The sequence below is a fragment of the Burkholderia sp. A2 genome (assembly GCF_001729305.1).
Lineage (GTDB): Bacteria > Pseudomonadota > Gammaproteobacteria > Burkholderiales > Burkholderiaceae > Burkholderia > Burkholderia sola.
In genome coordinates, this window is record NZ_LZXX01000106.1 from 56,102 (window position 1) to 112,551 (window position 56,450).

Here is a 56,450-nt window from a genome sequence, read left to right on the forward strand (position 1 = left end):
TGCCGCGCGGTGCGCAGCGACTCGACGAGCGCGGCGATGTCGAGCATCGCCGCGGCGGATTCGGGGGCGGCCGGCGTCATGTGCGCGATGCGGCCGAGCAGTGGCGCGCGGTGCTCGCGCGCGAGCCAGTCGCGAATCGTCGCGACGTTCTCGTCGGCGAATGACATGGCCGGGTCGACGTGGTTCGCGACCCAGCCCGCGAGCGTGAGGCCGCGAGCGACGATTGCATCGGCCGTCAGCAACGCGTGGCTGATGCAGCCGAGCCGTACGCCGACGACGAGCACGACGGGCAGGCCGAGCGCGACCGCGAGATCGGCGGTGTCCTGCGTGTCGTTCAGCGGCACGCGAAAGCCGCCGACGCCTTCGACGACGACGACGTCCGCGCGCGTCAGCGCTTCGCGATGGCACGCGACGATCGTGTCGAGGTCGAGCGTCACGCCTTCGTGCGCGGCGACGATATGCGGCGCGGCAGGCGCCTTCAGCAGGAACGGCGTGCGCAGTTCGGGCGGCAGCACGACGTTCGCGGCCGCGTCGAGCTGGTCCGTGTCCTCGTTGCGCCACACGCCGTCGCGTTCGTACGCGCCGGCCGCGACCGGCTTCAATGCGGCCGCGCGCAGGCCGTGCCGCGCGAAGCCGTGCAGCATCGCGGCCGACACGAAGGTCTTGCCGATTTCGGTGTCGGTGCCGGTGACGAAGACGGACAGCGGGGCGGTGGTCATGCCGCTGCCTCCTCGCTGGCTTCGATCAGCGCGGCTTCGAGCCTTGCCAGATCGTCGAACGAATGCGCGGCCGACAGCGACACGCGCAGCCGCGACGTGCCGGCCGGCACCGTCGGCGGCCGGATCGCCGGCACCCACAGGCCGTGCGCGTCGAGCGCGCGCATCGCCGCGAGCGTCGCGTCGTTGCTGCCGATCACGAGCGGCTGCACGGCCGTGTGCGAATCGACCGGCTGCCAGCGCGTGCTGCGCAGCAGCGCGCGCGTGCGTTCGATCAGCGCGGCGAGGTGCGCGCGGCGCGCGTCGCCTTCGTCGCCCGCGATCACCTTCAGGCTTGCCGATACCGCATGCGCGACGGCCGGCGGCGCGGCCGTCGTGAAGATGTAGCTGCGCGCGCGCTGGATCAGCCATTCGATCACGGTCTCATGCGCGATCACGAATGCGCCCGCGACGCCCGCCGCCTTGCCGAGCGTGCCGACGTACACGAGATTCGGCGAACGCAGCGCGGCGGCGGCAAGCGCGCCGCGACCCTGCGGGCCGAGCACGCCGAAGCCGTGTGCATCGTCGACGACGAGCCACGCGCCGTGGCGTTCGGCCAGCGCGACGAGCTCGGCGAGCGGCGCGATATCGCCGTCCATGCTGAACACGGTGTCGCTGACGATCAGCTTCGTTTGCGCATCCGATGCGTCGAGCAGCGCGGCGAGCGCGGCCATGTCCGCATGCGGATAGACCTGCACGTTCGCACGCGACAGCCGCATGCCGTCGATCAGCGACGCGTGGTTCAGTGCGTCGGAGAAGATCGTCGCGCCCTTGCCGGCGAGCGCCGTCATCGCCGCGAGGTTCGCCATGTAGCCGGTGCTGAAGTACAGCGCGCGCGGCGCGTCGGAGAAGCCGCCCGCGAAGCCCGCGAGTTCGTCTTCCAGTTTGGCGTGCGCGCGCGAATGGCCGCCGAGCAGGTGCGAGCCGCCGCTGCCGGAGCCGTAGCGCTGCGCGCCTTCGGCGAACGCGGCGACGAGCGCCGGATGCGCGGCGAGGCCGAGGTAGTCGTTGCTCGCGAAGCCGACGATCTCGCGGCCGTTCACGGTCATGCGCGCGTCGCACGCGGTGTCGGCGATGCGTCGCACGCGGCGCAGCCCTTGCGCGTCGAGGTCGGCGAGGCCGCGTTGCAGGGTGTCGAGCAGGCTCATCGGCCGAGGTCCTCCAGCGTCGCGTCGAGCGTGTCGCGCGTGCGCTGCGCGAGCCATGCGATGTCGTCGTCGCTCATCACGTACGGCGGCATCAGGTACACGGTCGTGCCGATCGGGCGCAGCAGCAGTTCGCGCGCCAGCGCGTGTTCGAAGAAACGCCGCGAGAAGCCGCGCGCCGCATCGCCGTCGAGCGCGACGTCGAACGCGAACAGCGTGCCGCGCTCGCGCGGGTGGCGCACCTGCGGATGCGCGTCGAGCGGCGCGAGCGCCGCGCGCAGCGTCGCCGATTTACGGGCGTTGCTCGCGAGCACGTCGTCGCGCGCGAACAGGTCGAGCGTCGCGACTGCCGCGCGGCACGCGAGCGGGTTGCCCGTGTATGAGTGCGAATGCAGGAAGCCGCGCGTCGTGTCGTCGTCGTAGAACGCCGCGAACACGTCGTCACGCGTGAGCACCAGCGACAGCGGCAGGTAGCCGCCGCTGATGCCTTTCGACAGGCACATGAAGTCGGGCCAGACGCCGGCCTGCTCGCACGCGAAGAAGGTGCCGGTGCGGCCGCAGCCGACCGCGATCTCGTCGGCGATCAGGTGCACGCCGAATTCGTCGCACAGTGCGCGCAGCCCGCGCACGTACGACGGATCGTGCATCGCCATGCCGGCCGCGCACTGCACGAGTGGCTCGACGATCAGCGCGGCGATCCGGTCGCCGCGCTCGACGAACAGGCGCCGCACGTCCGCGAGCGCGCGGCCAGCGACGTCGGCGGCCGTCTCGCCCGGCAGCGCGCCGCGCGCATCGGGCGACGCGACCACGTGCGCGTGGCGGATCAGCGGGTCGTACGCATCCTTGAACAGCGCGACGTCGGTCACGCCGAGCGCGCCGATCGTCTCGCCGTGATAGCTGTTCGCGACGCAGACGAATTCCTGCTTGTTCGGGCGGCCGCGGTTGCGCCACGCGTGGAAGCTCATCTTCAGCGCGATCTCGACGGCCGACGCGCCGTCCGACGCGAAGAACGCATGGCCGAGCGTGCGCGCGGTGAGCGCATGCAACCGTTCGGCGAGCTCGATCGCCGGTTCGTGCGTGCAGCCGGCGAGCATCGCGTGCTCGAGCGTGTCGAGCTGGTCCTTCAGCGCCGCGTTGATGTCCGGGTTCGCATGGCCGAACAGGTTCACCCACCACGAGCTGATCGCGTCGAAATAGCGGCGGCCGTCGCGGTCGTACAGCCACACGCCCGCGCCGCGCGCGACGGGGACGAGCGGCAGGCGCTCGTGGTGCTTCATCTGGGTGCAGGGGTGCCAGACCGCGCGCAGGCTGCGCGCGACCCAGTCGTCGGTGGCTGGCGTACTCAAGGCGACTCCGGGGGTAAAACGACCGCGCGGCATCGACGGGATGCCGCGCGGCGCAATACGAAACGCGCAGAGATTAGCGTGTTCCGCCGGACGTTGCACTAGCGGTTACAAACGCCGCACAGCCTTGCTGGGCGGGAGTTCGGCGCAGTTCGGGGGTGCTCGGAACGGAACGCGGCGGATCAGGCGAAATGCGCGCAGATGACGACGTTCGAGTGACACCCCCCGACAGAAAAAAATCGCGGGGCGGGGGCGATGCAGCGACGAAATATGGGGAACGATGAGGGTGCGGTATTTGCGGCGACGAGGGGCGATCTTGCTTCGTGCATCGTCGGATCGACAGGGGGCGGAAGGCCCGGATGGTTGGACGAGATCTGGCGCGAATTCAAGTCGATTGCTCGTCAAAACGAGCATTACGCGGCGTGTGCCCGATTGGACGAGCAGCCGGGGCGTGCCGCGGCGACCTTGAAGCGACGGCGCGCGAAGGAGAGGCAGGAGGAACGACGACCGCGTCAGCGCGAAGCCAGTGCGCGCGTATCGGTATCGTGGGCGTGATCGTCGCCGCTGTCGGCCGTCTGTGTCGTGTTGGCGTTCCACACGACGCGGTCGTTGACCGCATACAGCCGGCACGCGCCGGCGCCTTGCTTCGCGCAGTTGTCGAGCGCGAGCGCCATCGGGTCGTCGCCGCCTTCGGCCCACGACCATGCGCCTTCCGACGACACCGCGAACGCGCGGCTCGGATGCTGGTTCAGGAAGCGGCGATAGCCTTCGCGGCCCGCTTCGTCCACGTACGGCACCGCGTTGACCGCATCGATCGATGCGTAGCCGGTGGCCTTCGGCTCGTGCGGGTCGGCGACCGCATAGCGCACCGCGGTCGGCAGGTTCAGTTCGGCGAGGAAGGCGTGCACGGCCGGCCACCATACGGGCACGCCGTCGCGATCGACGATCAGCCGGTGCGCATCGTCCTTGTAGCGGCCGAAATCGATGAAGCGGGCCTGCGTGCCGTGCGACACGTACGCATCGTGCATCTGCGCGACGAGCGCGGGCGTCCACACCGAATCGTTGTCGCCGTACAGCCACAGCGACCGCACGGCCGTATGCGCGCCGTAGTGGTCGAACGCGTCGACGAGGTTGCGCTGCCAGCCGTCGCAGAGGTCCTGGCGCAGCCCGCCGGAGAAATTGATGATGCCGCGCACGCCCGCCGCGGCTTCGGTGCCGTACGCGACCGACGCGAGGCCGCCGTGCGACGTGCCGGCGACGACGATGCGCGACGCATCGACGTACGGCTGGCGCGACATGTAGCGCACCGTCGCATCGACGTCGGCGGCCTGCGCGAGGCCGTTCTTGCCGACGTTGCAGCCTTCCTGCTGGTACGTGCCGCCCGAACCGGCGAAGCCCTGGCGATTCGGGGCGATCACCGCATAGCCGCGGCGCACGAATTCGCGCGCGAACGCGAGCGGCCGGCTGCGCGGCTGCAGATGGAGATCGCCGGTATTTTTGCCGTGGTTGAAGACGACGAGCGGGAACGGGCCGGGCCCGTTCGGCTTGAACAGCGTCGCCTCGAGCGTGATGGCGCCCGAAGCGTCGGCCGGAATGCGGAGGATCTGCTCGTTGAGATCGGCGGCGACCTGCGGCAGGTTCGAGTCGGCGTAGTCGAAATGCTCGGCGTGGGCGAGCGACCCGCTGGCGCCCGCACCCGTACTGGCGCTCGGCAGCGTACCGGCCTGAGCGGCCGACAGCGCACAGGCCGCCATCCATCCCACCAATACCTTGCTGAACGCCATCCGTAAGCCCTGCCATGCAACATGACCAATTCGAGCCCATCGTAGCCCGACAAAATCAGGTTGTGCAATGCGGGAATTACCCGGCGTCTGACATGGCAACTATTTGTCAGCGTTCACTTACTTCGCCGTCGACATAGCGCCAGAATCCCTGCTCGTCGCGCTCGAAACGGCTCGTCTCGTGCAGCCGGTAAGCGCGTCCGCCGACCTTGTAGCGCGCCACGAATTCGACCTCCGCGTGCCGGTCGTCGAGCGGTACGTGGCGTTTGACCGCGAGGCCGAGCCAGCGCGGCGCGTCCGGCGCTGCCGGGTCGGCCTCGAGATCGGGCGGGCAGGTGCGCGCGGCCCACGTCGCGCGCAGGTAATCGGTCGCGCCGAGCACGTACGCGCTGTACCGCGAGCGCATCAATTCGAGTGCGGTCGGGGCGGCTTGCCCGCCGTCGATGAAGCGGCCGCAGCAGGCCGCGTAGCGCGGCGCCGGCGCGTTGCCGGCGGGTGCGGGGGAGGCGCCGCCGCACGGGCACGCGTCAGGTCGGTTCAAAATCATGCGAAATGCGAATTAACAACGTCCGGTTACCGGCGCCGCTCACCAGCTGAGCTCGATGCCGTCGTACTGGAAGAACCGGCCGTTCGCCTGGGATACGTCCGAAGCGGATTCGGCGATCACGCGACGCATGCCGGTCACGCTCGTTTCCGGATCGATCGCGGCCTGCGCGCCGCCCATGTCGGTGCGCACCCAGCCGGGGTGCAGCGAAATGCACGCGGCATGACGCGTCTGCAGCGACGCGATGCGCAGCGCGTCGTTCAGCGCGGCCTTGCTCGCGCGGTACAGCCAGCCGGTCGTGCCGGTCGCCTCGGCGATGCTGCCCATCCGGCTCGACACGACGGCCAGCACGCCGCGCGCGTCCTCGACGAGCGGCAGCAGGATCGGCAGCAACTGCATCGGCCCGCGCACGTTCGTATGCATCACCGTGTCGAAATCCTCGGCGGTGATCGTCTCGACGCCTTCGGTGCGCGGCCCGTACACGCCCGACACGAGCACGGCCGCATCGAGCCGCTCCCCGTCGAGCTTCCAGCCGAGCGCCGCGATCTGCGCGGGCTGCGCGATATCGAGCGCATGCGGCTGCGCGCCGAGCGCACGCAACGCATCGAGCGACGCCGCGTCGCGCGCGGTGGCGATCACGTTCCAGCCGTCGCGCCGGTATTGCCGGACGAATTCGCGGCCGAGGCCGCGCGATGCGCCGACGATCAATACGGTTTTCATGCCGTCGCTCCTTGGGTTGGCGCCGCCGAGGCAGTGCCGGTGTCAGATCCGTTCGATGCGTGCCGCGCCCGCGTGGCAGCCGCCGTCAGGCGGCTGGCGCGTCACTGCACGTTACTGCGCGTCGTCGCACGGCTTCAGCGTGGCGGCGACCGCCTGCGCGACGTCTTCGAGCTGCGCGGCGTCCGCCGCGACCATGTCGTTGTCGGGCGCGTGCTGGCCGCGTGCGGTCAGCGCCGCCACGCAGCGCCGGTAGGTTGCGTCGAGCGCGTCGAAGTTCGACACGGACATCCCGAGGTTGCGCATCCGGCCGTCGTGCACGCCGTACACGAGCCCGTGCACGGTGAGCGACTGGCCGCGCGCCCACGCGTCGTTGACGATCGTCGTGCGGCACACGTTGACGACCTGTTCGATCGAATTCAGCTCGATCAGGCGGCGATACCGCGCTTCGCCGACCGGCCATTCGTCGAGCAGCGCCGCGTGGCGTTCGCGCACGTCCTGCACGTGATGCAGCCAGTTGTCCGCGAGGCCGACGCGGCGGTTGTGCAGCGCCGCGTTCACGCCCGAGCAGCCGTAGTGGCCGACGACCATGATGTGCTTCACGCGCAGGATGTCGACCGCGAACTGGATCACCGACAGGCAGTTCAGGTCGCTGTGCACGACCACGTTCGCGATGTTGCGATGCACGAACACTTCACCCGGCGGCAGGCCGATGATCTGGTTCGCCGGCACGCGCGAATCGGAGCAGCCGATCCACAGATATTCCGGCGCCTGCTGATCGGCGAGCCGTGCGAAGAAATCGGGATCGTCGGCGAGCTGGCGCTTGACCCAGGCATCGTTGTTGTCGAACAGATGTGAAAGCGGATTGTCTTGGGTAGTCATCGGTGTGGATTCCGTTGGCGGAAATCAAGTCGATATCGTATCGGGTGTTGCCGGCGTCAGGCGGCGCGCTGCGCGTCGCCTGCGTCGTCGTTCCGGCCCGTCGCGTCGAAGCGCGCGGGGTAGCGCACGCTGAAGCGCAGGGCCGTGTCGTACGGATAAAAATCGGGCAATTCGCCCTGCATCAGCTTGTCCTTGCTCGCCTGCCATAGCGCGGGATCGAAAAAGTCCGCGTGATGCTTCATGAAGACGTCGCGCACGCGCGGGTCGCCGAGCAGAAACGGCCCGTAGGTCTCCGGAAAGATGTCGTGCGGGCCGACGGTATACCACGGTTCGCCGGACAGCTCGTCTTCCTCGTTGCGCGGCGCCGGCACGCGCCGCACGTTGCAGTCGGTCAGGTACTCGATCTCGTCGTAGTCGTAGAACACGACGCGGCCGTGGCGCGTGACGCCGAAGTTCTTGTACAGCATGTCGCCGGGGAAGATGTTCGCCTTCATCAGCTCCTTCACCGCGTTGCCGTATTCCTTCACGCCGTGCTCGACGTCCGCGTCGCTGCCGTTCTGCAGATACAGGTTCAGCGGCGTCATCCGGCGCTCGATGTACAGGTGCTTGATCACGAGCTTGTCGTCCTCGTATTCGAGCAGCGACGGCACTTCCTTCTCGAGTTCGCGCACGAGCGCGTGATCGAGCCGCGCGAGCGGCAGCGCGACGCTCGAATACTCGAGCGTGTCGGCCATCCGACCGAGGCGGTCGTGGCGCTTCACGAGCTGGTACTTCTCCATGATCTGCGCGCGCGTCGTTTCCTTCGGCGGCGGGAAGTGATCCTTGATGATCTTGAACACGTACGGGAACGACGGCAGCGTGAACACGAGCATCACGAGGCCCTTGATCCCGGGCGCGATGATGAAGCGGTCGCTCGAATGCGACAGATGGTGCAGCAGGTCGCGGTAGAACAGGTTCTTGCCCTGCTTCTGCAGCCCGACCGACGTGTAGATCTCGGCCTTCGGCTTGCCCGGCATGATCGTGCAGAGAAAATCCACGTACGCGGACGGCACGCCCATGTCGACGAGGAAGTACGAATGCGAGAAGCTGAAGATGATCTGCAGCAGGTCGCGGCGCAGCAGCACGGTGTCGAGCGCGAGCACGCCCGGGCGCACGTGGCGGATCGGCACCGCGAACGGCAGCACGCGATCGGCGTTGATGATGCGGCCGACGATGTACGCGCTCTTGTTGCGGAAGAACAGCGACGACAGCACGTGGATCTGGAAATTCGGCGCTTCGTCGAAGTGGCCGAATTCGTCGTCGATCGCCTGCATCACGCAGCCGATGTCGCGCGAGAGATCCTCGAACGCCGGCTCGAGCTGGAAGTTCGTGACGATGCGCTCGAGCGTGACCGCGAGCCCGTCGGTGCCCGGATAGTACGCGCGGTAGGTCGGCTTCGCGGCCGGCTCGTCGTTCTCCAGGTACTCGGTCGAGATCGCCGGGCGCACGAAGATGAAATCGTTGCTGAAATACGAGCGGTGCAGGATCTTGCAGCACACCGAATTGAAGAAGGTTTCCGCGCACTCGGGCTGGCGGTGCGACGTGAGTAGGCCAATGTAGTGCAGCTTGATCTGCTGCCACACTTCGTCGTCGATGTTCTCCGCGTCGTATTCGTCCTCCAGCACCTCGACGCATTCCTTCACGCGATCGTCGTACGACGTGATCCGCTCGCGCGCGAGCCGCTGCAGCCCGTGCCAGTCGCCGCGCTCGAACAGCGTCTTCGCGTCGACCGCCGCTTCGCGGAAGATCCGGTAATGGCGATCGAAGTATTCGAGCATCGTCTGCGCGACGTCGAAACCGATCTGCGACGACAGCAGTTTGGGGAAGTGATTCATCGCGTGCAGGCTCGTTCAAGGGGCTGTAAGCACTCGCCATTTTAGCGCCCAAGTCGGCGTTTCAAGGACTTTCGCAGTGACGCGCGAGCGGTCGTGAATCGGCGTGTTGTTCGCCGTTGGGCGCCGTTCGGCGCATCTTCGCGTAAAGATACGGGTACGGAACCGATTCTGACACGAACTTTTTTGCGGCGGTCCGGTGCGCGTCGGGCACCTGTTTCGCGCGACGGCGATAGAATCGACGCACGCCCGCCGCGCGCTGCCGCCGGCGCGCATTCGCACCGATAACGACGAGACGCCCCACCGATGAACGCCCTGGAACACCAACTCGACTATCCCTTCGCCGATACGCTGCCCCCCGCGGGCGACACGTTCGAGGTCGCGCCCGGCGTGCGCTGGCTGCGCATGCCGCTGCCGTTCTCGCTCGACCACATCAATCTGTGGCTGCTGCGCGACGAGATCGACGGGCAGGCCGGCTGGACGATCGTCGATTGCGGGATCGCGTCGGACGCGATCCGCACGCACTGGGAGCGGATCTTCGACACGCATCTCGACGGCCTGCCCGTGCTGCGCGTGCTCGTCACGCACTGCCACCCCGATCACTTCGGCCTCGCGAACTGGCTGTGCGAAGGCGGCGACAAGGGCCGCTGGAACGTGCGGCTGTGGATGACGCTCGGCGAATACCTGTTCGGCTGCCTGATGGCGGCCGGCAACGGTTCGAACGCGGGCGGCGCGGCCGCCGCCGAGCACTTCGCGCGCCACGGGCTGACCGATCCGGCCGCGCTCGACAAGCTGCGCAACCGCCGCAGCTATTACTCGGACCTCGTGCCGGCCGTGCCGCCGCGCTACCGGCGCCTGCGCGAAGGCGACGCGGTGACGATCGGCGCGCGCACGTGGCGCGTCGTCACCGGCTTCGGTCATTCGCCTGAACATTGCGCGCTCCACAGCGACGCGGACGGCGTGCTGATTTCCGGCGACATGGTGCTGCCGCGCATCTCGACGAACGTGTCGGTGTTCGATCTCGAGCCGGAAGCGAACCCGCTCGCGCTGTACCTCGAATCGCTCGGCCGCTACGAGACGATGGCGCCCGACACGCTCGTGCTGCCGTCGCACGGCAAGCCGTTCCGCGGCGTGCGCACGCGCATCGCACAGCTGCGCGAACACCACGATGCGCGCCTGGCCGAAGTGCGCGTCGCGTGCGCGCAGCGGCCGATGAGCGCGGCCGACATCGTGCCGATCATGTTCCGCCGCCGCGAGCTCGACATCCACCAGATGACCTTCGCGCTCGGCGAGGCGCTCGCGCACCTGAACCTGCTGTGGCTCGCGGGCGAACTCGTGCGCGAGCAGGGGGACGACGGGGTGCTGCGGTTCCGCATCGCCGGCTGAGCGCGCTTCGTCGTCGTTACGCGACGGGTTCGTAACGCCATCCGTCGCGCTGCCACTGCATCGTGTGCGTCGGTTCGAGCGCCGCGAGAAACGCGGCGTCGTGCGACGCGACCACGATCGCGCCGGGGAAGCCGGCCAGCGCGGCTTCGATCGCGCGCACCGATTCGAGATCGAGGTGATTGGTCGGCTCGTCGAGCAGCAGCAGTTGCGCGGGCGTGCCGCGCCACAGCGCGCAGGCGAGCGCGGCCTTCAGCCGCTCGCCGCCGCTCAGTTGCCGCGCCGGTTGCGTCGCCCGTGTCGCATCGAGTTGTAGCAGCGCGAGACGGCTGCGCAGGTCGCCTTCCGCGAGCGGCGTATCGAGCGCACCCAGTTGCTCGACGACCGAGCGCTCGGGGTCGAGCAGCGCGAGCCGCTGGTCGAGATACGCGGCGCTCACGTGCGTCGTGCAGCTACCTGAACGCGGCGCGAGTTCGCCCGCGAGCATCCGCAGCAACGTCGACTTGCCGCAGCCGTTCGGCCCGGTCAGCGCGATGCGCACGGCGCCGCTCGCCGACCACGTGATCGTGTCGGCGTCGCCCGCGACGCGCCACGGCAATCGAGCGCACTCGAGCGTGAACAGCTGGCGGCGCGCGCTGACTTCCGTGCCCGGCAGCGAGACGAGCACCGGCGCGTCGGCTTCGACGCGCGCGGCCGCTTCCTGCACGCGCGTGTCGAGCGTCGCCTTGAAGTCGCTCTGATGGCGCCGGACCGTTCCCATGATCGCGCGCGCCGCGCCCTTGCGGCTTTGGCGCGCCATCGACGACAGGTTGGCCGTCTTCGCGTCGCGCAGCGATGCGGCCGCGTGGCGCTGGATCGTGTCGTGCTCCTGTTCGAGCCTGCGCCGCACGCGCCCGCGCTCGGTGCGCGCATGATCGAGCGCCGCGTGCGCGGCCTCCTGTTGCGCGTCGCGTTGCGCGCGGTAGAGCGCGTAATTGCCGCCGTACGAGCGCGCGCCGTGCGGCGTCAGCTCGACGATGCGCTGCACGCCGGCGAGCAGCGCACGGTCGTGGCTGACGATGACGACGCCGCCCCGCCAGCCGTCGAGCGCCGCGCGCAGCCAAGCGCGGCCCGGTGCGTCGAGATGGTTGGTCGGTTCGTCGAGCACGAGCAGGCCGGCGCCCGACAGCAGCGCGCCGATCAGCGCGACGCGCGCGAGCTGGCCGCCGCTCAGCGCGTGTGCGGGCGTGTCGGCGCGCACGTCGTGCAGGCCGGCCGCGTCGAGCGCCGCGCGCAGCCGCTCGGCAAGATCCCAGCGATCGCCGATCAGGTCGAAGTCGTGCGGTGTCGCACGGCCGTCCGCGAGACGCGCGAGCGCGCCGAGCGGCGCATCGAGCGCGGCGATCTGCGCGACGGTCGGCGGGGCGGCCGCCGCGTCGGCGCGGTCGTGATCGTGCTGCTGCGCGACGTAGACGACGGGCGCATGCCGCTCGATCGTCCCCGCGCTCGGCGCGCGCCGGCCCGCGATCAGTTGCGCGAGCAGGCTCTTGCCGACGCCGTTGCGACCGACGATGCCGGTCGGCGTGCGGTCGATGGACAGGTCGAGCGAATCGAACAGCGTGACGCCGTCGTCGAAGCGGAAGGAAACGTGATGAAGCGCGACGAGCGCGCCGGTGGGCGTGGCAGCAGCCATAAGCACCTCCAAAAATGCATGAAGACCTTCGCGCGCGGCGTGCGTGGCACGGGCGGCGAAAACATTTCGGGAAGGCTTAGTTGTTCACTTTGGCTGGCGTCCGGTATAAGGAATGAGCGCGCAGTGTAGCAAGCGCGGCGCGCGGGCCGCAAGCGAGCGGCGTGTGCGCCGTCGCTTGCGCGCCACGCACGGTTATTGCACGGCGACCGTCGTGAAGTTCTGCCGTCCGAACGGACTCACGTGATAGCCGCTCACGTTGGTGCGCGTGAGCGCGGCCGCGGTCGGGTAACCGAGCGGGATCCACAGCGCCTCGTCGTGGATGATCTTCTGCGCGCTTTCATAGAGCTTCGCGCGCTTGGCCTGATCGGCGGTCGACTTGCCGTCGGCGATCAGCTTGTCGAGCTGCGCATCGCAGAAGCGTGCGAAGTTGATGCCCGACTTCACTGCGTTGCAGCTGAACAGCGGCGACAGGTAGTTGTCCGGATCGCCATTGTCGCCGGCCCAGCCCATGAACAGCATGTCATGCTGGCCGAGCTTCGCCTGCTTGATCAGCTCGCCCCATTCGATCACCTTCACCTCCGCCTTCACGCCGACCTTCGCGAGATCGGCCTGCAGCAGTTCCGCGCCGACCTTCGGGTTCGGGTTCAGCACGCTGCCGGTCGGGCGCGTCCAGATGGTCGTCGAGAAGCCGTTCGGGAAGCCGGCCTGCGCGAGCAGCTGCTTCGCCTTCGCGGGATCGTACGCATACGGCGCGACGTCCTTCGCGTAGCTCCACGTGTTCGGCGGATACGGGTTGTTCGCGGCCGTCGCGGTGTTGTCGAACACGACCTTCAGGTAGGTCGCGCGGTCGAACGCGAGGTTCAGCGCCTCGCGCACCTTGTCGTTGTCGAGCGGTTTCTTCTGCGTGTTCAGCGCGACGAACGCGGTCATGAACGCGGGCGTCTGCACGACCTTCAGCGCGCTTTCGCCCTTCGCGGCGAGCACGTCCTGAGGCTTCGGCGACAGCGCGATCTGGCATTCGCCGGCCTTCACCTTCTGCAGTCGCACCGACGGGTCGGGCGTGATCGCGTAGATCAGCCGGTCGACCTTCGGTTTCGTGCCCCAGTACGTCGGGTTCGCGTCGTAGCGGATCAGCGCGTCCTTCGTATAGCTCTTCAGCACGAACGGGCCGGTGCCGACCGGCTTCGCGTTCAGGTCGGCCTGCTTGCCGGCCTTCAGCAACTGGTCCGCGTATTCGGCCGAGTAGATCGACGCGAAGCCCATCGTCAGGATCGGCACGAACGTCGCGTTCGGCTCGTTCAGCACGAATTTCACCGTGCTGTCGTCGACCTTCGTGACCGACTTCACGAGCTTCACGAGGCCCATCGATTGCGCGTGCGGGAAGCCGCTCGCGCCGGCCACCTTGTGCCAAGGGTTCGCATCGTCGAGCATCCGCGCGAACGTGAACACGACGTCGTCCGCGTTCAGCGCGCGGCCCGGCTTGAAATAGTCGGTGGTCTGGAACGCGACGTTCGGGCGCAGGTGGAACGTGTACGTGAGGCCGTCGGCGCTCGCGTCCCATTTGTCCGCGAGCGCGGGTACGACTTTCTTCGCGGCTTCGTCGTAGGACACGAGCGTGTTGAAGATCACGTCGGCCGACGCGTTGGTCGTGACGAGCGAGTTGTACTGCACGACGTCGAAGCCGTCCGGGCTCGATTCCGTGCAGACGGTGAGCGGCTTGGCGGCGGCGACGCCGGGGGCGGCAAGGGCGGCGAGGGCCGTGGCCACGGCGGCCGCGGCGAACAGCTTGACGTGCATAGGATCTCCCACGTGGCGTGTGTTTTTCGCTGGATGACGGAGGCAGGCGCGGCCCGGAAGCGTGCAGGGCCGGCGCGGCTGACGAATAGCATACCGTCAAAGCGCGCGGCGCGTGAAAAAAGGCGTCGGAACGCGGCGAATTGACCGAAAAACGGCTGCGTTCGCGACGGAACGGGTGTTGATGCGGCGGAGCGGGTAGGGCGAGCGCGGCGTGGGGGCGACGGGCGGGACGAGTGGCTGCGAATACGCGGCGGAAATGCGCGGCGCGACGCGCGCGACGGAACGGAGTGCGGCAGCGGTGCGCGGTACGGGGTGCGATACGAGGGGAGAGATCCGCGCGGATTCGCGCGGTATCGCGATGCAGGTCAGGCCGCGGCGCGACAGCGATCCGGCGAGACGCGCGCCGGATCCGCGACGCACTCAGTGCGCGCCGGCCTTCGGCTTGCGCGGCGCCTTTTCGAACAGGCGGTCGTACAGCCAGCGCGGCAGCACGTGCAGCACCTTCGCGACGACCCCCATCTGCCATGGAATCACGCGGAACGCGTGCTGCCGGGCGATCGCGCGCGCCGCGCGCGCGGCGAAGCGGTCGGCGTCCATCAGGAACGGCATCTTGTACGGGTTGTGCGCGGTCATCGGCGTGCGAATGTAGCCGGGCGCGATCGTCACGACGCCGACGCCGGCCGGGCGCAGCTCGACGCGCAGCGCTTCCAGATACTTGATCGCGGCCGATTTCGACGCGCTGTACGCGCCGGAGCCGGGCAGCCCGCGCACGCCGGCGACGCTCGCGACGCCGACCAGCGTGCCGTGGCGCACGGCCGTCATCGGGCCGACGAACGGCTCGAACGTCGCGACCATCCCGTAGTAGTTGATGTCCATCACGTCGCGGAACGCGGCGAGGTCGCCCTGGCCCGTGACGGCGCCCTGGCTGATGCCCGCGTTCGCGATCACGACGTCGGGGCAGCCATGCGCGGCGATGAACGACGCGGCGGCCGTCGCGAGCGCGTCGGCGTCGCGCACATCGGCGGAATAGACGGAGATGGACAGCTTCGGGAAACGCCGCGCGAACGCGTCGAGTGCATCGGTGCGCCGCGCGACGAGCGCGAGCGTGGCGCCCTGGCGGGCGTATTCGTCGGCCATCGCGAGGCCGAGGCCGCTCGACGCGCCGGTGATGAAGACCTTCAGCGGAGTAGTCATGCCGGCGCGCGGGCGGGGATCAGAGCTTCTTGTCCTGAACCTGCTTCACGAGGAAGTCGAGCACCTGCGCGGTACCCGGGATGCTGTTCGTGTAAGCCGGACCCGTCTTGTACTTGCCCTGGACGACGACCGTCGGCACGCCGTCGATCGCGTAGTCCTTCAGCAGCTTGGCCGACTGGTTCACCTCGCCCTGCACGCTGAACGAGTTGTACGCGTCCATGAACTTCTTCTTGTCGACGCCTTGCGTGGCCAGGAAGTCGGCCTGCGCCTGCGGCGTCAGCAGATAGTTCTTCTGCTTGTGGATCGCGTTGAAGATCGCCGGCGTGACCTTCTCGGAAATGCCGAGCGCGGACACTGCGTAGAACAGCTTCGAGTGCGGGAGGAAATCGTCACGGAATGCGACCGGCACGCGCTTGAAGTCGATGTTGTTGCCCTGTTTCTTCACCCAGGCCTCGATCGTCGGCTCGAATTCGTAGCAGTGCGGGCAGCCGTACCAGAAGAACTCGATGACCTCGACCTTGCCGGCCGGCGCGGACACCGGCTGCGGCGACTTCATCACCTCGAAATCCTTGCCGGCGGCCGGCGCGGCGGGCGAAGCCTGCGCGAGGCCGGCGGCCAGGCCCAGGGACAGAAGGAGCGTGCTAAGCAGTTTTTTCATGTTGTGAACGTCGAATCAGTTGCTCGGGTTACGGAACGTAACGGGTTCTGCGTGGGCGCGGCCGGTTGGCTTACTGCTTCGTGAAGCGGATCACCGCCGTGTCGACACCTGCATCGGACAGGCGCTGACGGGCCGAGTTCATATCCTCGAACTTCGAGAACGGGCCGACGCGCACGCGGAAGTAGGTCACGCCGCTGACGTCGCGCTTCGACACCTTCGATTCGAAGCCCTGGAAGCCGAGGCGCGCACGCTGCTGTTCGGCATCGCCTTCCGTCTTGTACGCGCCGACCTGCAGGAAGTAGCCGGTGTTCGCGTCGTTCGCGGTCGGCGGCTTCGCCGTTGCTGCCGCGGCGGCCGTGGCCGACGACGTCGGCTTCGGCGTGTTCGCGGCCTGCTGCTGTTGCTGCTGCTTTTGCGCGGCGGCCTGCTGCGCCTGCTTCTGCGCGGCGAAGCGTGCGAGGTCGTCCTCGCTGCCTTGCTGCTGTTGCTGCGCCTGTTGCGTCTTCTTCGGCGGCGGCGTGGTGTCGGCCGGCTTCGGCGCGACGGCGACGCCGTTGCCCGACGACGGATTGTTCGACGCGGCGGTGTTGTTCGAGCCGGTGGCGCCGTTCGTGTTGCCCGACGGCGGCACTTCGACGATCTGCGGCTCGGGCAGCAGGCCGCCCTGGGTCTGGTTCGCGGCCTGGCCGGGCGCGGTGTTGGGCGGCGCGGATTGCGCGGCCTGCGGCACCGGCTGGCCGGGCGTCTTGCCCTGCAGCGCGCGGTTCGGGTCGAACTGCTGCGGCTGGCTCGCGCCGTTGTCTGCCGGTGGCGGCGCGACCTTCGACACGAACGGCGACGGCGAACGCGTGATGTAGAGCGCCACCACCACGGCGATCGCGAGGCCGACGATCAGGCCCAGCACGATTCCAAGAAATGTCCCTCCTGCTTGTTTCGATTGCTTCGAAGTTCGGCGTGGTTGTGCCATTGCTTGAGTCACCTGCAAAAAGAATCGTGAGAGGGCTGCGGCGGGCGTCCGCCGGCGGGCATCCGCCGGCAGGTGCCGCCGCGGCCATTCGCGGCCCGGTCCGGGGCCGCGCTGACATCCTTACATCTTGGCGGGCGCGGATACGCCGAGCACCGCCAGGCCGTTCTCGAGCACCTGCCGCGTCGCGGCGAGCAGCGCGGCGCGCGCATTGCGCGGGGCTTCGTCGTCGACCAGCACGCGCTCCGCATTGTAGAACGAGTGGAATTCGCCAGCGAGATCGCGCAGGTAGAACGCGACCGCGTGCGGCGCCAGCTCGTTCGCCGCGTGCGTGAGCATGTCCGGATACTCGGCGAGCTTCTGCATCAGCGACGCCGCCTGCGCGCTCGTCAGTTGCGACAGGTCGGCGCCCGGCAGTTGCGCGACGTCGACGTTGTAGCGCGACTTCAGTTCGTTGAGCACCGAGCAGATCCGCGCATGCGCGTACTGGACGTAATAGACCGGGTTTTCGTCGTTCTGTTTCAGCGCGAGGTCGATGTCGAACACGAACTCGGTATCGGCCTTGCGCGAGATCAGGAAGAAACGCACCGCGTCGCGGCCGCGCGTGATGGTCGCCTCGTCGATCAGGTCGGGTGCCGCTTCCTGGCCCGCGGCCGCGCCGCCCGACCATTCGATCAGGTCGCGCACCGTCACGTAGCTGCCCGCGCGCTTCGAGATCTTCACTTCCTGGCCGTCGCGCATCACCGTGACCATCTTGTGCAGCACGTAGTCGGGATAGCCCTTCGGGATCCCGATGTGCAGCCCCTGCAGGCCGGCGCGCACGCGCGCGATCGTGCCGTGGTGGTCCGAGCCCTGGATGTTGATCACCTTCGTGAAGCCGCGCTCCCACTTCGTCACGTGGTACGCGACGTCCGGCACGAAGTACGTGTACGTGCCGTCCGACTTGCGCATCACGCGATCCTTGTCGTCGCCTTCGTCGGTCGTGCGCAGCCACAGCGCGCCGTCCTGCTCGTAGGTCATGCCGGCCTTGATCAGCGCGTCGACCGTCTTCTCGACGCGGCCTTCGCTGTACAGCGACGACTCGAGGTAGTACTGGTCGAACTTCACGCCGAACGCCTGCAGGTCCATGTCCTGCTCGCGACGCAGGTACGTGACCGCGAACTTGCGGATCGCGTCGAGATCCTCGACGTCGCCCGCGCCCTTGACCGGCTCGCCGTCCGACGCGGCGACCGTTTCGCCGTTCAGGTAGTCGCGCGCGATGTCGGCGATGTACTCGCCGTTGTACGCGGCTTCCGGCCAGCCCGCGTCGCCCGGCTTCAGCCCGCGGGCGCGCGCCTGCGTCGAGATCGCCAGGTTGCCGATCTGCACGCCCGCGTCGTTGTAGTAGAACTCGCGGTGCACCGCATAGCCCTGGCTCGCGATCACGTTCGCGAGCACGTCGCCGAGCGCGGCCTGGCGGCCGTGGCCGACGTGCAGCGGGCCGGTCGGGTTGGCCGACACGAATTCGAGCAGCACCTGCTTGCCTTTCTCGCGATCCGACGTGCCGAACGCGCGGCCCTGGTCGAACACGGCGGCGATCACCGCCTGTTTCGCGGCGGCCGACAGGCGCAGGTTGATGAAGCCGGGGCCGGCGATCTCGGCGGCTTCGACGAGGCCCTGCGCGGCCGGCTGCGCGGTCAGCGCGGCGACGATCTGCTCGGCCAGCTGGCGCGGGTTCGCGCCGAGCGGCTTCGCGAGCTGCATCGCGACGTTGCATGCGACGTCGCCGTGCGCGGCGACCTTCGGGCGCTCCAGCGTGATGGCGGGGGCGACGAACGCCGCGTCGGCGCCTTTCAGCGCGTGTGCGACCTGCTTGACGCTATCCGCGAGCAGGGCTTCGAGGGTCTGTTTGTGTGCTGGCAGCATGCTGGTAGAAGGCTTCGTTGGTGGCGGCCGGAAATGCCGGGCCGCCGGCGCGCTTTTTAAGCGCGCGTTTCAGGGATCGCAGAATTTTAACAGGTGCTAATATGCCGCTCAGGCGGCCCGCGTCCGCGAGGCCGGACGCCGGTCTGTGGGCGTTCCCCAACCGCGCCGCGCAGGCACAACAAGATGAAAAGGGAATTGTCATGATTACGTTCAAGAGCAAGGCGGCACAGGATCTCGACGTGCTGAAGGATTTCGCCGTGTATGTGCTGGGTCTCGTCGGCAAGCAGCTGGGCGAGCGCGGTGTGATTACGCACGACGAACTGGACCACGCGATCGCCAAGCTGGAAGGCGCGGTCGCGCAGGCGAAGCAGGAGCGCGCCGAGCACGCTGGCCATTTCCACGAGGACGAAGCCGACCACGCGCACCACGAAGTGCCGCCGAGCCTGGCCCAGCGCGTCGCGCCGTTCCTGACGATGCTGCGCGAAGCGAAGGCCGGCCAGGCCGACGTGCACTGGGGCTTCTGAGCTTCCTTGCCTGGCGGATCGAACGGTTCGCCGGACAGCAAAAAGCCCGCGTTCGAGCGGGCTTTTTATTTTGTATGATGAAAGGGCGGCCGGGCCGCCCGTTTGCGTCGATCAGAGCTGCGGCGCGAGCGCGCGGCGCGCGTCGTCGAGCGACAGCGCCATGCGTTGCGCGTAGTCCTCGAGCTGGTCCTGCCCGATTTTGCCGACCGAGAAATAGCGGCTGTCCGGATGCGCGAGGTAGAACCCCGACACGCTCGCGGCCGGCAGCATCGCCAGCGAATCGGTCACGCTCATGCCGATCTCGTCCGCGTGCAGCACGTCGAACATGTCGCGCTTCACGAGGTGGTCGGGGCAGGCCGGGTAGCCGGGCGCCGGGCGGATGCCCGCGTACTTCTCGGCGATCAGCGCGTCGTTGTCGAGCGTCTCGCCGCTCGCATAGCCCCACAGCTCGCGCCGCACGCGCGCGTGCATCGCTTCGGCGAACGCTTCCGCGAAGCGGTCGGCGAGCGCCTTCAGCATGATCGCGCTGTAGTCGTCGTGGTCGGCTTCGAACTGCTTTTCCTTCACGTCGACGCCGAGGCCGGCCGTCACCGCGAACATCCCGATGTAGTCGGCCACGCCCGATTCCTTCGGCGCGATGAAATCGGCCAGCGAACGGTTCGGCCGCATCACGCCGTCGACCACCGGGCGTACGCTCTGCTGGCGCAGGTTGCGCCACGTGAGCAGCACTTCCGAGCGCGACTCGTCGCTGTAGATTTCGATGTCGTCGTCGTTGACCGTGTTGGCCGGCAGCAGCGCGATCACGCCGTTCGCGGTCAGCCAGCGGCCCTGGATCAGCCGCGCGAGCATCGATTTCGCATCGGAGAACACGCGCCGCGCCGATTCGCCGACGATCTCGTCGTTCAGGATCGCCGGGTACGGGCCCGCGAGATCCCAGGTCTGGAAGAACGGGCCCCAGTCGATGTAGTTCGCGAGTTCGTTCAGGTCGTAATTCTTGAACACGCGGCGGCCGATGAACTTCGGCTTCACCGGCTGGTAGCCGGCCCAGTCGATCTTCGTCTTGTTCGCGCGCGCGTCGGCGAGCGTGACCATCGGCTGCGCCTTGCGGTTCGCGTGCTGGTCGCGAATGCGTTCGTAATCGGACTTCAGCTCGTCGAGGTACTTCGCCGCGCCTTCGTCCGACAGCAGGTTCGACGCGACCGACACCGAGCGCGATGCATCGGGCACGTAGACGACCGGGCCTTCGTAGTGCGGCGCGATCTTCACGGCCGTGTGCACGCGCGACGTCGTCGCGCCGCCGATCAGCAGCGGAATCTTCTTCACGCGGAAGTAGTCGTCGCGCTGCATTTCGGACGCGACGTACGCCATTTCCTCGAGGCTCGGCGTGATGAGGCCCGACAGCCCGATGATGTCCGCGCCCTCGACCTTCGCCTTCGCGAGGATCTCGTTGCACGGGACCATCACGCCCATGTTGACGACTTCGAAGTTGTTGCACTGGAGCACGACCGACACGATGTTCTTGCCGATGTCGTGCACGTCGCCCTTCACGGTCGCGATGACGATCTTGCCCTTCGCGCGCACGTCGCCCCCCGCTTCCGCGAGCAGCCGCTTTTCTTCCTCGATGAACGGGATCAGGTGCGCGACCGCCTGCTTCATCACGCGCGCCGACTTCACGACCTGCGGCAGGAACATCTTGCCCTGGCCGAACAGGTCGCCGACGACGTTCATCCCGTCCATCAGCGGCCCTTCGATCACATTGATCGGACGGCCGCCTGCCGCGGCGATCTTCGCGCGCGCTTCTTCCGTATCGTCGACGATGAAGGTCGTGATGCCGTGCACGAGCGCGTGCGCGAGGCGCTTCTCGACCGGCTGGTTGCGCCACTCGAGGTTCTCTTCCTTCTTCGCGGCGCCGGTCTTGAACTTGTCGGCGATCTCGAGCAGGCGGTCGGTGGAATCCGCGCGGCGGTTCAGGATCACGTCTTCCACGCGCTCGCGCAGCTCCGGGTCGAGATCGGCGTACACGCCGAGCTGACCCGCGTTCACGATGCCCATGTCCATCCCCGCCTGGATCGCGTGGTACAGGAACACGGTGTGGATCGCCTCGCGCACCGGGTCGTTGCCGCGGAACGAGAACGACACGTTCGACACGCCCCCGCTCACCTTCGCGAACGGCAGGTTCTGCTTGATCCAGCGGGTCGCCTCGATGAAGTCGACCGCGTAGTTGTTGTGCTCCTCGATGCCGGTCGCGACCGCGAAGATGTTCGGGTCGAAGATGATGTCTTCCGGCGGGAAGCCGACTTCGTTCACGAGGAAGTCGTACGAGCGCTTGCAGATCTCGGTCTTGCGCTCGTACGTATCGGCCTGGCCGGTTTCGTCGAACGCCATCACGACCGCGGCCGCGCCGTAGCGGCGGATCAGGTTCGCGTGGTGGCGGAACGCGTCCTCGCCTTCCTTCAGCGAGATCGAGTTCACGATCGCCTTGCCCTGCACGCACTTGAGGCCGGCTTCGATCACGTCCCACTTCGACGAGTCGATCATGATCGGCACGCGCGCGATGTCCGGCTCCGATGCGATCAGGTTCAGGAAGCGCACCATCGCCGCCTTCGAGTCGAGCATCGCCTCGTCCATGTTGATGTCGATCACCTGCGCGCCGTTCTCGACCTGCTGGCGCGCGACGGCGAGCGCCTCGTCGAACTGGCCGTTGAGGATCATCCGTGCGAACGCCTTCGAGCCGGTGACGTTGGTGCGTTCGCCGACGTTGATGAAGAGCGTCCCGGGCGTGACGTTGAACGGCTCGAGGCCGGCAAGGCGCATCATGTGATCGGTCATGGCGGTGCGAATTCTTTTGATGATGGACGTGGGGCGGTCGGTCAGGCGTTGTCGCTGTACTGGTTCGGCCAGCGGCGCGGCTTCACGTCGGCGAGCGCCTTCGCGATCTCGGCGATGTGCTCGGGCGTCGTGCCGCAGCAGCCGCCGGCGAGGTTCACGAGCCCGGCCTGCGCGAATTCCTTCAGCAGGCCCGACGTGACGTCGGGGGTTTCGTCGAAACCGGTGTCGCTCATCGGGTTCGGCAGGCCCGCGTTCGGGTAGCACGACACGTAGGTGTCGCACAGCTTCGCGAGCTCGGCGATGTACGGGCGCATCAGCGCCGCGCCGAGCGCGCAGTTCAGGCCGAACGTGAGCGGCTTCGCGTGACGCAGCGAATTCCAGAACGCCTCGACGGTCTGGCCCGACAGGATCCGGCCCGACGCATCGGTGACGGTGCCGGAGATCATGATCGGCAGGCGCTCGCCGGTGTCCTCGAACAGCTCGTCGAGCGCGAACAGCGCGGCTTTCGCGTTCAGCGTGTCGAAGATCGTCTCGACGAGGAACAGGTCGACGCCGCCGTCGAGCAGTGCCTTCGCCTGCTGGTAGTACGACGTGCGCAACTCGTCGAACGTGACGTTGCGTGCGCCCGGATCGTTGACGTCCGGCGAGATGCTGGCCGTCTTCGGCGTCGGCCCGATCGCGCCCGCGACGAAGCGCGGCTTGGTCGGCGTCGCGTATTTCGCGGCCGATTCGCGCGCAAGCTTTGCCGATGCGACGTTCATCTCGACGACGAGGGCTTCCATCCCGTAGTCGGCCTGCGCGACGGTCGTCGCGCCGAACGTGTTGGTTTCGACGATGTCGGCGCCGGCCGCGAAGTACTGGTCGTGGATCTCGCGGATGATCTGCGGCTGCGTGAGCGACAGCAGCTCGTTGTTGCCCTTGATGTCGCGCGGGAAATCCTTGAAGCGCTCGCCGCGATACGCGGCCTCGTCGAGCTTGTAGCGCTGGATCATCGTGCCCATCGCGCCGTCGAGAATCAGGATGCGCGATTTCAGCAGCGCAGGCAGGGCGGCGCCGCGCGTGTAGGACGCGTCGAGCGGGACGGGAGCGGCGAGAGGAGTCGCAGACATGGGCGGAAGACCGGCGAAGACGGAAAACCGTCATTGTAGCCGGTGCGTCAAGCGGTCGCCGGCCCCCGCCGCGCGGCCGGCCGGCCCGCCAAATGAAAGCCCCCGCCGGCGAGCCGGACGGGGGCAGGATCGGAGTGCACGCGGCGCCGCATCGATGCGCGGCGAATGGCCCGGCCGCGTGACGCGCCGGGCCGCGGGTCGTCAGTGCAGCACGACGGGCATCATCATCAGGCTGTCGAATTGTCCGAGGAATTCGTCGACCTCGTCGAGCGACGGTTCATCCTCGATCAACTGCTTCACGTGCGCGCGGAATCGTTCGGCAAGTTCGCCGTCGATGAAGATTTCGCGCTGCGCGTTCTTGTCGACGATTTCGTATCCGCCGGCATTCATCAGGTGATGGCCGGCCTGCGGCGCAAATTCGACGACGCAGTAGTTGGGGCTGTTGTAGATCATTTGCATGGCGGCACTCCTCTTCGCAGTGGCATCTGGCCTTGTTGTCCCCTAGGTGGGGCAAGCCTCGCCGGTTTCAAGGGGCTTGCGCTGCACACCCCGTTCTCCCGTTTGCGTGGGGTGTATCGGTTAGAAGCCGATGTCTATCAAACGTTTCTCATTGTGAGCCGGTGGACTGAAATAGTTGTTAAAGAGTGTCATCGGCCATTTCCGGGGAAACTGTAATCGGTCGAAATTGCCGATTCCTGTGCGTCTATCACTGTGTGACAGTCGACGACGTCGGTGGTTGCATCGTCGCGGGCGGTGCCGACGGTGCCGGTTCCGCCGGCGACGCAGGTGATGGAGCGGGCGTCGGCGCCGCGGCGGGCGCGTTCGTTGCGCCGCCGGGCGGGGCGGCGTCGGCAGGCACGTTCGGTGCGGCGAGGCGGCCGTGCCACAGCAGCTCGATCTGCGCACCGTTCGGCTCGGTCTGCACCAGCCGCGCGGGCAGCCAGCCGAGCGACGGCGCGAGCCACATGTCGATGCGGCGCGTGTCGCCGTCGCGGCGCGGCAGGCGCATGAAGTGTCGCGCCGCGACGATGCCGGCCTGCGTCTGCACCTGCTCGTCGCCGATCACGGTGATCGGCCAGGTCTCGCCGCTATTGTTGTCGATCACGAAGAACTGCTGCGTGACGCCCGGCTTGTAGGCCGCGGGATTGCCGCGCAGCAGCCCCGACAACTGCATCAGCATGCTGAACCGGTCCTGCACGCCGTCGGGCAGCGGCGTGTTGTTCGGCGTGCGCGTGAACACCACCTGCCGGATCTCGCGGTTGAAGATCGCGATGTCTTCCGGCCGCTTGCCGCGTTTCTCGACGTAACGGTCGGGCGCGACGCCGAATGCGTCGATGCGGCCTTCGCTGCGATAGGTGAACGGGCCGACGAACGGCACCGGCATCGACACCGACAGGTCGTACGTGTGCCCGTCGGTGCGCCAGTGGATCGTGCCGATCATGTTCTGCATGCCGTTGTAGAACGTGTCGTACTGCAGGTCGCCGGACGGCGGCGCGGCGAACTTCACGCCGCTCGTGGCAGGCCCCGGTGTCGCGGCGCTGGCGCCCGCGGCCGACGCGGCTTGCGCGCCGGAGGCCTCCGGTGTGCCGCTCGCCGCGGACGCGGCGGCAGCCGGCGGTTCGCCGTGCTCGGCCGTTTGCGTGGACGTGAGCACCGGCTCGTGCGACGGCGCGGGTTTCGGCGGGGCGGCCTTCGGCGCGGCAGCCTTGGGTGCGGCCGGACGTTCGACCGGCTTCGGCTCCGGTGGCGCCGGTTGACGCTCGATCGGCTGCGGTTTCAGCAGTTCGATCTGCACGGGGATGTCGGCGGGCGGCGGCGGCGTGAACGATTCGCGGTTGCGCATCAGCCAGAACCCGGCAAGCGCGTGCAGCACCAGCACGGCGACGAGCGCGACGCCCACCCGCAGCCAGCGGCGGGGCAGGGCGTGACTCGGGCGAAGGTCGGCGGGCTGGTTCGGCATCGGAACAGGATCGGGCGCGTGGGTGACGTCGGGCGCGCGGCGCGCGCCACAGGAATCGGACCGCCGGATGCGCTGCGCGTTCGCGAAGCGTGACGTCGCGTGAACCGGATGCGTCAGGCGTCGCGTGCGTCGGGACTATAGCCGAGTTCGTAAGACAGTTTCTGCGCGCATGCGCGCAGCGCGGTGTCGATCTCGCCGCCCCACGCGATGTCGAACGAGCCTTCCTGGCCGAGCGCGATGATCGCGAGCGCGAGTTCGCCGACCGCGTCGAACACGGGCATGCAGAACGCGTGGATCGTCGGCAGCAGCATCCCCTCGACGCGCGCGGCCTGGTGCTCGCGCACGTCGGCGAGCACCGCATCGACTTCGTCGAGCGTGCGCGGGCCGCCGTGATGCGGCGAGCGGCGCGTATCGGCGAGTTCGCGCTCGAGCATCGCGGCGGTCTTGCTGCGCGGCAGGTACGCGGCGAACAGCAGGCCCGTCGCGGAGCCGAGCAGCGGCATCACGTCGCCGAGCTTCAGCGACGCCTTCGCCGGATGGCTCGATTCCATCCAGTGCACGATCGTCGGCCCCTGGTTGCCCCATACCGCGATGCCGACCGTCTGGTCGAGACGGTCGCGGAATTCGGTCAGCGCGATCCGCGCGAGCTTCACGCCGTCGACGCGCGCGAGCCGCGCGAGGCCCATCTGCAGCGCGAAGCCGCCGAGCTCGTAGCGTCCCGAGACGGGGTCCTGCGACACGACGCCGAGCCGCGAGAAGCTGACCAGGTAGCGGTGCGCCTTCGCCGGGCTCATCCCCGCGCGCTGCGCGAGATCGCGCAGCATCATCGCGCGCGGCTCGCTCGTCAGCACGTCGAGCAGGCGGAAGCCGACCTCGATCGACTGGATGCCGGAACGGACTTTTTCGCCGTGCTCGCCGGAGGCGGCGTCGTCGGTATCGGAGTCGGCGAGATCGTCGTCGGGGAGCGGGCTGGCGGGCATGGGCAACGGGTGCGCGAAAATGCGACAGGAAACGGGGCGAAAACGGCGTGCGCGATCATGGCGCGCCGCAGGGATTCACCATCGTAAAATAGATTCCCTCCATCGTCACTACAACGGCAGATCCTCCCTATGAAACTTGCTTCGCTGAAGGACGGCACGCGCGACGGCCAGCTGATCGTCGTGTCGCGCGACCTGCACACCGCGGCGATTGCCGATGCGGTCGCGCCGACGCTGCAGCGCGTCCTCGACGACTGGGCGTTCTACGCGCCGCAACTGCGCGACCTGTACGACGCGCTGAACCACGGCCGCGCGCGCAACGCGTTCGCGTTCGATCCGGCCAACTGCATGGCGCCGCTGCCGCGCGCGTTCCAGTGGGCCGACGGCTCCGCGTACGTGAACCACGTCGAGCTCGTGCGCCGCGCGCGCGGCGCCGAGATGCCGCCCGAGTTCTGGACCGATCCGCTGATGTACCAGGGCGGCAGCGACGATTTCCTGGGGCCGCGCGACGACGTCGTGTGCCCGTCCGAGGAATGGGGCATCGATTTCGAGGCGGAGGTCGCGGTGATCACCGGCGACGTGCCGATGAGCGCGTCGCCCGACGACGCACTGAAGGCCGTGCGGCTCGTCACGCTCGTGAACGACGTGTCGCTGCGCAACCTGATTCCGGCCGAACTCGCGAAGGGCTTCGGCTTCTTCCAGAGCAAGCCGGCCACCGCGTTCGCGCCGGTTGCCGTCACGCCCGACGAGCTCGGCGACGAATGGCGCGAGGGCCGCGTGCACCGCCCGATGATCGTCCACTGGAACGGCAAGAAGGTCGGCCAGCCTGACGCCGGCACCGACATGGTGTTCCACTTCGGCCAGTTGATCGCGCACGCGGCGAAGACGCGCAACCTGCGCGCCGGCTCGATCGTCGGCTCCGGTACGGTGTCGAACAAGGACGCGAAGCGCGGCTACTGCTGCATCGCCGAGAAGCGCTGCCTCGAGACGATCGAGCACGGCGCGCCGCAGACCGAGTTCATGCGCTATGGCGACACCGTGCGCATCGAGATGTTCGATGCGGCCGGCAAGTCGATCTTCGGCGCGATCGAGCAGTCGGTTTCCCCGCCCGACGGCGCGGCATAAGCGGCGCGGTACGCAACGCGCCGGCGACACCCGGCTTCGGCCCGCGCGCCGGGTTTCGCCCGATGTTTGACCGCGCGGGCTTGGCTACACTCGATTCAAGCGTTCGACCGCCTCGAGCAAGGAGCAGCAGATGGCCGATCTCGCCGCATACGGCGGTTACGAAGCACTGAAGGTGACGCGCCGCGACCATGGCGTGCTCGACATCGTGATGAGCGGCGAGGGCGCGAACCGCAGCGGCCTCGCGACCGCGAACGCGCGCATGCATCGCGAGCTCGCCGACATCTGGCGCGACGTCGATCGCGATCCCGACACGCGCGTCGCGGTGATCCGCGGCGAAGGGAAGGGCTTCTCGGCGGGCGGCGATCTCGCGCTCGTCGAGGACATGGCGAACGATTTCGACGTGCGCGCCCGCGTGTGGCGCGAGGCGCGCGACCTCGTCTACAACGTGATCAACTGCAGCAAGCCGATCGTGTCGGCGATGCATGGCCCGGCCGTCGGCGCGGGGCTCGTCGCCGGGCTGCTTGCCGACATCTCGATCGCCGCGAAGGATGCGCGCATCATCGACGGCCATACGCGGCTCGGCGTCGCGGCCGGCGACCACGCGGCGATCGTGTGGCCGCTGCTGTGCGGGATGGCGAAGGCGAAGTACTACCTGATGCTGTGCGAACCCGTGAGCGGCGAGGAGGCCGAGCGGATCGGGCTGGTCTCGCTCGCGGTCGAGCCGGCCGACCTGCTGCCGAAGGCATACGAAGTGGCCGAGCGGTTCGCGCACGGTTCGCAGTCGGCGATCCGCTGGACCAAGTACGCGCTGAACAACTGGCTGCGCACGGCCGGGCCGACCTTCGATACGTCGCTCGCGCTCGAATTCATGGGTTTTTCGGGGCCCGACGTGCAGGAAGGCATCCGCTCGCTGCGCGAACGGCGCCCGCCCGCATTTCCCGGTGACGCGCCGTTCTGACGTGCGCGCTATGATCGAACCATGCGCGGCTGCGCGGTGCACGGCGGCCGCCTCGCTCTCCCAGTCAACCAGGATGCCCGTATGACGACCGATGCCTCCGGCGCGAACCCTTTCGCCGGCTTTGCCGGGTTCCAGCCCGCCGACATGATGGACCGGATGTGGGACATGATCCGGATGTCGCCGTTCGGCGGGATGGCGCCGTTTCCGGGCGCCACGCACGGGCTGCCGCCGTCGCTGTCGAGCATGTCCGACATGATGTCGCCGCTCACGAACGTCGAGGAGCTCGACAAGCGGATCACCGATCTGCGCGCGGTCGAGCAGTGGCTGAAGCTCAATCTCGGGATGCTGCAGTCCGCGATCCAGGCGCTCGAGGTGCAGCGCGCGACGCTCGCGACGCTGCGCGCGTTCGGCGCGTTCGCGCAAAGCTCGATGTCGGCGGCCGAGGACGCGGCCGTGGCCGCCGCGCAGGCCGCTAAACCCGCGTCGGCGGGCGGGGCCGCGCCCACGGCCGATGCCGCGGCGCCCGCCGCGGATGCGCCGGAAGGCGACCCCGCGCAGCAGCCGTTCGACCCGTCCGGCTGGTGGAACCTGCTGCAGACGCAATTCAACCAGCTCGCGAGCCTGGCGATGGCGCAGCCGGGCATGCAGCCCGCTGCGCCGGACGCCGCGCCGCCGGAGACCGCCGCCGCGCCCGAACCCGCCGCGAAGTCCGCCGCGGCCGCGCCGCGCAAGCCCGCCGCGAAGCGCGCGAAGCCGTCCGGTTCGGCCGCGGCGCGCGCGGCGGCCGCTTCGTCGCCGGAAACGCGTCCGCCGAAGCGCTCGACGTGATGCGGCGCAGCTAGCAGGTCGATCATGCGACTCGCGCTCGTTCTGATGGGAGGCGGCGCGCGCGCCGCCTACCAGGTCGGCGTGCTGAAGGCGCTGGCCGAGATCGCGCGCGAGGCCGATCCGCAGCGGCATACGGTGCCGTTCTCGGTCGTGTGCGGTTCGTCGGCCGGCGCGATCAACGCGACGTCGATCGCGAGCCACGCGGACGACTTTTCCCATGGCGTGCGGCGCCTGCTCGAATTCTGGGAGCCGCTGCGCGCCGATTACGTGTATCGCACCGACTGGCTCGGCATCGCCGGCGCCGGCGCGCGCTGGCTCGCGACGATGACGTTCGGCTGGGCGGCCCGCCGCTCGCCGCGCGGGCTGCTCGACAACACGCCGCTCGCGCACCTGCTGCAGCGCGAGCTCAGCTTCCACCGGATCGAGCAGATGCTCGAGGCGCGCCTGCTGCACGCGCTCGCGGTTACCGCGCTCAGCTATTCGAGCGGCCGGCACCTCACGTTCTACCAGGCCGCCGAGCCGATCCAGGCATGGCGTCGCGCGCAGCGCACCGCGCGGCTCGTCGACCTGTCGGCGTCGCACCTGCTCGCGTCGTCGGCCATTCCGTTCGTGTTCCCCGCCGTGCCGCTCGTGCTCGACGGGCAGGTCGAGTACTTCGGCGACGGCTCGATCCGGCAGATCGCGCCGCTGTCGCCGGCGATCCACTTCGGCGCGGACCGGATCGTCGTCGTCGGCGCAGCCGATCCGCGGCCCGAGATTCCCGCCGCAAATGGCACGGGACGGGCCCGTGGCTACCCGACGCTCGCGCAGATCGGCCAGCAGGTGCTCGCGAGCGTGTTTCTCGACTCGATCGGCTCGGACATCGAACGGATCGAGCACATCAACCGGATGATCGAGCACCTGCCGCACCAGGTCGAGATCGACAGCGGCTGGCGGCACGTCGACGTGCTCGCGATTGCGCCGTCCGAGCGCATCGAGCTGATCGCCGCGAAGCACCTGAAGCAGATGCCGGCGACGATGCGCGGGCTGCTCGGCGCGATCGGCGGCAGCCAGCCGGCCGGCGCGTCGTTCGCCAGCTACCTGCTGTTCGAGGAAGCGTTCACGCGCGAGCTGATCGAGCTCGGCTACCGCGACGGCCGGGCCCAGCGGGAGACGCTGGCCGGCTGGATCGCGGGGGCGGACGGCGGCAGCGCACCGGCGGCCGGCACGCCGCCGGAAGGCGGGCTCGCGACCGGCGAAATGCGGGTCTGACACGCGCGGGCGCACTGTAAGGTTGCGTTTTCGCGACGGCTGGCCGCGACCGATCGCCGCACCGCGGTGGGCGGCGCGCGACCGGCCGGGCGTCTCGGAACCGTCATGCACGCGTGCTATCATGGCCGCCGCCGTATACACCATATCGAGCAGCCCGCCGATCCGGCATCCGCACGGGACCTTTCGGGGAACCCGCCTGGGGCAGGGGACGGGCGCGCCAACGAGCCGGCCAGCGCCGGCCCCCACTCAGGCAAGCGCGGCCGGCTCCGCACGAACGGAGCGGGTTGCGGCATGCCCAACGGCGGCCACGCGGCCGCCTGGCTGCCGGACGAGGAATCGGCGTCCGGCGGGCCGGTTTCCCGCGTAAAATTACAGTCTTGGCTGCAAAAAGCGCGCGTGGCGCGCTCGCGCGGCAACAGTCACGTTTAGAGAAGTCGCATTGCGCAGAACAGGGGTGGGACCATCATGAACACCATGCTTTATCCGGAACTTTACAGGTCGCTCGAAGCTGTCCGCTGGGACATGGAGAAGGACATTCCGTGGGACAAGTTCGACGCTTCGCTGCTCACCGACGAGCAGGCGAAGACGATCAAGATGAACGCGATCACCGAATGGTCGGCGCTGCCCGCGACGGAAATGTTCCTGCGCGACAACCAGCACGACAGCGATTTTTCCGCGTTCATGAGCGTGTGGTTCTTCGAGGAGCAGAAGCATTCGCTCGTGCTGATGGAATACCTGCGCCGCTTCAAGCCGGAGATGGTGCCGACCGAAGAGGAACTGCACGCGGTGCGCTTCCAGTTCGATCCCGCGCCGCCGCTCGAGACGCTGATGCTGCACTTCTGCGGCGAAATCCGCCTGAACCACTGGTACCGCTGCGCGGCCGACTGGCACACCGAGCCCGTCATCAAGCAGATCTACGAAACGATTTCGCGCGACGAAGCGCGTCATGGCGGCGCGTACCTGCGCTACATGAAGAAAGCGCTGAACAACTGCGGCGACGTCGCCCGTGCCGCATTCGCGAAGATCGGCGTGCTGATGGCGTCGGCGCGTCGCACCGAGAAGCCGCTGCACCCGACCAACCTGCACGTGAACCAGGCGCTGTTCCCGCGCGACACCGTGCAGTCGCGCCTGCCGGATCCGGAATGGCTCGAGCGCTGGCTCGACGAGCAGATCCGTTTCGACGGCGAGTGGGAGAAGAAGGTCGTCGAGCGGATCCTGCACAACCTGTCGATCCTGTTCGAGCGCACGTTCGCGACCGCGCAGGAACTGAACCGCTACCGCAAGGAGGTCACCGGCCGCCTGCAGGCCGAAAGCGGTCCGTCGTCGGCCGCGCAGCCGGCCTGAGGTCGGCAGGCGCCGCCGCCGGCGCGATTCGCCCCGATTCGCCCCGATTCGCGCGCGGCTCGCGGCACCGTGTCGAATGCGTTGCATGAAGCCCGCCCGGCCGGTCCGGCGGGCTTTTTATCGGGTGCCGCCGTCGCGCGCACCGTCGTTCATTCCGTCCGATCTCCATCATGTCCGCCACCTTCGAACGCAAGCTGATCACCCGTGATGCCCTCGTCGCGCTGCGCGCGTCGCTGCCGTCGCCCGTCGTGTTCACCAACGGCGTGTTCGACATCCTGCATCGCGGTCACGTCACGTATCTCGCCGATGCGAAAGCGCTCGGCGCTTGCCTGATCGTCGGCGTGAACAGCGATGCGTCGGTGCGCATGCTCGGCAAGGGCGACGACCGGCCGATCAACCGCGAAGAGGATCGCGCGGCATTGCTGGCGGCGCTGGAAAGCGTCGACTGGGTCGTGACGTTCGCGGAAAAGACGCCCGTGTCGCTGATCGAGGCCGTCCGTCCGGACATCCTCGTGAAGGGCGGCGATTACGACATGGACGCGCTGCCGGAATCCGCGCTCGTGCGCGGCTGGGGCGGCCGGGCGCTGGCAATTCCGTTCGAGCACGACCGCTCGACCACTGCGTTGTTGAAGAAGGTGCGCGCGCAACAGTCCTGAGCGGGGCGCGGCGCCGTCACGGGGCCGATGCCGAGAGCGGTGCGGTCGTGACGGCCGGCGCGGCGATCGGGCCGCCGACGATGGGCTGGTCGGTCGCCCGCACGAGCGGTGTCACGCGCAATGCGTCGGGCTGCACCTGCCGAGACAGCACGCCGGGTTCGCGCGGGCCGGCCGCCGGCAGCGGCCCGAACACGCCGCGCGCCACCACGAACGCGAGCATGTTGGCGAGAAAGAGAACAGCGATCAGCCAGCGCAGCATCGTCGAAACTCCTTGTCGTCATCGACGTGGTTCACGTCGTTCAGTCGAGCCGGCCGCATGGCCGGCTTTTTTCATGGCTTCCGTCGACCGTTCGTGCGGGCCGCTGGCGCGGCATCGCGCGTATTCGTCGGCGTGACGCGGGCCCGTCTGGACCCGCTTCGCCCTGCTTCGCCACGCGCCGGCGCGATGCCGGCGCCTGTGCATCAATCCTGCGCCGTTGCCGGGCCGGCCGCGTCCGTTGCGATCAGCGCGAGCCCGGACAGGATCAGCGCGTCATGCCGCGTATGCGGGACCGTCAGCGCACGTGCGATGTCGTCCGCCGCACCGCCAGCCAGCACGAGCCGCACCGGCGCCTGCCACGCGGCGACGAGATCGCGCCACGCGCGTTCGATCAGCCCGGCCTGCGCGTACAGGCAGCCGGCCGACAGCGAGCGCGGCGTATCGACCTGGAACGGTTCGGCCTGCGCGCCCGCGAGCAGGTCGCTGGCGATATCGGTGGTCAGCGTCGGCAACTGTGCGGTGTACGTGCCGAGCGCGCGCATCATCAGCGCCCAGCCCGGCGCGATCAGCCCGCCCGTGAAGCGACCGTCCGCGCGCAGTGCCTCGAGCGTCGTCGCGGTGCCGAACGTCGCGATCAGCAGATGCTCGCCCGGAAACGCCGCGTGCGCGCCGATCAGGCCGGCCCACCGGTCGCTGCCGAGCTGTTCGGGCGTCGTATAGCCGTTCGTCACGCCGCATTGCGCGGGGCGCGAGCGGATCGTCGTGCGCGGCAAGCCCGGCCAGCGCGCGTCGAGCAGCGCGTCGATCCGTGCGGCCACGTCGGCGCCCGCGACGTTCGAGATCCACGCGCCGCGCGGCCGCGGCAGCATCGACCAGTCGGGATCGGCGCCGCCGTCGCGCGTGTGGCCGAACGCGCCCGTGTCGACGAGCGTGCGCCGCGCGTCGGCGAGCGCCCACTTGATCCGGCTGTTGCCGGCGTCGATCAGCAGATGCGGTTCGCTCATTGCGCTTCGCGCAGCGACACGTCGCCGGCTGCGATCGTTTGTACGCCGCTCGGCGTGTCGAGCAGCAACTGGCCGGTCGCGTCGATGCCCGTCGCGATGCCGCGCGCGCGCTCGACGCCCTGTTCGAGCAGCACGACTTCGCGGCCCGCGTACGCGTGCAGCGCGTGCCAGCGCGGCAGGAACGGCGCGAGGCCGTCGGTGCCGAACTGCGCGAGCGCGGGCGTGAGCGCGTTCAGCGACGCGGCGAGCGTATCGGTGAGGTTCGCCGACGCGCACGCGATCGACAGCGCGGCGGGCGGCAGCCCGCTTGCAAGCGCGGCTTCGCGCGCGCGCAGCGCGTCGACCTGCGCGGCGACGGCTTCCGCGCCGCGCACGTTGATGCCGAAGCCGATCACGACGGCGGTGGCGTCGGCGGTGGTCCAGACGGTTTCGATCAGGATCCCGGCGAGCTTGCCGACGATGCGCGGCGCGCCGTCGTCGTCGGCCGTCAGCAGCAGGTCGTTCGGCCATTTGAGCGCGACGCGCATGCGGGCGTCGAGCGGCAGCGTGGCCAGCCCTTCGGCGAGCGCGACGCCGATCGCGATGCTGAGGCCGCCGAGCGCATCGACGGCGCGCGGCACGATGCAGCCGACCGAGCACAGCAGCGCATTGCCGGGCTGCGCGAACCACGGGCGGCCCTGCCGGCCGCGGCCGGCCGTCTGCTCGAACGCGACGCGCACGAGCGGCGCGGGCAATGCGCTCGCGCTGCGCGGCAGCGCCTTGAGCCGAGTCGCGACGTCGGCGTTGGTCGAGCCGGTGGCGGCGACGATGTCGAGCGGCCACGCGCGCGGCGCGGCATCGAGGTGCGCCTCGAGCCGGGTGCGCGCGATGTGCGCGTCGCCGGATTCGGGCGTGTCGGAGGAGGTGGGGGCGTTCATGGCGCCTATTGTAGCGACAGGGGGCGGGCGCGCGCGCCGGACGGCGCACGCAATCTGCAGGGTGGCGGGCGCCGTCGCGCGGCTTGGTGCTTTTCCATCCGCTTCAGCGCCTCGATGTCTTCTTCGGTTGTCATTTCGCAGGCCGGCAGCGTCTTGCCCTTCAGCGCCGGGCCCTGCCGGGCCGACACGAGGATCCGCGCGCCGCCCGGGCCGCGGACGGTCAGCCGGCGCGAATAGCCGACGGACGATGCCCCTGGCAGGTGGCCTTTCTCGAGCGTGAGCTGATAGCGCTCGGCGAGCCGGTCGGCGACTTCGCCGTCGAGGCGCCCCGCAACCGGTTCCGTTTCCGTTTCCGGACGACCGCTACGCAGCGCGTGGATGGCGCATGCGAAGCAACCACCGTTCGGCCGGGTCACGCCCGCGCGCGTCCCGGCCGAACGGCCGTCACGGCGCGACCACCGGGTGCTTCAGCGCATGCGCGGTCTCGATCCACTGCGCGTGGAACTCGTCCGCGTCGGGCCGAAGCCCGAGTTCGCCGTTGCGATAGGCCATCGCGAGCGTCTGCACGGCTTCCGGCAGTTCATGCTCGGCAGCCCGGCGATACAGCGCGAGCGCGCGCGCTTCGTCGCGCGGCACGCCGCTGCCGTCGCGGTACGCGTTCGCGAGCATGAAGTCGGCGGCCGGGATGTCCGCGCGCGACGCGATGTCGAACCAGTGCGCGGCCTGCACCGGGTCGGCGGCGATGCCGTAGCCGCTGCGGTAGATCAGCCCGAGGTAATACGCGGCGGCCGGATCGCCGTTCGAAGCCGCTGCGCCGAGCAACGCGCGGGCGCGCGCATAGTCTTTCGGGAGATCGCCGCTGCCGAGCAGCAACGCCTTGCCGAGCGCGAGCTGCGCGCGCCGCGCAGCCGGCCCATCGGCCTTGTCGTCGGCCGCCGCGGCCGTTTCCAGCCAGCCGCGCCCCTCGTCGCGCAGCCCCGGCTCATGCGCATCGACGAGCGCGATGCCGAGCGCCGCCTGCGCTGCGCCCGAGCCGCGGCGCGCGAGCGTGCGCAACCGGGCCAGCGCATGCGGCTCGGTCGCCTGCGTGACCATCGCCTGCCATTCGTCGAGCTGCGCGGCGCTCGGCGCGGGGCCGGCGCCGCGCAGGCCGGTCGCCGCGACGACGGCCGCGACGGTCACGGCCGCCGCCGCGAGCAGCGCGGCCGGCGGGAGTTTCGCGCGCAGCACGCGCCGCGCGGTGGCAGCGAAGCCGGTTTCGGCGGGCCGCATCGTCCGGATCGGTTGCATCACGTGTCTCATTGGGTGAGGTCGATCTCGTAGGTCGCGAGGTTCTTGCCCGAGCCGTCGTCGGCCGCGACCTGCGTGATGCCGGTCAGGCCGGCCGCCGCGGCGTCGCCGAGGCGGTTCGGCGCGGACGCGAACCGCACGTGCGCGACCGAGCTCGCGAGCTTCGTGAAGCGCCAGCTGCGCTGCGCGCCGTCGGCCGCACGCGTGATCGCGCCGCGCTTCTTGATGAACGCGATCAGCACGTCGCGGTTCGCGTCGGGCGACGCGAAGATCGTCTTGCTGCCGTCGAGGCCCGGGAAATTGCCGCCGCCGCTCGCGCGGTAATTGTTGGTCGCGACGATGAACTGCGCGTTCGCGTCGATCGGCGCACCCTTGTACGTCAGGTTCCGGATGCGGCTGCCGACCGGCTGCGTGACGTCGATTTCATAGGCGAGATCGGCCGACGTGAACATGTCGAAGTTGTAGCCGGGGAAGGTGCTGACGAGCGGCTGCACGGTCGCCTGGGTCGGATCGATCGTGTTGAAGCGCTTCGCGGCCGTCTCGAGCCAGTTCTTCACGTCGGCGCCGCTCACCTTCACCGCGTACACGGTGTTCGGATACAGGTACAGGTCGGCCGCGTTGTTGATCGCGAGCGCGCCCGGCGCGACGTCGGTGTAGTCGGTGCCGCCGCCGAAGCCGCTCTTGAACGGCGCGCTGACCGACAGCACCGGCAGCGACGCGTACTGCGGCAGGTTCGCCTGCACGTAGGTCTTCACGTAGTCGGCCTGCGCCTCGTTGACGATCTGGATCGCGCCCGGATCGCCGACGTCCGCGAAGTACGAGTTCATCCGGTAGTCGGTCGAGCCGATCGGCGTCTTCACGTAGTCGATCGTCGCCTGGTGCTCGGCCGCGATCGCGGCGGAGACCGACGGGTCGGCCGCGACGTAGCTCTTGTCGGCGTTCTGGATCGGCCGCGCCTCGACGGTCGTCTGCGACTTGTCGACGGCCCACGTCTTGCCGTCGAATTTCAGGCCGAGCTTGATCACGCCGAGGTGCTTGCCCCAGTAGTTGGCCATCACGGTCGGCACGCCGTTGACGGTGCCCTTGACCTTGTCGACGCCCGGGAGGTTGAACTGCGCCACGGTGCTGTTCGCGTCCGGGAACACCTGGTGCGAGTGGCCGATCAGCATCGCGTCGATGCCGGACACCTTCGACAGCCACCAGCTGCCGTTTTCCATCGTCGGCGAGTACGCGGAATTGTCGAGGCCGCCGTGCGAGATCGCGACGACGAGATCGGCGCCCTTCGCGCGCATCTCCGGAATGTACTTCTCGGCCGCTTCCTTCAGCCCGGTCGTGTAGACCTTGCCGTCGAGCCAGCGCTTGTCCCAGTTCATGATCGCGGGCGGCGTGAAGCCGATGATGCCGATTTTCACGGGCGCGCTGACCGTCTTGCCGTCCGGCGTCGTGGCTGTCACCGTGCGCGTCAGGATCGTGTACGGCGTGAACAGCGGCGCATGGGTCTTCGCGCTGATCACGTTCGCGAGCACCTGCGGGAAGTTCGGGCCCGCGCACTTCTTCTGCTGGGCCGGCGCGGGCAGGCCGTCGACCTCGAACGTGTTGCCGGTCACCTGTGACAGGTACGGCAGCCCGTAGTTGAACTCGTGGTTGCCGATCCCGCCGCCGTCGAATTTCGCGGCGTTCATCACCTTGTAGATCGCGAGCGTCTGGTCGCAGCCGAGCGGCTTCACGAGCGCCTGGTAGTCCGACAGCGCGGTGCCCTGGATCGTGTCGCCGTTGTCGAGCAGCAGCGTGTTCGGGTACTGCTTGCGCGCCTGCGCGATCAGCGTCGACACGCGTTCGAAGCCGAGCGAATTGTCGGCGGCGAGCTTGAAATAGTCGTACGACAGCACGTTGGTGTGCAGGTCGGTCGTCTCGAGCAGCGCGAGCGTGGCCGTCGTGCCGACGGGCGCCTGGGCCTCGGACTGCGACGGCGGCGTGGCGGTGACGTCGTCGCCGCCGCAGCCGGCGAGGACGAAGGCGAGGCTGGCGAGCGCGGCGGCGGCCGGCAGGTGGCGGCGGGAAAGCGGGGGGAGACGCATCGGTTGTCCTGTTCGGTGTTCTGTTTTATGAAACGCGAGGTACGCACGAATGGCGGCGCGGGGCGCCGACGGCCTGAGGTGCGGCGCGTGAGAGTATCGAAAGGAAACGTGACGGAACAATGAAAGGTCGCGACGCCGGCCGCTGGCCGAGGCCCGCGGCGGCTTCGGGCCGGTCCCGGCCGGCCCACCCGGCCCGGTGCCGCGGCTGCGCGCCCGAGCTCGCCGTCCGCACCGTAATCCTCACGTCGCGGCGCCGGACGGTTCGCTACAATGGCCGCTGTCATCCTTTTGCAAACAACCCGCCCTTGGACTTCGAGACTCCTCCCGGCCTGTCGGTCGACGCCGGCGGCCAGGGCCAGACGGTGCGCCTGACCGGCCAGTGGACCGCGCTGTCGCTCGCGCGCAACCGCGGCGCCGTGGCGCGCCGCATCGCGACGATCGCCGCCGGGCGCGTGAGCGAGTGGGATCTGTCCGGCATCGAGCGGCTCGACCACGTCGGCGGCCAGGCGCTGTGGCGCGTGTGGGGCCGCAAGCTGCCGGCCGGCGTCGCGCTGAGCGCCACGCAGCGCACGATCTTCGAGCGCATCGAACGGCTCGACAGCCAGCGCGAGGCGCCCGAGCGCATCGTGCGGTTCGATCCCGTCACGCGGCTCGGCCAGGCGATCTTCGCGTTCGGCGAACACCTGCAGGGCGGCATCGCGATGTTCGGCCTCGTGATCCTCGATGCGCTGTCGGTGTTGCGCCGCCCGCGGACGATGCCGTGGAAGGAAACCTCGGCGAACATCTACAGCGCCGGCGCGCAGGCGCTGCCGATCACCGCGCTCGTCGCGTTCCTGATCGGCATCGTGCTCAGCTACCTGTCCGCGCAGCAGTTGCAGATGTTCGGCGCGAACCGCTATATCGTGAACATCCTCGGGCTGTCGGTGATCCGCGAGCTCGGCCCCGTGCTGTCGGCGATCCTGGTCGCGGGCCGCTCGGGCTCGGCGATTACCGCGCAGATCGGCGTGATGCGCGTGACCGAGGAGCTCGACGCGATGCGCGTGATGGGCATCCCGCACGGGCTGCGGCTGATCCTGCCGCGCGTGCTCGCGCTCGGCGTCGCGATGCCGCTGCTCGTGATGTGGACCAACATCATCGCGCTGACGGGCGGCGCGCTCGCCGCGAAGCTGGTGCTCGGCATCGACATCAACTATTTCGTGCGCTCGCTGCCGGGCGTCGTGCCGATCGCGAACCTGTACATCGGCGTCGGCAAGGGCGTCGTGTTCGGCATGCTGATCGCGCTGGTCGCGTGCCATTTCGGCTTCCGGATCAAGGCGAACTCGCAGAGCCTCGGCGAAGGCACGACCACGTCGGTCGTGTCGTCGATCACGGTCGTGATCCTCGCCGACGCGGTGTTCGCGATCCTGTTCCAGAACGTGGGGCTCGGATGAGCGCATCGAACGAAACGACCGCGCATGCCGCGGCGATCGGCGCCGGGTCGCTCGGCGCCCGGCCGGACGCGGCCGCCGATGCCGGCGACCTCGTGATCGAGGTGCGCAACCTGACCAAGCGCTACGGGCGCAACATCGTTCACCAGAAGCTCGACTTCGACGTGCGGCGCGGCGAGATCGTGTCGATCGTCGGCGGGTCGGGCTCCGGGAAGACGACGCTCGTGCGCCAGATCCTCGGCCTCGAACGGCCGACGTCGGGCACGATCAAGGTGTTCGGGGAGGATACGGCGACGATCGACGACGCGAGCGCGCGGATGATGCGCACGCGTTCGGGAATGCTGTTCCAGCAGGGCGCGCTGTTCTCGTCGATGACGGTGTTCGACAACGTCGCGCAGCCGCTGCGCGAGCTCGGCCGCGTGCCGCCGGACCTGCTGCACGACATCGTGATGCTGAAACTCGAGATGGTCGGGCTGCCGTGCAAGCACGCGTCGAAGATGCCGGCCGCGCTGTCGGGCGGGATGGTGAAGCGGGTTGGCATCGCGCGCGCGATCGCGCTCGAGCCCGAGCTGCTGTTCCTCGACGAGCCGACGGCCGGCCTCGATCCGCAGGCGTCCGACGAATTCGTCGAGCTGATCGCGACGCTGCACCGCACGCTCGGTCTGACCGTCGTGATGGTGACGCACGACCTCGACACGATGGTCGCGCTGTCGACGCGCGTCGCGGTGCTGGCCGACCGCAAGGTGCTGGTCGCGGCGCCTGTCGAGGAGGCCGCGAACGTCGACCATCCGTTCATCCACGAATATTTCCTGGGGCTGCGCGGGCGCCGCGCATTGCAGGCGCTGCCGCCCGAGCGGCGCGCGAAGCTGCCGAAGGCGGCCCTCGAACCGGCGCTGTCGAGCGTCGAGCTGTAGAAGCAAGGAACCCGCGAATGGAAAACAAATCACATGCGTTCTGGGCCGGCCTGTTCACGATCGCGCTGACGCTCGCGATCGCGGGCACCGTGTTCTGGTTCAACGTCGACCGCACCGTGCGCGTGCCGTACGACCTGCTCGCGCGCACCAACGTGACCGGGCTGTTCCCGGACGCGGCCGTGCGCTTTCGCGGCCTCGACGTCGGCAAGGTGCAGTCGATCGGCTTCGATCGCACGCATCCGGGCCAGATCCGGATCCGCATTCTCGTCGATCACGACGCGCCGATCACGCAGTCGACCTACGGCAGCCTCGGCTTCCAGGGCGTGACCGGCATCGCGTTCGTGCAGCTCGAGGATACGGGGCGCGATCTGTCGCCGCTGCCGTCGTCGCCGAAGGCGATCGCGCAGATCCCGATGCGGCCGAGCCTGTTCGACCAGATCCAGGAGCGCGGCGACGTGCTGCTGCGGCAACTCGAACTGGCCGCGAAGAGCGCGAACGCGCTGATGTCGCCCGAGATGCGCGAGCAGTTGCGCGCGACCGCCGAAAGCCTGCAGCACGCGGCCGACGGCGCCGCGACGCTGACGAAGCAGCTCGGCCCGGCCGTCACCGCGCTGCCGGAAACGATGCACGAGGTGAACCGCGCGATGGCGTCGGCGAACACGCTGCTGCAGCCGAACGGGCCGCTCGTGTCGAACCTGAACAAGGCCGGCACGGCCGCCGAGCAGGTCGGCGTCGCGCTGAACGGCCTCAACGCGCGCGTGCAGTACGACACGCTGCCGCGCTTCAACGCGCTGGCCGATAGCGTCGGCGATGCATCCCGGCAATTGAAGGACGTTGCCGGTGAACTCGGCCGGAATCCGCGCAGTCTGTTGTTCGGCTCGCCCGGCGCGGCGCCGGGGCCGGGCGAAGCGGGCTTCGTCTGGCCGGGTGCGACGGCCGCGCACTGACGCTGACGCCCATCGAAACCGGAAACCTCATGCAGGAATACGCCATGCCACGAATTCTTGACCGCGCGCTGCGCCCGGCCGCGGCCGCACTTGCCGTACTGACGCTCGCACTGGCGGCCGGCTGCGCCGGCAACGACGCGGTGTTGTCGAACATCCGCTACGACCTCGGGCCCGCGTCGTCGGTGGCGACCACCGGGTCGGGCCCCGCGCTGAAGGTGCTCGACGTCGCCGCGCCGGATGCGCTCGACTCGGACAAGTTCGCGTACCGGCTCGCGTACGCCGATGCGCAGCACGTGGCCGTCTATCGCGACAGCCGCTGGACCGCGCCGCCCGCGCAACTGCTCACGCAGCGGCTGCGCGGCGCGCTGTCGTCGCGCGGGACGGTGCTCGAAGGCGCCGACGGCGTGCGCGCGCCGACGCTCAAGGTCGACCTGAGCGAATTCGAGCAGGTCTTCGACGGCCAGTCGCAAAGCCACGGCGCGGTGACCGCGCGCGCGACGCTGATGCAGGACGGCAAGGTGCTTGGCCAGCGCACGTTCGTCGCGCGCGCGCCGTCGAGCACGCCCGACGCGGCCGGCGGCGCGCGTGCGCTCGCGGCGGCCAGCGACGAACTCGTGTCGCAGATCGCCGCGTGGGTCGGCGTGCAGGCGTACGCGGGCACGCCGTGACGGCCGACGTGCATCCGCGATTGCATCCGCGATTGCATCCGCGATGAACGTGCCGGGCACGCATCGCGCGTCACCGCTCGCGCGGCAGGCGTTTGCCGCTTACGCGGCGCTGATCGTCTATGCGTCGCTGTATCCGTTCGAAGGCTGGCTGTCGCTCGGCATCGGTCCGTTCGATTACCTGTTCGCGCCGATGCAGCGCTACGTGACCGCGTTCGACGTGGCCACGAACGTGCTCGGCTACCTGCCGTTCGGCGCGCTCGGCGTGCTGGCGCTGCACCCGCGCTGGCGGGGCGTGGCCGCGACGCTGATCGCCGGCGGGCTCGGTGTGCTGCTGTCGGGCACGATGGAAGCGCTGCAGACCTACCTGCCGACGCGTGTCGCGTCGAATCTCGACCTCGGCGCCAACGCGCTCGGCGCGCTACTGGGCGCGGCGCTTGCCGCGCCGGCCACCGGCGCGCTGCTCGACCGCGGCGCGCTGCGCCGGCTGCGCTTCGCGTGGCTGGAGGCCGACGGTTCGACGCCGCTGCTGCTGGCCGCGCTGTGGCCGTTCGCGATCGTGTTTCCGTCGCCGTTCCTGTTCGGTATCGGCGACTGGCCGGCCGCGCTGTGGGAGCGCGCCGACGCGTCGATGCAGGACGCGTTGCTCGCGTGGCTGCCGGCCGCGTGGCGCGTCAGCGAATGGCCCGAGCGGGTCGACGGCTGGCTGTCCGATTCCGCGTGGGAGGCCGTGCTGGGCGGGCTGATGCTGTTCGCCGCGTTGACGATCGCGTCGCTCGCGATGCGCCCGCGCGCGCCGCGCATCCGGCTGTTGATCGCGCTGGTGGTCGCCACGCTGGTGCTGAAGGCGGCCGCGACGTACATGCAGTCGACCACCGGCCTCGTCGTCGTATGGGCGACGCCCGGCGCGAGGCTCGGCATCGAGCTCGGTTTCGCGGCGGCGCTCGTCGCGTTGCGCGTGCCGGCGACGTGGCGCGCGATGCTCGCGGCGCTCGCGCTGCTGGCCGGCGTCGCGCTCGTGAACCTGCTGCCGGTCAACCCGTTCTTCGACTTCACGCTGTCGGGCTGGCGGCAGGGCCGCTACGTGCACTTCAACAGCATCGCGCGCTGGCTCGCGTGGATCTGGCCCTACGCGGCGCTGATCTGGCTCGGCCAGCGCGTCGAGCACGCGTGGCTGCCGGCCGCGCTGCGCCGCTGACGCGGCAGCCAGGGCCGTGCGGCGGCGGCCGTGCCGCGGGCAGCCGCGTGCGCCGCTCGCTATAATCGTCCGCATCCTCCGTTGCCGCCCCGCGCAACGGCAATTCATCGCCCCTCTTTCCGCACGGCCTCGCGCCGGGCCGCTCGTCACCATCATGGATTCCTACTACCAGCACCACGTCTTCTTCTGCCTGAACCAGCGCGAACCGGGCGCCGAGCGCCCGAGCTGCGCGCAATGCAATGCGCAGACCATGCAGGAATACGCGAAAAAGCGCGTGAAGGAACTCGGTCTCGCGGGGCCCGGCAAGGTGCGCATCAACAAGGCCGGCTGCCTCGATCGCTGCGAGGAAGGGCCGGTGATGGTCGTGTATCCGGAAGGCACGTGGTACACGTACGTCGACCAGGCCGACATCGACGAGATCGTCGAGTCGCACCTGCGCGACGGCAAGGTCGTCGACCGCCTGAAGATCTGAGCGGGCCGGCCGAATGAACGTTCATACGCAGAAATCGCTGATCGCGGGCCCGATCGGCCAGATCGAAATCGCGGTCGACCTGCCCGACGCCGTGCGCGAAGGCGGCGCCGCGCCGCGCGGCATCGCGCTCGTCGCGCATCCGCACCCGCTGTTCGGCGGCACGATGGACAACAAGGTCGCGCAGACGCTCGCGCGCACGCTCGTGCAACTGAACTACGTCGTCTACCGGTCGAACTTCCGTGGCGTCGGCGCGACCGAAGGCGTGCACGACAATGGCACGGGCGAGGCGGACGACCTGCTCGCGGTGCTCGCGCACATGCGCGCGCAGCCCGCGTATGCGGACCTGCCGCTCGTGCTCGCGGGCTTCTCGTTCGGCACCTTCGTGCTGTCGCACGTCGCGAAGCGCCTGCGCGACGCGGGCGAAGCGATCGAGCGGATGGTGTTCGTCGGCACGGCCGCGAGCCGCTGGCAGGTGGCCGACGTGCCCGAGAACACGCTCGTGATCCACGGCGAAACCGACGATACGGTGCCGATCGCGTCGGTGTACGACTGGGCGCGGCCGCAGGAGCTGCCGGTCGTCGTGATCCCCGGCGCCGAGCATTTCCTCCATCGCAAGCTGCACGTGCTGAAGCGCATCATCGTCGACGCGTGGCGCTAGTCCGCATGCGGCCGCCGGCGTAAGCGCCGGCGGCCGTGTCGCGCACCGGCGCCGGCCGGACGATGCGCGACCCTTCCCGAAGCTTCATGCGACATCGCGCCGCCCCACGCGGCGCGCCGCGTGCCGCACGGCGGCGCAACCCGGCTTGCACGCCGCCTGCGCACACCTTTCGCGCGGCTTCGAGCACGCGTGCTCGCCGCATTCCCGTGCCATGCTCCCGCAACGGGGTTGCGGACGTCCGCTGCCCGGTTCGCGAAAACGCCGTTCGCGGCCACGTATAATGGCCGCATTTCGCGTTGCCCGCGGCCCGGCTGGGCCCCTGCGGCGCTCGTTTCGCCGCCTGTCCGCCCGCTCGCGACGGCCGCGAACCGAACGCGCCCGCACGAGTCCAACCGGCGCGTTTCGCGTCGCCCGACGGTGTCGGGCGAATGCCCGACACGCCCGCCGCCTTGCCGTTCAACCCTGCGCGTTTCGCACCGCACTTTCTGCCATCAGCCTGAATCGATCATGCGTCTGTCTTCCCAAGGCCTCAAGTCCCTCGCTTCCTCCATCGCCTTCAGCACCGCCGCGCGCAACGTCGCGCTCGGCGTGATGCTGCCCGTCGCGCTCGCATCGACGATCGTCGTCGCCGAGGCGAAGCCGGCCGCCAAGGCCAAGGCCGCGCATGCGGCGCCGGCCGCCGAGCAGTTCACCGGCGCGCCCGCGACCTACATGCCGGGCGCGGTGCCGCCGCCGGGCGTGAACGCGCGCTCGTGGGTGCTCGTCGACGCGACGAGCAACACGGTGCTCGCATCGGGCAATGCGGACGAACGCGTCGAGCCGGCGTCGCTGACGAAGCTGATGACGGCCTACCTCGTGTTCGAGGCGCTCGACAAGAAGAAGATCTCGATGGAGCAGATCGTCACGCCGAGCGAAGCCGTGCGCCGCGTCGGCCGCGACGAGTCGCGCATGTTCATCGAGGCGAACAAGCCGGTGTCCGTGCACGACCTCGTGTACGGGATGATCATCCAGTCGGGCAACGACGCCGCGATCGCGCTGGCCGAACTGGTCGGCGGCAGCGAAGGGCAGTTCGTCACGCTGATGAACGACGAGGCGGCGCGCCTCGGCATGAAGGGCACGCACTTCGCCGACGTGAACGGCATGCCCGACCCGAACCACTACACGACGGCCGGCGATCTCGCGAAGCTGTCGGCCCACCTGATCCGCGATTTTCCGCAGTACTACGGCATCTTCTCGGAGAAGGAATTCAAGTACAACAACATCCGCCAGGGCAACCGCAACCGTCTGTTGTGGCTCGACCCGACGGTCGACGGCCTGAAGACGGGCCACACGCAGGCGGCCGGCTACTGCCTGATCGCGTCGGCGAAGCGCGCGATCCCGGGCGTCGACGGCCAGCGCCGCCTCGTGTCGGTGATGATGGGCGAGCAGAAGGAAAGCGACCGTACGCAGGACAGCATGAAGATGCTGAACTACGGCTACAGCGCGTTCGATTCGGTGCGCCTGTTCAAGGGCGGCCAGGCGATCTCGACGCCGCGCGTCTACAAGGGCAAGGACAACACCGTGCAGGTCGGCGTGAAGGGCGACCAGTGGGCGACCGTGCCGCGCGGCCTCGGCGACAAGGTCAAGACCGAGGTCGACGTCAACGCGCCGCTGATCGCGCCGCTCGCGCAAGGCCAGCAGGTCGGCACCGTGAAGATCGTCGCCGACGGCAAGACGCTGTCCGAATTCCCGGTCGTCGCGCTGCAGGCGGTGCCGGAAGCGGGTATCTTCGGACGTATCTGGGACTCGATCCTGCTGATGTTCAGCAAGAAGAAGTAAGCACGACGGGCCTTTGTTTTCACGACTTCATCCCCATCTGTCAAAGCTATGAGCCAAGCCGAATTCGAACCGATCGTCTACCTCAGCGTCTCGGCGCAGGAGGAACTGGTGCCGCTGTCCGAAGCCCGTGTGCCGGTGCTCGACCGCGGGTTCATCTTCGGCGACGGCGTGTATGAAGTCGTCCCCGTGTATGCGCACGACGGCGCGCACGTGCCGTTCCGGATCGAACAGCATCTCGACCGGCTCGCGCGCAGCCTGAAGAAGATCGGCATCGACGACCCGCACGATGCGGCCGGCTGGCGCGCGCTGATCGAGCGGGTCGTCGCGGCGAACGCGGAAGGCCTCGCCGACGGCAACGCGCTCGTCTACCTGCAGGTGACGCGCGGCGTCGCGAAGCGCGGTCACGCGTTCCCGGCGAACGCGGTGCCGACGGTGTTCGCGATGACGACCCCGCTGCGCCTGCCGTCCGAAGCGGAGCGCGCGAAGGGCGTGCGCTGCGTGACGGCCGAGGATCGCCGCTGGCTGCATTGCGACATCAAGTCGATCTCGCTGCTCGGCAACGTGTTGATGGCGCAGCATGCGGCCGAACGCGACGCGTTCGAGACGATCCAGCTGCGCGACGACAACGTGACCGAAGGCTCGTCGTCGAACGTGTGGATCGTGAAGAACGGCGAACTGTTCGCGCCGCCGCGCAGCAACAAGATCCTCGAAGGGATCCGCTACGCGCTGGTCGAGCAGCTGGCCGAAGAATGCGGGATCCGGTTCGTCGCGCGCGAGATCAGCGAGGTCGAGCTGCGTACGGCCGACGAGATCATGCTGACGTCGGCCACCAAGGAAATCCTGCCCGTTACGTCGCTCGACGATCTGCCCGTGCAGGGCGGCAAGCCGGGCCCTGTGTTCGCGGCGCTCTACGACGCGTACCAGCGTGCGAAGGCACGCGAGTTTGAACAGTTTGACCTAACCCGGAGAAAATGATGAGCGAACCGACCAAAACCGTCGAGGTGACCGGCGCGATCGAGACCCGGAAGGAGTCGCTGCTGGAGTTTCCGTGCGATTTCCCGATCAAGATCATGGGCAAGGCGCACCCCGAATTCAAGGACACGATCTTCAAGGTCGTCGCCGTTCACGACAACGAGATCGACGTCGAGAAGATCGAGGAACGTGCGTCGAGCGGCGGCAATTACACGGGCCTCACGATCACCGTGCGCGCGACGAGCCAGGAACAGCTCGACAACATCTATCGCGCACTGACCGGCCATCCGATGGTCAAGGTCGTCCTTTAACGCCCGTTCCGGCGTCCGGGGTCAGCGCAAACGGCCGCTGATCCCTTTCCATCCTCCTTCCCGCGCGCACTCGGCGGGGCATTTCCCCGCCGCGCGCCGCGCGTCCAGCTCGTCGCACAGCCGCTTGTATTCGGCGACTTCCTCGAACAGCCAGGTGCGGAACGCCTGCACGCGCGGCGTGTTCAAGAGCGGCGGCGGACACACGAAAAAATAGTGCCACGGGCTCGGCCCGTCGATGTCGAACAGGCGCACGATGCGCCCGTCGAGCAGGTCGTGCACCGCGAGCGAGCGGCGCACCAGCGCGATGCCCTGGCCCTCGATCGCGGCCAGCAGCAGGTTCGACGAATCCTGGTACAGAATCCCCCGTTTCGGCTCGGTCAGCGTGTCGAGCCCGGCCGCGTCGAACCACGGCCGCCATAGCTCGTCGTCCGAACGCAGCAGCGGGTAGTGCGCGAGATCGGCGGGCGTCTGCGGCAGCTTGCCGCCGTTCAGCGTCGGCGCGCACGCCGGAAAGAACACCTCCTCGAACAGCGGCTCCACGTGCAGCCCCGGATAGCTGCCGAAGCCGAAGCGGATCGCGAGATCGACGTCGTCGCGCGCGAAATCGGTGAGCGAGTTGGTCGACTGCAGCTCGACGTCGATTTCCGGATGCCGCTCGATGAACGTGCCGATGCGCGGCGTGATGAAGCGCGCGGCGAACGACGACAGCATCGACACGACCAGCCGCCGGTCGCGGTCGCTCGCGCGCACGTCGCGCGTCGCGTCGGCGATCACCATCAGCGCGGTGCGGATCTGCTGTGCGTAGCGCATGCCGGCGTCGGTCAGGCACAGCCGCTTGCCGTTGCGCGTGAACAGCTGCACGCCGAGCTCTTCCTCGAGCGCGCGCACCTGGTGGCTGACCGCGCCGTGCGTGACGAACAGCTCGTCGGCGGCGCGCGAGAAGTTCTCGTGGCGGGCGGCGGCTTCGAACGCGCGAATCGCGTTCAGCGCCGGCAGCTGGCGGAGGTCCATTTGCTAATTTTCCTCACATCGACGTGAAAATTGGTCGTTTGGTCGGACACCTTCAAGTGACTAGGATTGTAGTCATCGAAGCACTTATTGGCGGAGTCGATCATGCAAGAAATCTCTTCAAGCATCACCTTCGAAATTCCCCCGGGCGAGACCGTGCCGATGAAGGTGCAGCGCAGCACGCGGCTGGTCGTCCAGTGCGGGCCGGTCTGGGCGACGCGCAGCAACGACGTCGACGACTACTTCCTGGCCGACGGCGAGACGCTGAAGCTGCGCCGCGGCGAGCGGCTGTGGCTCAGCGCGGAAGGCCGCGAGGGCGCACGCGTCGCGTTCTCGGTGTCGCGGCCGCCGCGGGAAGTCGCGCTCGGCGGGCTGTCCCGGCTGCGCGAACGCGTGAGCGCGCTGCTGCATGACGGCTGGCGCACCGTCTGACCATCGTTTCATCCGACGGATACCGGCGATCCGTCCCCGTCCCCAGGCCGGCGAGACCCACGGGTTTTCGGTAAACTACCGCCCATGTCCGTTTCGCCGGTTTCCATCGTGTCCACGCCTGTCGCCGTTTCCGCATCGCCCGCCGGCGTCCCGGCTCAACCGGCCCAGCCGGTCACCGTGCGATGGCGGGGCCGCGAGGCGTACGACGCGAGCTTCGACGCGATGCGCGCGTTCACCGACACGCGCACGGCCGACACCGGCGACGAGCTCTGGGTGGTCGAGCATCCGCCCGTCTACACGCTCGGCCAGGCCGGCGACCCGGCGCACCTGCTGGTGGCCGACAGCGGCGTGCCGCTCGTCAAGGTCGACCGCGGCGGACAGATCACCTACCACGGCCCCGGCCAGATCGTCGTCTACCTGCTGCTGGACCTGCGCCGGCGCAAGCTGATGGTGCGCACGCTCGTGACGAAGATCGAGGAGGCCGTGATCGAAACCCTCGCGGCGTATAATCTCGCTTCGGTCCGCAAGGCGGGCGCGCCCGGGATCTACGTGGCATCCGGCGTGCACGAGGGCGCGAAAATCGCGGCCCTCGGCCTGAAGATCCGTAACGGCTGCAGCTATCACGGGCTGAGCCTGAACGTGAAGATGGATCTGCGCCCGTTTCTCGCGATCAACCCGTGCGGCTATGCCGGACTGGAAACCGTCGACATGGCGAGCCTCGGGGTTGCCGCCGACTGGAACGACGTCGCCCACACGCTGGTGAGCCGTCTGATCGCCAACCTCGACGGCGCATCCGCGGCCGCCGACAAGCCGCACGCACTGGAACAATCGAATGACTGACGTTACCGCTTCTCCCGCACCGGCCGATACGGCCGCGACCCCTGCCTACGATCCGACCGCCAAGCAGAAGGCGCAGGCGAAGACGGCGCGCATCCCGATCAAGGTCATTCCGATCGAAAAGCTGAAGAAGCCGGAGTGGATCCGCGTGAAGGCGGCCACCGGCAGCTCGCGTTTCAACGAGATCAAGACGATCCTGCGCGAGCACAACCTGCATACCGTGTGCGAGGAAGCGAGCTGCCCGAACATCGGCGAATGCTTCGGCAAGGGCACCGCGACGTTCATGATCATGGGCGACAAGTGCACGCGCCGCTGCCCGTTCTGCGACGTCGGCCACGGCCGTCCCGATCCGCTCGACGCGGATGAGCCGAAGAACCTCGCGCGCACGATCGCCGCGCTCAAGCTCAAGTACGTGGTGATCACGAGCGTGGATCGCGACGACCTGCGCGACGGCGGCGCCGCCCACTTCGTCGAGTGCATCCGCGAAACGCGTGCACAGTCGCCGGACACGCGCATCGAGATCCTGACGCCGGACTTCCGCGGCCGTCTCGACCGCGCGATCTCGATCCTGAACGCCGCGCCGCCCGACGTGATGAACCACAACCTCGAAACGGTGCCGCGCCTGTACAAGGAAGCGCGCCCGGGTTCGGACTACGCGCACTCGCTGAAGCTGCTGAAGGACTTCAAGGCGCTGCATCCGGACGTCGCGACGAAGTCGGGCCTGATGGTGGGCCTCGGCGAGACCGAAGAGGAAATCCTCCAGGTGATGCGCGACCTGCGCGCGCACGACGTCGACATGCTGACGATCGGCCAGTACCTGCAGCCGTCCGAGCACCACCTGCCGGTGCGCGCGTACGTGCATCCGGATACGTTCAAGATGTACGAGGAAGAGGCGTACAAGATGGGCTTCACGCACGCGGCCGTCGGCGCGATGGTGCGCTCGAGCTATCACGCCGACCTGCAGGCGCATGGGGCGGGGGTGGTCTGAGCGCTCGCGCTCGCCTCCATCTGCAGCAGTCTCGAGCAGTCGAAAAAAGCCCGCAGCGATGCGGGCTTTTTCGTTGGCGCGGCGATGATCCGCGCATGCGCACGCCAATCGTCACCCGACCGGACGCGCAATCCGGTCGAGCATGAAAAGCAAAGCTGAAACGGCATCGATAGCTTCGCAGGATAAGTTCGCTCCCGCCGCGCGCAAAGCCCGTAAAGTCGGCTCTCCCGCAGCAATGCCCGCATTCGAAGGAGAGCCGCATGTCCCGTTTCAGCTTCATCCGCCGCGCCGTCGTCGCGCTGACCGCCTTTGCCGCGCTGGGCGCGGCGCACGCCGAATCGCGCGAAGTCGTGATCGCGTACCAGGACATGGTCGTGCCGTGGCGCTACGCGCAGGCGAGCGGTGAAGTCGAAAAGGCGACCGGCTACAAGGTCACGTTCCGCAAGCTCGACAGCGGCGCCGACGTGATCCGCGCGCTGGCATCGGGCTCCGTGCAGCTCGGCGAAGCCGGCTCGAGCCCGATCGCGGCCGGGCTGTCGCAGGGGCTCGACATCTCGCTGTTCTGGGTGCTCGACAACATCAACGACGCCGAGGCGCTCGTCGCGCGCAACGGTTCGGGCGTCACGAACGTCGCCGGGCTGAAGGGCAAGAAGATCGGTGTGCCGTTCGTGTCGACGTCGCACTTCCATACGCTCGTCGCGCTGCAGGCAGCGGGCGTCAATCCGAACGACGTGAAGATCGTCAACCTGCGTCCGCCCGAAGTCGCGGCTGCGTGGGCGCGCGGCGACATCGACGCGACCTACATCTGGGATCCGGTACTCGCGAAGGTCAAGCAGTCGGGCACCGTGCTCACGACGTCGGGCCAGGTTGCGAAGGAAAGCGGCAAGTCGACCTTCGACGGCTTCGTCGTGAGCCGCAAGTTCGCGCGCGAGAACCCCGAGTTCGTCACGCGCTTCGTGAAGGTGCTCGCAGCGGCAGACGCCGACTACCGCGCGCACGCTGCCGCGTGGAAGCTCGGCTCGCCGCAGGTCGCGGCGGTCGCGAAGGTGTCCGGCGCGAACGCGCAGGACGTGCCGGCCAGCCTCGCGCTCTACGCGTTCCCGACGGCGGCCGAGCAGGCATCGCCGACGTGGCTCGGCGGCGGCGCGCAATCGGGCGCCGCGAAGTCGCTCGCGGCCACGGCTGCATTCCTCAAGTCGCAAGGCACGATCCAGACGGTGCTCGCCGACTATTCGGCCGGCGTCGATCCGCAGTTCGTGCAGAAGGCCGCGCGCTGAGCGCGGCCGGTTAGCCCTTTCGTCGCGGAGCCCTTCGATCATGAGCACGCTGGAAGTCCGTCAGGTATCGGTCGCCTATCCGGGCGAGCGCGGCAGGCCGACGACGCAGGCGCTCGCGCGCGTCGACCTGCGCATCGAGTCCGGGGAATTCGTCGTCGCGCTCGGTGCGTCCGGGTGCGGGAAGACGACGCTGCTGAACTGCATGGCCGGCTTCGTCGCGCCGACGACCGGCGACGTGTGCGTCGACGGCGTGCCGGTCACGGGCCCCGGCGCCGATCGCGGCGTCGTGTTCCAGAAATACGCGCTGCTGCCGTGGCTCGACGTGCTCGAGAACGTCGCGCTCGGGTTGCGCTTCGCGCGCGTGTCGAAAGCCGAACGCGAAGCGCGTGCGAACGAGATGCTCGCGCTCGTCGGCCTCGAGCGCCATGCGCATGCGCGCGTGTATGAACTCTCCGGCGGGATGCAGCAGCGCGTCGGCATCGCGCGCGCGCTCGCGAGCGACCCGCGCGTGCTGCTGATGGACGAGCCGATGGGTGCGCTCGACGCGATGACGCGCGGCACGATGCAGGCGCTCGTGCTCGACGTGTGGGCGCGCACCGGCAAGACGGTGTTCTTCATCACGCACGACGTCGAGGAGGCGTTGTTCCTCGCGACGCGTCTCGTCGTGATGACGCCGGGCCCCGGCCGCATTGCCGAAACCTTCGAGCTGCCGTTCGCGCGCCGCTACGTCGAATCGCGCGACGCGCGCGCGGTGAAATCGTCGCCGGATTTCATCGCGTGGCGCGAGCGGCTGATCGCGTATCTGCATCGCGACGAGGCGGTCGCGGAGCCGGCGTGATGCACGAGTTCGCGCGGCAGGGCGCGTCCGTCGGGCGTGGCCGGATCAGTACTTTGCACAGGCAGGACGACATGAGCACGCAGGATTCTTGGGCGGCCGATCGAGCGGCCGCGGGCTTCGGGCCGGACGGACGCGATACGCAGCGGCGCGACGTACCGCGTCCGGCGCGCGCCTCGCATCGCTACCGGTTGCCGGGGCAGGGGAGGACGGCCGGGCTCAGCGCGGCGACGGTCGCGGCGCTGGCCGTGCTGTGGTGGGTCGCGACGCATCTGCAGTGGCTGCCGCCATTGTTCCTGCCCGCGCCGGAAGCGGTGTGGACCGCGTTCGTCGATGCGTGGCACGGCCGCATCCAGGGCGGCCTGCCGTTGTCCGATCATCTGTTGTGGAGCGCTGCCCGCGTGTTCGGTGCGTTCGCGCTCGCGACCGCGATCGGCGTGCCGGCCGGCATCCTGATGGGCGTGAGCCGCATCGCACGCGGCGTGCTCGATCCGCTGCTGGAGTTCTATCGGCCGCTGCCGCCGCTCGCGTATCTGCCGCTCGTCGTGATCTGGTTCGGCATCGACGAGACGGCGAAGCTCGTCGTGATCTTCCTCGCGTGCTTCGCGCCGATCGCGATGGCCGCGCGCGCCGGCGTGCGTGCGGCGACGGTCGAGCAGATCAACGCCGCGTATTCGCTCGGCGGCAGCTTCGCGCAGATCGTGCGCCACGTGGTGCTGCCGGCCGCGCTGCCGGAAATCCTCACGGGGCTGCGGATCGCGATCGGGTTCGGCTGGACGACGCTCGTCGCGGCCGAGATGGTCGCCGCGACGGCCGGGCTCGGGCAGATGGTGCTCAACGCATCGAGCTTCCTGCGCACCGACATTGTCGTGATGGGCATCCTGCTCATCGGTGCGATCGCGTGGCTGTTCGATCTGGCGATGCGCTGGGTCGAGCGGCGGGTGGTGCCGTGGAAGGGGCGCGGCTGACGTCGTGCTGACGGCACGGGCGACGAGCACGTACTCGCCGCCCATGCCTGCCGCGCTCAATCCCCCATCGCCACGCCTTCCCGCCGCGGATCGGCCCCGCCGAACCACACCGTCTGCCCCTGCACGTTCAGCCGCTGGATTCCCTGCAGCCCCGAGTTCATCTCGACGACCTGCACGTCGTGCCCGCGGCCCTTCAGCCCGTCGGCGAGCGCGTCCGATACGCGGCCGCGTTCGAGCTGCGTCGGCCCGTTCATCGACCCGAAATTCGGCAGCGCGATCGCCTGCTGCATCGTCATCCCCCAGTCGAGCACGCCGACCAGCGTCTTCGCGACGTGATTGATGATCGCGGGGCCGCCGGCCGAGCCGACGATCATCGTCACCTGCTTCGTCTTCTTGTCGAACACGAGTTCCGGCGACATCGCCGAGCGCGGGCGCTTGCCGGGCTGCACGCGGTTCGCGACCGGCCGGCCGTTGTCGGTCGACGCGAACGAGAAATCGGTGAGCTGGTTGTTCAGCATGAAGCCGCGCACCATCAGCCGCGAGCCGAACGCATCCTCGACGCTGGTCGTCATCGACAGCGCCTGCCCGTAGCGGTCGACGATCGCGATGTCGGAGGTCGACGGCAATTCGGGGCTGCGGTCGTCGGCCAGCGCGAGCGTCGCGCCTTGCGGCGTGCCGGCCTGCGCGACGCCCATGCTGGTGTCGCCGATCAGCCGCGCGCGCTGCGCGAGATAGGTCTTGTCGGTGAGGCTCGCCCAGTTGCCGCCGGGCAGCGGCACGAAATCGGGATCGGCCACGTAGCGTGCGCGGTCCGCATACGCGAGACGTCCGGCTTCGCTGAACAGGTGGGCGGCGAACGGCGTCGGCTCGTAGCCGACCGCGTTGCGCACCGGCTTCTGCGCGCCGATCTGCTGCCAGTCGGGCATCGCCTCGAGCATGCCGAGCATCTGCGCGATCGCGAGGCCGCCGGACGACGGCGGCGGCATCCCGCACACGACCGAGCGCCGGTAGTCGGCGCACAGCGGCGCGCGCACCTTCGGCTGGTAGCGCGCGAGATCCTGCAGCGACAGCAGCCCCGGGTTGGTCGGATGCTTGCGCACCTTTGCGACGATGTCGCGCGCGATCGCGCCGCTGTAGAACGCATTCGCGCCGCGGTCGGCGATCTGGCGCAGCACGGTCGCGAGCGCCGGGTTCTTCAGCACCGTGCCGGCGGCTTTCGGCGTGCCGTCGGCGTTGTAGAAGTACGCGCGGGCGGCCGGGTCGTTGTTCAGGTATTTGTCGTTCGCGATCAGCATCGCCAGGCGCGGGCTGATCGTGAAGCCGCGCTCGGCGAGCCGGATGGCCGGCTGGAACAGCCGGCGCCACGGCAGCTTGCCGTGCGCGCGGTGCGCGGCGTCGAGCATGCGCAGCACGCCCGGCGTGCCGACCGAGCGCCCGCCGACGACGCCTTCGTAGAAGCCCATCGGCTGGCCGGTCGGCCCGTAGAAGAGGCGCTCGGTCGCGGCGGCCGGCGCGGTTTCGCGGCCGTCGTACGCCTGCGTCGTCTTGCCGTCGAAGTACAGCATGAACGCGCCGCCGCCGATGCCCGACGATTGCGGCTCGACGAGCGCGAGCACCATCTGCGTCGCGATGGCCGCGTCGATCGCGGTGCCGCCCGCCTTCAGCATGTCGTAGCCGGCCTGCGTCGCGAGCGGGTTCGCGGCCGCGATCATGAAGTGCTGCGAGGTCCAGCCCGGCTTGTCGGCCCACCCCGACGACAGTTCGGGCGCGTGAACGCCGGGCAGCGGGACGGCCGCGCCCGATGCGGCGGCGACCGGGACGACGGCGCCCGACGGCGCGGACGGGGACGTGCAGCCGGCGTTGAACGCGACGAGCGCGACGGCGGCGAGCAGCGTCCAGGGACGCGAATGCGGACGAATCCGGTCGAACATTGAACCCTCGGCAGCAGTGAATTCGAAGGAGACGGCGGCGTCGATGTTGACGTCGGCGCGGGCGCAACGGCGTTGCCCGCCCCGGCGCGCTATTGTCGCCGTGCGCCCGGCGGCTTGTCATCCGACAGGAAACCCTGACGCATCCCGCCGGGCCCGCCCCGGCCGGTCTTTCCGGCCTGTTCGAGGATGAACTCTATGAACGTCGACGTCGCGCGCGTGTGGTGGCGGTTCGGCATGTAGAGCATGTACATGTGGGTGCCGAAGATGCTCAGCCGGTACGCATCGAGCGACGTGACGACGGCGCCGTGCCGCAGGTCGTCCTGCATCACGTAGTCGGGCACGATGCCGACGCCGATGCCCGCGAGGATCGCCTGGCGCAGGAACAGGAAGTTCTCCGAAATCAGCGTCGGTTCGAGCAGCACCTCGTGGCGCTCGTCGCCGAGATACGCGGCGATCCGCAACTGCCGGCCCAGCACCGTCGCGGTGACGACCGGCGCGGCGGCCAGCGCGCCGAGGCTCGCGGGCATCCCGTGCGCGGCCGCGAACGCGGGCGACGCACACGCGATGTAGCGCACCGCGCCCATGTCGCGCGCGACGAGGTTCTGCGGCGGCTCGGACATCACGCGGATCGCGATGTCGACTTCGTCGCGCATCAGGTCTTCCACGCGATTCTCGAACACCACGTCGAGCACGATGCCCGGATGCAGCCGCTTGAACGCGAGCAGCCAGTCGGACATCACCATCTGCCCGTAGCCGCTCGGCACCGACAGCCGCACGCGGCCCTGCAGGTCCTGGCCGAGCGTCGTCACCGATTCCTGCGCGGCGAGCAGTTCGTTGCGGATGCGCCGGCCGTGCTCGTACAGCTTCAGCCCGATCTCGGTCGGCTCCATGCGCCGCGTCGTGCGCCGCACGAGCTGCTGCCCGATCGAGCGTTCGAGCTGGTTCAACCGGTAGCTGACGTTCGCCCGGCTCATCTTGAGCCGCTGCGCGGCCTTGCTGAGATTGCCGGCGTCGAGGATCTCGACGAGCAGCGTCAGCGCGTTCAGGTCCATGCGGGGTGTCTCCTGATCCG

At 68.9% G+C, this 56,450-nt stretch carries 52 protein-coding genes (1 of these 52 cut by a window edge); 24 read left to right on the top strand and 28 right to left on the bottom strand.

All coding sequences use genetic code 11. From position 1 onward, the window contains the following. The 8 genes from bioD to aceK all read right to left on the bottom strand — a co-directional run. A protein-coding gene (gene bioD / locus A9Z05_RS23225) for a dethiobiotin synthase (RefSeq protein ID WP_069620175.1) crosses the window boundary here: on the bottom strand, positions 1 to 719 show its 5' portion. 4 nt of this gene lie to the left of the window's left edge; only the first 719 of its 723 coding nucleotides appear in the window; the start codon lies at positions 717 to 719; the stop codon falls past the left edge of the window. Next, a complete protein-coding gene (bioF, locus tag A9Z05_RS23230) occupies positions 716 to 1,903 on the bottom strand; it encodes an 8-amino-7-oxononanoate synthase (protein WP_069620176.1) in 1,188 nt (395 codons plus the stop codon). The genes bioD and bioF overlap by 4 nt, the downstream gene beginning before the upstream one ends. Then, complete coding sequence (gene bioA / locus A9Z05_RS23235) at positions 1,900 to 3,246, bottom strand: adenosylmethionine--8-amino-7-oxononanoate transaminase (protein WP_176730240.1); 1,347 nt, start codon at positions 3,244 to 3,246, stop codon at positions 1,900 to 1,902. Before bioA ends, bioF begins: the two co-directional genes overlap by 4 nt. Before the next feature lie 509 nt (positions 3,247 to 3,755). Continuing rightward, positions 3,756 to 5,027 carry a dienelactone hydrolase family protein gene (locus A9Z05_RS23240; RefSeq protein ID WP_069620178.1) on the bottom strand — a complete coding sequence of 424 codons (1,272 nt, stop codon included), beginning with the start codon at positions 5,025 to 5,027 and terminating at the stop codon, positions 3,756 to 3,758. Positions 5,028 to 5,133: 106 nt separating this feature from the next. Then, positions 5,134 to 5,571, bottom strand: coding sequence for a YchJ family protein (locus A9Z05_RS23245; RefSeq protein ID WP_069620179.1), 438 nt, complete (start codon positions 5,569 to 5,571; stop codon positions 5,134 to 5,136). Positions 5,572 to 5,610: 39 nt separating this feature from the next. Then, entirely contained in the window at positions 5,611 to 6,288 is a 678-nt protein-coding gene (locus A9Z05_RS23250) for an SDR family oxidoreductase (protein WP_069620180.1), read from the bottom strand. Between the two features lie 111 nt (positions 6,289 to 6,399). Further along, positions 6,400 to 7,167 carry a carbonate dehydratase gene (gene can, locus A9Z05_RS23255; RefSeq protein ID WP_069620181.1) on the bottom strand — a complete coding sequence of 256 codons (768 nt, stop codon included), beginning with the start codon at positions 7,165 to 7,167 and terminating at the stop codon, positions 6,400 to 6,402. A gap of 56 nt (positions 7,168 to 7,223) precedes the next feature. Next, positions 7,224 to 9,041: a bifunctional isocitrate dehydrogenase kinase/phosphatase gene (gene aceK, locus A9Z05_RS23260; protein ID WP_069620182.1), complete on the bottom strand. Its 1,818-nt coding sequence runs from the start codon at positions 9,039 to 9,041 to the stop codon at positions 7,224 to 7,226. Positions 9,042 to 9,344: 303 nt separating this feature from the next. Between aceK and A9Z05_RS23265 the strand changes: the two genes are divergently transcribed. After that, a complete protein-coding gene (locus A9Z05_RS23265) occupies positions 9,345 to 10,424 on the top strand; it encodes an MBL fold metallo-hydrolase (protein WP_069620183.1) in 1,080 nt (359 codons plus the stop codon). Between the two features lie 16 nt (positions 10,425 to 10,440). Here the strand turns inward: A9Z05_RS23265 and A9Z05_RS23270 are convergent, their stop codons facing one another. From A9Z05_RS23270 to argS, 6 genes are all read right to left on the bottom strand, one after another. Next, positions 10,441 to 12,093, bottom strand: coding sequence for an ABC-F family ATP-binding cassette domain-containing protein (locus tag A9Z05_RS23270; protein WP_069620184.1), 1,653 nt, complete (start codon positions 12,091 to 12,093; stop codon positions 10,441 to 10,443). Positions 12,094 to 12,285: 192 nt separating this feature from the next. Continuing rightward, a complete protein-coding gene (locus A9Z05_RS23275; RefSeq protein WP_069620185.1) occupies positions 12,286 to 13,890 on the bottom strand; it encodes an ABC transporter substrate-binding protein in 1,605 nt (534 codons plus the stop codon). Between the two features lie 420 nt (positions 13,891 to 14,310). After that, a complete protein-coding gene (locus A9Z05_RS23280; protein ID WP_069620186.1) occupies positions 14,311 to 15,084 on the bottom strand; it encodes an SDR family oxidoreductase in 774 nt (257 codons plus the stop codon). Between the two features lie 19 nt (positions 15,085 to 15,103). Continuing rightward, entirely contained in the window at positions 15,104 to 15,742 is a 639-nt protein-coding gene (locus tag A9Z05_RS23285) for a thiol:disulfide interchange protein DsbA/DsbL (RefSeq protein ID WP_011694426.1), read from the bottom strand. Between the two features lie 70 nt (positions 15,743 to 15,812). Then, entirely contained in the window at positions 15,813 to 16,709 is an 897-nt protein-coding gene (locus tag A9Z05_RS23290; RefSeq protein WP_069620187.1) for an SPOR domain-containing protein, read from the bottom strand. A 120-nt stretch (positions 16,710 to 16,829) separates the two neighbouring features. After that, a complete protein-coding gene (gene argS / locus A9Z05_RS23295; RefSeq protein ID WP_069620188.1) occupies positions 16,830 to 18,611 on the bottom strand; it encodes an arginine--tRNA ligase in 1,782 nt (593 codons plus the stop codon). Between the two features lie 200 nt (positions 18,612 to 18,811). Between argS and A9Z05_RS23300 the strand changes: the two genes are divergently transcribed. Then, on the top strand, positions 18,812 to 19,135 hold the full coding sequence (locus A9Z05_RS23300; protein ID WP_006489103.1) for a DUF1840 domain-containing protein: 324 nt from the start codon (positions 18,812 to 18,814) through the stop codon (positions 19,133 to 19,135). A 111-nt stretch (positions 19,136 to 19,246) separates the two neighbouring features. On the opposite strand, the gene metH is transcribed toward A9Z05_RS23300, so the two are convergent. The 5 genes from metH to A9Z05_RS23325 form a co-directional block, all read right to left on the bottom strand. Continuing rightward, positions 19,247 to 21,964, bottom strand: a complete 2,718-nt coding sequence (gene metH, locus A9Z05_RS23305; RefSeq protein WP_069620189.1) for a methionine synthase — start codon at positions 21,962 to 21,964, stop codon at positions 19,247 to 19,249. 41 nt (positions 21,965 to 22,005) lie between these two features. Further along, on the bottom strand, positions 22,006 to 23,073 hold the full coding sequence (locus A9Z05_RS23310) for a homocysteine S-methyltransferase family protein (protein ID WP_069620190.1): 1,068 nt from the start codon (positions 23,071 to 23,073) through the stop codon (positions 22,006 to 22,008). A gap of 201 nt (positions 23,074 to 23,274) precedes the next feature. Further along, positions 23,275 to 23,532, bottom strand: a complete 258-nt coding sequence (locus A9Z05_RS23315; RefSeq protein ID WP_006477667.1) for a DUF3567 domain-containing protein — start codon at positions 23,530 to 23,532, stop codon at positions 23,275 to 23,277. A gap of 247 nt (positions 23,533 to 23,779) precedes the next feature. After that, positions 23,780 to 25,033, bottom strand: a complete 1,254-nt coding sequence (locus A9Z05_RS23320) for a DUF3108 domain-containing protein (protein ID WP_069620191.1) — start codon at positions 25,031 to 25,033, stop codon at positions 23,780 to 23,782. A gap of 113 nt (positions 25,034 to 25,146) precedes the next feature. Then, the gene (locus A9Z05_RS23325; RefSeq protein WP_069620192.1) at positions 25,147 to 26,013 is read right to left on the bottom strand and encodes an IclR family transcriptional regulator; all 867 of its coding nucleotides are present in this window, start codon (positions 26,011 to 26,013) and stop codon (positions 25,147 to 25,149) included. A gap of 129 nt (positions 26,014 to 26,142) precedes the next feature. Here A9Z05_RS23325 and A9Z05_RS23330 point away from each other — a divergent pair, with 129 nt between their 5' ends. The 6 genes from A9Z05_RS23330 to rfaE2 all read left to right on the top strand — a co-directional run bounded on the left by A9Z05_RS23330 (position 26,143) and on the right by rfaE2 (position 32,172). After that, complete coding sequence (locus tag A9Z05_RS23330; protein ID WP_069620193.1) at positions 26,143 to 27,135, top strand: fumarylacetoacetate hydrolase family protein; 993 nt, start codon at positions 26,143 to 26,145, stop codon at positions 27,133 to 27,135. 130 nt (positions 27,136 to 27,265) lie between these two features. Continuing rightward, the gene (locus A9Z05_RS23335) at positions 27,266 to 28,093 is read left to right on the top strand and encodes an enoyl-CoA hydratase/isomerase family protein (RefSeq protein WP_069620194.1); all 828 of its coding nucleotides are present in this window, start codon (positions 27,266 to 27,268) and stop codon (positions 28,091 to 28,093) included. 81 nt (positions 28,094 to 28,174) lie between these two features. Then, entirely contained in the window at positions 28,175 to 28,921 is a 747-nt protein-coding gene (locus tag A9Z05_RS23340) for a PhaM family polyhydroxyalkanoate granule multifunctional regulatory protein (RefSeq protein ID WP_069620195.1), read from the top strand. A gap of 24 nt (positions 28,922 to 28,945) precedes the next feature. After that, on the top strand, positions 28,946 to 30,172 hold the full coding sequence (locus A9Z05_RS23345; RefSeq protein ID WP_069620196.1) for a patatin-like phospholipase family protein: 1,227 nt from the start codon (positions 28,946 to 28,948) through the stop codon (positions 30,170 to 30,172). Positions 30,173 to 30,637: 465 nt separating this feature from the next. Then, positions 30,638 to 31,516, top strand: coding sequence for a diiron oxygenase (locus A9Z05_RS23350; RefSeq protein WP_011353352.1), 879 nt, complete (start codon positions 30,638 to 30,640; stop codon positions 31,514 to 31,516). 170 nt (positions 31,517 to 31,686) lie between these two features. Then, positions 31,687 to 32,172 (top strand): D-glycero-beta-D-manno-heptose 1-phosphate adenylyltransferase, encoded by a 486-nt coding sequence (rfaE2, locus tag A9Z05_RS23355; RefSeq protein WP_069620197.1) that lies wholly within the window; start codon positions 31,687 to 31,689, stop codon positions 32,170 to 32,172. 16 nt (positions 32,173 to 32,188) lie between these two features. On the opposite strand, the gene A9Z05_RS23360 is transcribed toward rfaE2, so the two are convergent. From A9Z05_RS23360 to A9Z05_RS23385, 6 genes are all read right to left on the bottom strand, one after another. Further along, positions 32,189 to 32,431, bottom strand: coding sequence for a hypothetical protein (locus A9Z05_RS23360; protein WP_069620198.1), 243 nt, complete (start codon positions 32,429 to 32,431; stop codon positions 32,189 to 32,191). Positions 32,432 to 32,634: 203 nt separating this feature from the next. Beyond that, positions 32,635 to 33,435, bottom strand: a complete 801-nt coding sequence (locus tag A9Z05_RS23365; RefSeq protein WP_069620199.1) for a type III pantothenate kinase — start codon at positions 33,433 to 33,435, stop codon at positions 32,635 to 32,637. Beyond that, the gene (locus A9Z05_RS23370) at positions 33,432 to 34,352 is read right to left on the bottom strand and encodes a biotin--[acetyl-CoA-carboxylase] ligase (RefSeq protein ID WP_069620200.1); all 921 of its coding nucleotides are present in this window, start codon (positions 34,350 to 34,352) and stop codon (positions 33,432 to 33,434) included. The genes A9Z05_RS23365 and A9Z05_RS23370 overlap by 4 nt, the downstream gene beginning before the upstream one ends. 5 nt (positions 34,353 to 34,357) lie before the next feature. Next, positions 34,358 to 34,768, bottom strand: a complete 411-nt coding sequence (locus A9Z05_RS37950; RefSeq protein ID WP_256122076.1) for a hypothetical protein — start codon at positions 34,766 to 34,768, stop codon at positions 34,358 to 34,360. 28 nt (positions 34,769 to 34,796) lie between these two features. Next, on the bottom strand, positions 34,797 to 35,642 hold the full coding sequence (locus A9Z05_RS23380; RefSeq protein WP_069620201.1) for a tetratricopeptide repeat protein: 846 nt from the start codon (positions 35,640 to 35,642) through the stop codon (positions 34,797 to 34,799). An 8-nt stretch (positions 35,643 to 35,650) separates the two neighbouring features. After that, positions 35,651 to 37,720 carry a bifunctional 2',3'-cyclic-nucleotide 2'-phosphodiesterase/3'-nucleotidase gene (locus A9Z05_RS23385; protein WP_069620202.1) on the bottom strand — a complete coding sequence of 690 codons (2,070 nt, stop codon included), beginning with the start codon at positions 37,718 to 37,720 and terminating at the stop codon, positions 35,651 to 35,653. Between the two features lie 305 nt (positions 37,721 to 38,025). Here A9Z05_RS23385 and A9Z05_RS23390 point away from each other — a divergent pair, with 305 nt between their 5' ends. The 10 genes from A9Z05_RS23390 (at position 38,026) to A9Z05_RS23435 (ending at position 47,102) form a co-directional block, all read left to right on the top strand. Further along, positions 38,026 to 39,150, top strand: a complete 1,125-nt coding sequence (locus tag A9Z05_RS23390; RefSeq protein WP_069620203.1) for an ABC transporter permease — start codon at positions 38,026 to 38,028, stop codon at positions 39,148 to 39,150. Beyond that, a complete protein-coding gene (locus A9Z05_RS23395; RefSeq protein ID WP_069620204.1) occupies positions 39,147 to 40,061 on the top strand; it encodes an ABC transporter ATP-binding protein in 915 nt (304 codons plus the stop codon). The genes A9Z05_RS23390 and A9Z05_RS23395 overlap by 4 nt, the downstream gene beginning before the upstream one ends. A 17-nt stretch (positions 40,062 to 40,078) precedes the next feature. After that, positions 40,079 to 41,008, top strand: coding sequence for an MlaD family protein (locus A9Z05_RS23400; RefSeq protein ID WP_069620205.1), 930 nt, complete (start codon positions 40,079 to 40,081; stop codon positions 41,006 to 41,008). Between the two features lie 44 nt (positions 41,009 to 41,052). Beyond that, positions 41,053 to 41,676: an ABC-type transport auxiliary lipoprotein family protein gene (locus A9Z05_RS23405; protein WP_069620311.1), complete on the top strand. Its 624-nt coding sequence runs from the start codon at positions 41,053 to 41,055 to the stop codon at positions 41,674 to 41,676. Positions 41,677 to 41,719: 43 nt separating this feature from the next. After that, positions 41,720 to 42,871 (top strand): VanZ family protein, encoded by a 1,152-nt coding sequence (locus tag A9Z05_RS23410; RefSeq protein WP_069620206.1) that lies wholly within the window; start codon positions 41,720 to 41,722, stop codon positions 42,869 to 42,871. Positions 42,872 to 43,025: 154 nt separating this feature from the next. Further along, positions 43,026 to 43,343 (top strand): ferredoxin, encoded by a 318-nt coding sequence (locus A9Z05_RS23415; protein ID WP_069620207.1) that lies wholly within the window; start codon positions 43,026 to 43,028, stop codon positions 43,341 to 43,343. Positions 43,344 to 43,356: 13 nt separating this feature from the next. Next, a complete protein-coding gene (locus A9Z05_RS23420) occupies positions 43,357 to 44,001 on the top strand; it encodes an alpha/beta hydrolase (RefSeq protein WP_069620208.1) in 645 nt (214 codons plus the stop codon). Between the two features lie 507 nt (positions 44,002 to 44,508). Beyond that, a complete protein-coding gene (locus tag A9Z05_RS23425; protein ID WP_069620209.1) occupies positions 44,509 to 45,819 on the top strand; it encodes a D-alanyl-D-alanine carboxypeptidase family protein in 1,311 nt (436 codons plus the stop codon). Between the two features lie 48 nt (positions 45,820 to 45,867). Then, entirely contained in the window at positions 45,868 to 46,794 is a 927-nt protein-coding gene (locus A9Z05_RS23430) for a D-amino acid aminotransferase (protein ID WP_069620210.1), read from the top strand. Beyond that, a complete protein-coding gene (locus A9Z05_RS23435) occupies positions 46,794 to 47,102 on the top strand; it encodes a YbeD family protein (RefSeq protein ID WP_011546305.1) in 309 nt (102 codons plus the stop codon). Before A9Z05_RS23430 ends, A9Z05_RS23435 begins: the two co-directional genes overlap by 1 nt. 21 nt (positions 47,103 to 47,123) lie before the next feature. On the opposite strand, the gene A9Z05_RS23440 is transcribed toward A9Z05_RS23435, so the two are convergent. Beyond that, positions 47,124 to 48,113, bottom strand: a complete 990-nt coding sequence (locus tag A9Z05_RS23440) for a transcriptional regulator GcvA (RefSeq protein WP_069620211.1) — start codon at positions 48,111 to 48,113, stop codon at positions 47,124 to 47,126. A 102-nt stretch (positions 48,114 to 48,215) separates the two neighbouring features. On the opposite strand from A9Z05_RS23440, the gene A9Z05_RS23445 reads away from it, so the two are divergent. The 6 genes from A9Z05_RS23445 (at position 48,216) to A9Z05_RS23470 (ending at position 53,447) form a co-directional block, all read left to right on the top strand. Continuing rightward, positions 48,216 to 48,542 carry a DUF2917 domain-containing protein gene (locus tag A9Z05_RS23445; RefSeq protein ID WP_069620312.1) on the top strand — a complete coding sequence of 109 codons (327 nt, stop codon included), beginning with the start codon at positions 48,216 to 48,218 and terminating at the stop codon, positions 48,540 to 48,542. Between the two features lie 84 nt (positions 48,543 to 48,626). Next, a complete protein-coding gene (gene lipB / locus A9Z05_RS23450) occupies positions 48,627 to 49,382 on the top strand; it encodes a lipoyl(octanoyl) transferase LipB (protein ID WP_069620212.1) in 756 nt (251 codons plus the stop codon). Continuing rightward, positions 49,375 to 50,367, top strand: coding sequence for a lipoyl synthase (gene lipA / locus A9Z05_RS23455; protein WP_006477693.1), 993 nt, complete (start codon positions 49,375 to 49,377; stop codon positions 50,365 to 50,367). The genes lipB and lipA overlap by 8 nt, the downstream gene beginning before the upstream one ends. Positions 50,368 to 50,627: 260 nt before the next feature. After that, on the top strand, positions 50,628 to 51,644 hold the full coding sequence (gene tauA / locus A9Z05_RS23460) for a taurine ABC transporter substrate-binding protein (RefSeq protein WP_069620213.1): 1,017 nt from the start codon (positions 50,628 to 50,630) through the stop codon (positions 51,642 to 51,644). Between the two features lie 40 nt (positions 51,645 to 51,684). Beyond that, positions 51,685 to 52,482: a taurine ABC transporter ATP-binding protein gene (locus tag A9Z05_RS23465; RefSeq protein WP_069620214.1), complete on the top strand. Its 798-nt coding sequence runs from the start codon at positions 51,685 to 51,687 to the stop codon at positions 52,480 to 52,482. Continuing rightward, the gene (locus tag A9Z05_RS23470) at positions 52,482 to 53,447 is read left to right on the top strand and encodes an ABC transporter permease subunit (RefSeq protein WP_069620215.1); all 966 of its coding nucleotides are present in this window, start codon (positions 52,482 to 52,484) and stop codon (positions 53,445 to 53,447) included. The genes A9Z05_RS23465 and A9Z05_RS23470 overlap by 1 nt, the downstream gene beginning before the upstream one ends. A 56-nt stretch (positions 53,448 to 53,503) precedes the next feature. Here A9Z05_RS23470 and ggt read toward each other — a convergent pair whose 3' ends face one another. Together ggt and A9Z05_RS23480 are read right to left on the bottom strand one after the other, a co-directional pair. Then, complete coding sequence (gene ggt, locus A9Z05_RS23475) at positions 53,504 to 55,378, bottom strand: gamma-glutamyltransferase (protein ID WP_069620216.1); 1,875 nt, start codon at positions 55,376 to 55,378, stop codon at positions 53,504 to 53,506. A gap of 89 nt (positions 55,379 to 55,467) precedes the next feature. Further along, a complete protein-coding gene (locus A9Z05_RS23480; RefSeq protein WP_069620217.1) occupies positions 55,468 to 56,430 on the bottom strand; it encodes a LysR family transcriptional regulator in 963 nt (320 codons plus the stop codon). Positions 56,431 to 56,450 lie beyond the last annotated feature (20 nt).

Coding starts and splice junctions, on each gene's coding strand:
- A9Z05_RS23245 (WP_069620179.1), bottom strand. CDS start 5,571: ATGATTTTGAACCGACCTGACGCGTGCCCGTGCGGCGGCGCCTCCCCC.
- bioF (WP_069620176.1), bottom strand. CDS start 1,903: ATGAGCCTGCTCGACACCCTGCAACGCGGCCTCGCCGACCTCGACGCG.
- A9Z05_RS23465 (WP_069620214.1), top strand. CDS start 51,685: ATGAGCACGCTGGAAGTCCGTCAGGTATCGGTCGCCTATCCGGGCGAG.
- A9Z05_RS23350 (WP_011353352.1), top strand. CDS start 30,638: ATGAACACCATGCTTTATCCGGAACTTTACAGGTCGCTCGAAGCTGTC.
- A9Z05_RS23320 (WP_069620191.1), bottom strand. CDS start 25,033: ATGCCGAACCAGCCCGCCGACCTTCGCCCGAGTCACGCCCTGCCCCGC.
- A9Z05_RS23315 (WP_006477667.1), bottom strand. CDS start 23,532: ATGCAAATGATCTACAACAGCCCCAACTACTGCGTCGTCGAATTTGCG.
- A9Z05_RS23335 (WP_069620194.1), top strand. CDS start 27,266: ATGGCCGATCTCGCCGCATACGGCGGTTACGAAGCACTGAAGGTGACG.
- metH (WP_069620189.1), bottom strand. CDS start 21,964: ATGACCGATCACATGATGCGCCTTGCCGGCCTCGAGCCGTTCAACGTC.
- can (WP_069620181.1), bottom strand. CDS start 7,167: ATGACTACCCAAGACAATCCGCTTTCACATCTGTTCGACAACAACGAT.
- A9Z05_RS23370 (WP_069620200.1), bottom strand. CDS start 34,352: ATGAACGCCCCCACCTCCTCCGACACGCCCGAATCCGGCGACGCGCAC.
- A9Z05_RS23325 (WP_069620192.1), bottom strand. CDS start 26,013: ATGCCCGCCAGCCCGCTCCCCGACGACGATCTCGCCGACTCCGATACC.
- A9Z05_RS23250 (WP_069620180.1), bottom strand. CDS start 6,288: ATGAAAACCGTATTGATCGTCGGCGCATCGCGCGGCCTCGGCCGCGAA.
- A9Z05_RS23395 (WP_069620204.1), top strand. CDS start 39,147: ATGAGCGCATCGAACGAAACGACCGCGCATGCCGCGGCGATCGGCGCC.
- A9Z05_RS23435 (WP_011546305.1), top strand. CDS start 46,794: ATGAGCGAACCGACCAAAACCGTCGAGGTGACCGGCGCGATCGAGACC.
- A9Z05_RS23405 (WP_069620311.1), top strand. CDS start 41,053: ATGCCACGAATTCTTGACCGCGCGCTGCGCCCGGCCGCGGCCGCACTT.
- A9Z05_RS23410 (WP_069620206.1), top strand. CDS start 41,720: ATGAACGTGCCGGGCACGCATCGCGCGTCACCGCTCGCGCGGCAGGCG.
- lipA (WP_006477693.1), top strand. CDS start 49,375: ATGACTGACGTTACCGCTTCTCCCGCACCGGCCGATACGGCCGCGACC.
- A9Z05_RS23470 (WP_069620215.1), top strand. CDS start 52,482: ATGCACGAGTTCGCGCGGCAGGGCGCGTCCGTCGGGCGTGGCCGGATC.
- A9Z05_RS23290 (WP_069620187.1), bottom strand. CDS start 16,709: ATGGCACAACCACGCCGAACTTCGAAGCAATCGAAACAAGCAGGAGGG.
- A9Z05_RS23385 (WP_069620202.1), bottom strand. CDS start 37,720: ATGCGTCTCCCCCCGCTTTCCCGCCGCCACCTGCCGGCCGCCGCCGCG.
- ggt (WP_069620216.1), bottom strand. CDS start 55,378: ATGTTCGACCGGATTCGTCCGCATTCGCGTCCCTGGACGCTGCTCGCC.
- A9Z05_RS23310 (WP_069620190.1), bottom strand. CDS start 23,073: ATGTCTGCGACTCCTCTCGCCGCTCCCGTCCCGCTCGACGCGTCCTAC.
- A9Z05_RS23400 (WP_069620205.1), top strand. CDS start 40,079: ATGGAAAACAAATCACATGCGTTCTGGGCCGGCCTGTTCACGATCGCG.
- argS (WP_069620188.1), bottom strand. CDS start 18,611: ATGCTGCCAGCACACAAACAGACCCTCGAAGCCCTGCTCGCGGATAGC.
- A9Z05_RS23430 (WP_069620210.1), top strand. CDS start 45,868: ATGAGCCAAGCCGAATTCGAACCGATCGTCTACCTCAGCGTCTCGGCG.
- A9Z05_RS23270 (WP_069620184.1), bottom strand. CDS start 12,093: ATGGCTGCTGCCACGCCCACCGGCGCGCTCGTCGCGCTTCATCACGTT.
- tauA (WP_069620213.1), top strand. CDS start 50,628: ATGTCCCGTTTCAGCTTCATCCGCCGCGCCGTCGTCGCGCTGACCGCC.
- A9Z05_RS23425 (WP_069620209.1), top strand. CDS start 44,509: ATGCGTCTGTCTTCCCAAGGCCTCAAGTCCCTCGCTTCCTCCATCGCC.
- A9Z05_RS23340 (WP_069620195.1), top strand. CDS start 28,175: ATGACGACCGATGCCTCCGGCGCGAACCCTTTCGCCGGCTTTGCCGGG.
- A9Z05_RS23280 (WP_069620186.1), bottom strand. CDS start 15,084: ATGACTACTCCGCTGAAGGTCTTCATCACCGGCGCGTCGAGCGGCCTC.
- A9Z05_RS23365 (WP_069620199.1), bottom strand. CDS start 33,435: ATGAGCGAACCGCATCTGCTGATCGACGCCGGCAACAGCCGGATCAAG.
- lipB (WP_069620212.1), top strand. CDS start 48,627: ATGTCCGTTTCGCCGGTTTCCATCGTGTCCACGCCTGTCGCCGTTTCC.
- A9Z05_RS23275 (WP_069620185.1), bottom strand. CDS start 13,890: ATGCACGTCAAGCTGTTCGCCGCGGCCGCCGTGGCCACGGCCCTCGCC.
- A9Z05_RS23265 (WP_069620183.1), top strand. CDS start 9,345: ATGAACGCCCTGGAACACCAACTCGACTATCCCTTCGCCGATACGCTG.
- A9Z05_RS23330 (WP_069620193.1), top strand. CDS start 26,143: ATGAAACTTGCTTCGCTGAAGGACGGCACGCGCGACGGCCAGCTGATC.
- A9Z05_RS23480 (WP_069620217.1), bottom strand. CDS start 56,430: ATGGACCTGAACGCGCTGACGCTGCTCGTCGAGATCCTCGACGCCGGC.
- A9Z05_RS23345 (WP_069620196.1), top strand. CDS start 28,946: ATGCGACTCGCGCTCGTTCTGATGGGAGGCGGCGCGCGCGCCGCCTAC.
- A9Z05_RS23380 (WP_069620201.1), bottom strand. CDS start 35,642: ATGCAACCGATCCGGACGATGCGGCCCGCCGAAACCGGCTTCGCTGCC.
- A9Z05_RS23415 (WP_069620207.1), top strand. CDS start 43,026: ATGGATTCCTACTACCAGCACCACGTCTTCTTCTGCCTGAACCAGCGC.
- A9Z05_RS23420 (WP_069620208.1), top strand. CDS start 43,357: ATGAACGTTCATACGCAGAAATCGCTGATCGCGGGCCCGATCGGCCAG.
- A9Z05_RS23445 (WP_069620312.1), top strand. CDS start 48,216: ATGCAAGAAATCTCTTCAAGCATCACCTTCGAAATTCCCCCGGGCGAG.
- A9Z05_RS23285 (WP_011694426.1), bottom strand. CDS start 15,742: ATGAAAAAACTGCTTAGCACGCTCCTTCTGTCCCTGGGCCTGGCCGCC.
- A9Z05_RS23300 (WP_006489103.1), top strand. CDS start 18,812: ATGATTACGTTCAAGAGCAAGGCGGCACAGGATCTCGACGTGCTGAAG.
- aceK (WP_069620182.1), bottom strand. CDS start 9,041: ATGAATCACTTCCCCAAACTGCTGTCGTCGCAGATCGGTTTCGACGTC.
- A9Z05_RS23440 (WP_069620211.1), bottom strand. CDS start 48,113: ATGGACCTCCGCCAGCTGCCGGCGCTGAACGCGATTCGCGCGTTCGAA.
- A9Z05_RS23240 (WP_069620178.1), bottom strand. CDS start 5,027: ATGGCGTTCAGCAAGGTATTGGTGGGATGGATGGCGGCCTGTGCGCTG.
- A9Z05_RS23360 (WP_069620198.1), bottom strand. CDS start 32,431: ATGCTGCGCTGGCTGATCGCTGTTCTCTTTCTCGCCAACATGCTCGCG.
- rfaE2 (WP_069620197.1), top strand. CDS start 31,687: ATGTCCGCCACCTTCGAACGCAAGCTGATCACCCGTGATGCCCTCGTC.